Consider the following 55,844-nt stretch of genomic DNA (forward strand, 5'->3'; position numbering starts at 1 on the left):
CGTCGGGGTGGCGAACACGATGGTGATCTCGGTGCTCGAACGGCGGCGTGAGATCGGCCTGCGCCGGGCGCTCGGCGCGACCCGCCGTCAGGTGCGCGGGCAGTTCCTCGCCGAATCGGTGCTGCTGTCCGGGCTCGGCGGGCTGGTCGGGGTGCTCGTCGGGGTGCTGGTGACCGCGGGGTACGCGCTGAGCCAGGGCTGGCCGGCGATCCTGCCGCCGCTCGCGCTGGCCGGCGGAGTCGGGGTGGCCGCGCTGGTCGGGGCGATCGCGGGGGCCTATCCGGCCGCCCGCGCGGCGCGGCTGCCGCCCACTCAGGCACTCGCCTGAGAGAAGCGAAGGACCCCTTCCATCGGGGGGAAGGGGTCCTTCGCTTTGCCGGGCTCGGGCTCGGGTCAGCCGAGGCGCTCGACGACGTACTCGATGCTCTGGGTCAGCTTGGTGATGTCGTCCGGGTCGATCGCCGGGAACAGGCCGACGCGCAGCTGGTTGCGGCCCAGCTTCCGGTACGGCTCGGTGTCGACGATCCCGTTGGCGCGCAACACCTTCGCCACCGCGGCGGCGTCCACCTCATCGGTGAAGTCGACGGTGCCGACCACCTGCGAGCGCAGGCTCGGGTCCTGGACGAACGGCGTGGTGTACGAGGTCTTCTCGGCCCACTCGTACAGCCGGGTCGAGGACTCCTTGGTGCGCGCGGTGGTCCAGGCCAGGCCGCCCTGGCCGTTCATCCACTCGATCTGCTCGGCGAGCAGGAACAGCGTGGCGACGGCGGGGGTGTTGTAGGTCTGGTCCTTGCGCGAGTTGTCCAGCGCGGTGGTGAGCGACAGGAACTCCGGGATCCAGCGGTCGCCGCCGCCGATCTCGCCGATGCGCTCGACCGCGGCGGGCGAGGCCAGCGCGATCCACAGGCCGCCGTCGGAGGCGAACGACTTCTGCGGGGCGAAGTAGTAGACGTCGAAGTCCTCGGCCTTGACCGGCAGGCCGCCGGCGCCGGAGGTCGCGTCGATCGCGACCAGCGCGCCTTCACTGCCTTCCGGGCGGCGGACCGGCACCGCGACGCCGGTCGAGGTCTCGTTGTGCGCCCAGCCGACCAGGTCGGCGCCGGACTGGTAGGCGATCTCGGGCGCGCTGCCCGCATCGGCCTTCACGACGATCGAGTCGGCCAGGAACGGCGCCCCGTTGGTCACGGTCGCGAACTTCGAGGAGAACTCGCCGTAGGTGAAGTGCTGGGCGCGCTCGCGGACCAGCCCGAACGCGGCGGCGTCCCAGAACGCGGTGGTGCCGCCGTTGCCCAGGATGACTTCGTAGCCCTCGGGCAGGGAGAACAACTCGGACAGGCCCGCGCGCACCCGGCCGACCAGTGACTTCACCGGCTTCTGGCGGTGCGACGTGCCGAGGTAGGTGGAGCCGGACTCGGCCAGCTTGGCGAGCTGCTCGGCGCGGACCTTCGAGGGTCCGCAGCCGAAGCGGCCGTCCGCCGGCTTGAGGTCGTCGGGGATGCTCAACTCCGCTGCGTCGGTCATGTGCGCAGTCTCTCAGGTCGGGACGCGCCTGCTAACGGCGGTGGCCTGGTGTCCGACATGTGGAATCGTGAGCAGACAGCCCTTCCGGCACGATCCCGGCGAACGGGACAGCGGCCGCTTCCGTCCGCGGTGGTGGTGGTTCACGCTGTTCGCCGTGACGGTGGCCGGGCACCTGCCCTTCGGCTGGGACTCGACGGCGGCCGTCGGGCTGCCGCTGGGCTTCGCGGTGACGCTGGTGCTGGTTTTCGTGCCCCGGCTGCCGCGGTGGCTGACCCGGGCCGGCGAACCCGGGGATTCCGGCGAGCGCAAGCGTTTGCGGCCCGGTCCGGCGGGGCGGGGCTGCTTGGTGCTGGTGGCCATGGGCGCGGTGGGCGCGGTCGCGTACGGGACGGTGACCGAGCCGCCGGAGCCCGGGGAGGTGGGCGCCGCGGTGTTCGTGTGGGTGGTGGCCGCCGGGTTCCTGCTGGCGTCGGTGGGCTGGCTGCTGCTCGCGTTCCGGCGACCCCGGGAAGCGAAGACGCCCGGTTTCCCGCGGCCGGGCACGCTGCCCGAGGTGGTCCCGTCCGAGACCCCGCGGGGCATCGCCGTGGCCGTGCGGGTCGGCGACGGGGACACCAGCCAGTGGGACTGGCGGGGATCGGTCCGGCCGGTCCGGCTCACGGTCACCTTGCCGGACGGCCGGCTCGGCTACCTGACGCTGCCGCGGGCTCCCGGTCCGCTCGCCCTCGCCGTCGTGCGAACCGGGAAGCTGTGGCTCACCGGCGGCGGGCTCGACCGGCCGGACCCCGGCGGCCGGGTCGCCGCCGAGCACGGGAAGTTCACCGCCGCCGGGCTGCTCACCACCGACCCGGCCGGCCACGTGCCGGGGCGCCGGCGCCGCCCGTGGGGAGCCTCGTTGCGCGTGCTGGCCTGGCTCTACCGGCTGCGGGTGCCGGTGGTGGTCCTCGCCGGGGCGGCGGTCGTGGCGGTGCCGGTCGCCGGGATCGCCTGGTCCGGCTGGGCGTGGACGCTGTTGTTCCCGGCCCTGCTCGCGGGGGCGACCGCCGCGTTCTGGTCGTCGGAGGTACGGGACGAGTACCGCGAGGCCGGCGAGGGGCCGTTGACCCCGATCGACGTGCGGCTGGCCGACGACCACGTCTGGCCCGGCGGCGAGGTCCGGGCCTGGGCGGTGCTGGAGCCGGGCCGGCCCGCGCGCCTGGACATCGCGGCCTGCCCGCCGGAGATCGCGGCCGAACTGCTGGCGCACCACCGGGTGTGGGTGTTCGGCGGGCCGCGCCCGGGGCCGGTGCTCCTGGGCCGGCCGGGCCACCGCGTCTACACCGCGGCGTTCTTCTGGGACCGCCGTCAGCGCCAGCCGGCCTCGTCGACGCCGCCGGGCACCGGGGCCGAGGGGTCGTAGGGCGTCCGGGTGAAGATGAACGTGGCCAGGTTCAGGTGGTTCGCCACGCCGTCGCCGGTCCGCCCGACGGTCAGTGTTTCGCCCGCGTAGTAGCCGTCCAGTCCCAGCCAGGTGTCCGGGCCGGTGGGCCGGAACCGCGACGCCCGGCCGGAACCGTTGACCGGCTCCAGCGCGATCATCCCGTCGCCCAGCACGCGCAGGGTGTACGGCGTCGGGCCCCAGTGCCACAGCCCGGTCAGCGCCAGCAGGCCCGGGTCCACAGTGGACGGCTGCCACTCGTCCGGCAGGGCGGGCTCCAGCTCCTCGGCCATGGTCAGCAGGTCCAGTGACAGCTGGACGATCCCGACGCCCGCGGTGGAGTTCGTCAGGCACAGCGCGCCGGTGCCGGTGTTCGCGTCCACCAGCGTCGTGGCCAGGAAGCCCGGCATCGAGCCGGTGTGGCCGGCCAGGTGCCGGCCCTGGTAGCGGACCACCATCAGGCCGAGGCCGAAGCCGGTGGTCCACACCTCGGTGTCGTCGACGGTGTTCATCAGCCGCATCTCGGCGACGGTGTCCGCGCTCAGCACGCCGCCGGTGTGGCCGCCGAGGAACGCGGTCCAGCGGCCGAGGTCGGTGACCGTGGACCACAGCTGGCCGGCCGGCGCCATCGCGCCCGCGTCCGGCGCGGGCTCGGGGTGCAGCACGTCCGCGAACGGGTGCACGGCGAAGCCGTCGGCGTGCGGGGCCCGCGGGTGCGGGGTGGTGCGCGTCATGCCCAGCGGCGTCAGGATCTCGTCGGTGACCACGTCGAGCCACGGCCGGCCGCGGTGGCGCGCGACCAGCTCGCCGAGCACGCCGAAGCCGACGTTCGAGTAGTGGAACTTGAAGCCGGGGCGCAGTTTGGTCGCGCCGGTGTCGAGGCTCGCCACCAGCGTGGCCCAGTCGCCGCCCGGCGCGCGCTCCCACCACTGGCCCGGCGACTCCGAGGTCAGGCCCGAGGTGTGCGACAGCAGCTGCGCGATCGTCGTCCCGCCGAACGCCGTGCCGGGCACGTGCTTCTCCAGCGGGTCGGTCAGGTCGAGCCGGCCCTCGTCACGCAGCCGCAGGACGGCCGTGGCGACCATGGTCTTGGTGATCGAGCCGAGCCGGTACTGGGTGTTGTCGTCCGGGCGGGCGTCGCCGACCCGGCCCCGCGCGCCCGACCAGACGACCTGCCCGTCGCGCACCACCGCGGCGACCAGCGACGGGGCGCGGCACACCGCCTGTTCACGGGCGAGCCGGCGGTACAGGGCGAGTTCGGTGGAGTCGAGCATGACGGCCATTCTGCCTGGCCGCCTTCCTCAGCCGAGCAGATGGCGGTCCAAAGCCGTGGTGACCGCCGCGGTGCGGTCCGAAACGCCGAGTTTCCCGAACACCCGCAGCAAGTGCGTCTTCACGGTCGCCTCGCCGATGTGCAGCGCGCGGCCGATGTCGGCGTTCGTGTGTCCCTTCGCGACCAGCCGCAGCACCTCGACCTCGCGAGCGGACAGCGGCGAAGCGGGCGGCGGGTTCCGGACGCGGTTCACCAGTTTCCCCGCCACCGAAGGCGCCAGCACGGTCTCGCCGCGCGCCGCGGCCCGGATCGCGCCCGCCAGCTCCGCGCGTGACGCGTCCTTCAGCAGGTAGCCCGCCGCGCCGGCCTCGACCGCGCGCAGGATGTCGGCATCCGTCTCGTACGTGGTGAGCACGACGATCCGCCGGGCCGGGGTTTCCTCGAGGATCTCGCGAATCGCGCCGACCCCGTCGAGTCCCGGCATCCGCAGGTCCATCAGCACCACGTCCGGCTGCTTCACGCGGTCCAGCGCCACCGCCTCGGCGCCCGAGCCTGCCTCGCCGACGACGGTGAGATCAGCCTCGGCTTCGAGCATGCCGCGCAGCCCTTCGCGCACCACGGGATGGTCGTCCACCAGCATGATCGTGATCACGCGGGCACCTCCAGTTCCAGCTCGGTCCCGTCGCCGCGGCCGCTGCGGACGGTCAGGTGCCCGCCCACCTGCTCGACGCGCGAGCGCATCCCCCGCAGGCCGAAGCCGTCCGTGGGCTCGGCAGCGGCGAAGCCCGCGCCGTCGTCGCGCACCAGCAACCGTACGCCAGCGTCCACAGCGGACAGCCGGATCAGCACGGCGGTGGCCCGTGCGTGCTTGCGGACGTTGGTCAGCGCCTCCTGCGCGCCGCGCAGCAACACCACTTCGGCCGCCGTCTTGAGCGACGGCAGTGGACTGTCCACATCGCACTCGACGATCAGCTCGGTCTCGTCCGTCAGCCGGGATGCCTGCCGCCGCAACGCCTCCTGCAGCGATCCCGAGGCCAGCTCGGACGGCGCCAGCGCGGCCACCATCGCGCGCGCCTCCGCGAGGTTCTCCCGCGCGGTGCGGGCCGCGAGCGCGAGGTGGCGGCGCACGGCGTCCGGGTCGGTGTCCAATTCGGACTCGATGGCCTGGGTCAACGTGACGATGCTGGTGAACCCCTGCGCCAGCGTGTCGTGGATCTCCCGCGCGAGCCGCTCCCGCTCGGCCGCGGTGCCCGCCTCGTGCGAGAGCCGGGTGACCTCGGCCTGGCTGTCCTCCAGCTGCCGGATCAGCTCGGCCCGCGCGGTGCTCTGCTTGATGATGTCGGTGGTGAACTTCCCGGCCAGCGCGCTGAAAACGACCAGGATCGCGGTCATCGGCAGCAGGATCGACAGGCTCGGGTCGCCCCAGCCGCCGCGCACCACGGCGGAGACCGGGTCCAGCAAGATGACCAGCGTGGTGACCGCCGAAGCCGCGCGGACATCCAGCAGCATGAACAGCAGCGGGCAGACCATGAACAGCACGAAGCTCGAGGTGGTGTCCGCGAAGATCGCCGTGCCGGCGGTGGCGACCAGCACCCCGGTGTAGACCACGGCCGGGAGGCTGTTGTCCTCGCGCTTCACCAGCCGCCGCCCGGCCGCCAGGTAGGAGAGGGCGAGCGCGGCGAGCGCGATCTCCGCCACCGTTTTCGAAGCGGTGGTGACGTCGTCGAACAGCACCAGGAGCGCGGTCGCCACGTAGGCGACCGCGAACAGCACCTCCCAGAACCAGAACGAGCGCTGCCAGGCGTCGGTCACGGCTTCTCGTTCGTCCACCGGAACGTCAGCCTCGCCAGCACCAGCCCGACCACGCACCACGCCGCCAGCACCAGCGCCACCATCGGAAGTTCCCACGATCCCGCCATCTCCTGTGTCGCGGCGTCCGCCGGCAGGAACACCGAGCGGAAGCCCTGGCAGATCCATTTGAGCGGGAAGAACGACGCGATGTCCACCATGATCTTCGGCAGGTGGGTGATGGGCGAGACGAACACCCCGGAAATGAACTGCAGCACCAGGTACACCAGCTGCACCACGGCCACCGTACCGGTCGCCGTGCGGGTGAGCGAGCTGATCGAGATGCCCAGCAGCGTGCACGAGACGATGCCGAGCAGCAGCACCCACACCAGCGTCAGCCACTTGGCCGGGTCGCTCGGCAGCGACAGGCCGAACAGCAGCATCGCGACCGCCGCCATCAGCACCGTCTGCGCCACGCTCGTGACGGCCACCATGATCATCTTGCCGATGAAGTACGACGCCGGCGGCATCGGCGTGCCGTGCAGCCGCTTGAGCGCGCCCATCTCGCGGTCGGCCGCGATGCCGATGCCGACACTGTTGAACGAGGTCGAAACGATGCCCGAGCCGATCATCCCGGCCGCGAGCAGCTGTCCCGAGGAGACGCCGGTCTGCCCGGTCGGACCGTCCAGAATGGACCCGAGCAGGATCATCAGCACGGCGGGCAGCGAGAAGGTGAAGACCACCTGCTCCCGGTTGCGGAAGAACTGGCGCAGCTCGGCGCCGCCCCGGGCGAACCCGAGGGTGAACGTGCCCGACAGGGCGAGGGTGGCGGTCACAGCTTCTCTCCGATCAGCTCCAGGTAGATGTCCTCCAGGCTCGGCCGCGTCACGGTCAGGCCGGCGAGCTCCCTCCGCCCGCCGGACAGCTCGTTGACGACCTTGGTCGGGAACGCCGTGCGCTCCACGTGCTCCCCGCGTTCGTCGGTCCACCGCACGGTGGCCTCGGCGTGGCCGCGGCCCCCGAGCGTTTCCGGGGTCCCCTGCGCGACAATCGATCCCCGCGCGATCACGACCAGCCGGTCGGCGAGCGCCTCGACCTCGTCGAGGTAGTGCGTGGTGAGCAGGATGGTGGTGCCCTCCCGGGCGAGGTCGTCGATCAGCCCCCAGAACTGGCGCCGCGCCTCGGGATCGAAGCCGGTGGTCGGCTCGTCCAGGAACAGCAGTTCGGGACGGCCGATGATGCCGAGCGCGACGTCCACCCGCCGTCGCTGCCCGCCGGAAAGCGACTTCACCCGCGCCCCCGCTTTCTCGGTGAGGCCGACCTTCTCGATCACCTCCTCGACGTTTCGCGGATTCGGGTAGTACTTCGCGAAGTGCCGCACCGTTTCCACCACGCTCAGATTGGCGGCGTCGGTCGCCGTCTGGAGCACGATGCCGATCCGTGAGCGCCACGCGCGCCCGGCTTTGCCCGGGTCCTCGCCCAGGACGTCGGCCTCGCCCGCCGTGCGCTGCCGGTGCCCCTCCAGGATCTCGACCGTGGTCGTCTTGCCCGCGCCGTTCGGGCCGAGCAGCGCGAACACCTCGCCCTGGTGGATGTCCAGGTCGAGCCCGGCGACCGCCAGGTGCCCCGGGTACTCCTTGCGCAGTCCGCGCACTCTCACCGCTGTGGTCATGGACTGATCCTGCGGCCACGGACCGGGTCCGCGGGACGTCCGGCCAGTGGAATCCGCCTGTCCACCGAACGGTGGACAGCGGTGTCAACGGGCCGCGAACACCATGCCGATGTCCGCGGCCAGCTGTACCGGATTCTGCTCCACGTCGACGGCGAAGCCGCGCCCGAGAAGGATCTCGCGAACTGCGTCGCGGTTCTGCCGCCAGCCTTCGACCTCGACGACGACCTGCTGGATCAGCGGCCAGTGCCGCTCCTCGACACCCCGCAGTACGTCGAGCTCGGCACCCTCGACATCGATCTTGAGCAGATCGACGCGACCGATGTCCTGCTCGTCGAATACCGCGGACAGGGGCCGGACCAGGACCCGGTGCGTTTCGAGGTGCCGCAGCACCCGCAGCTTGCGGCTCATCAGACCGCGCAGGACCGGAGCGGGCACGCGGCGAAGTACCGATCCCAGGCCGCCCTGCCGGATCGCCTCGACCATGCTGGCGGTGACTCGCCGTCGCTCGGCCTCAACCGTGTCCTCGCCCCGCCAGGACGACGAGAAGATCGTCGCGGCCGGAAAATAGCTGAAGTCGAACTCCTCGTCACGGTCGGCGAGTCCGTACGGCAGTGCAGCGGCTCGAAGGCGTAGATCCGCACATCGCCGTCCAACCGCTCGTAGACGGCGGCCGAGAAGACGCCGATGTTGGCGCCGACGTCAAGCACGGTCGCCCCCGGCGCGAGCTCGACGCCATGGGAGAAGTAGCCAGCAGCGTCATGGTTTCCCGTGGAACCAGCGAAAACACTGTCATGAACAGCGAAAAGGCGGTGATTCACGAACGTCTGGCGAAGCGGAACCGCCACTGAGGTGAACCACCTTGTTGACAAGTTGTCTAACATGACAGGATGTCTCACAAGCAGGTGACCGCCAGTGACGGTGTCCGCCTCTCGGTCCGCGTGACCGGTGCCGCGGACGGGCCCACGGTCGTGCTCGTGCACGGCTACCCGGACAACGGCTCGATGTGGGACGGGGTGGCCGCCGAGCTGGGCCGCCGTCACCGCGTGGTGGTCTACGACGTGCGCGGCGCGGGGGAGTCCGACAAACCGCGCAGCCGCAGTGCGTACCGGCTCGACCAGCTGGCCTCGGACCTCGCCGCCGTGGTCGACGCGGTGCAGCCGACCGGCAAGGTGCACCTGCTCGCGCACGACTGGGGCTCGATCCAGACCTGGCACGCGGTCACCGGCGACGAGCTGCGCGGCCGCATCGCGTCGTTCACCTCGATCTCCGGCCCGAGCCTCGACCACGCCGGCGCGTGGTTCCGCGCGCAGCTCAGCCGGCCCTCGCCCAAGCGGCTCGGACATGCCGCGCGCCAGTTCCTGCACTCCGGCTACATCCTGTTCTTCCAGCTCCCGGTGGTGCCGGAACTGTTGTGGCGCACCGGTTTCATGCGGGCGATGATCGGCAGGCTCGAGCCGGCCGAGGCCCCGCCGTCCACAGTCGACGGCATCCACGGGCTGAAGCTCTACCGCGCCAACATGATGACCAGGCTGACCCGCCCGGTCCCGCGGCCCGCGGACGTCCCGGTGCAGGTGCTCGCCCCGTCCCGCGACGCGTACGTCACCACGCCGCTGCAGACCGAGGTCGAACGCTGGGCGCCGGACCTGCGGGTGCGGCGGATCACCGGCTCGCACTGGGTCACGCGCAGCCGGCCGGACGTGATCGCCGGCGCGGCGGCCGAGCTGATCGAATACGCCGAGGGCGGCGACGAATCCCGCGCGCTGAAGCGGGCGCGCGTCGGCGAGAAGCGCGGCCGGTTCGCGCACAAGCTGGTCGTGGTCACCGGCGCGGGCAGCGGCATCGGCCGCGCCACCGCGCTGGCGTTCGCCGACGAGGGCGCGGACGTGGTGGTCACCGACATCAACTCGGCCGCGGCGGTGGAAACGGCGAAACTGCTGCGGGAGCGCGGAGCCGCCACCGGTGAGTACACAGTGGACTCCTCGGACGGCGAGGCCGTCACCCGGTTCGCCGAGCAGGTGCGCGCGGACTTCGGCGTGCCGGACATCGTGGTGAACAACGCGGGCATCGGCATGTCCGGGCCGTTCCTCGACACGTCGTTGCGGGACTGGGAGAAGGTGATCGACGTCAACCTGTGGGGCGTGATCCACGGCTGCCGCGCGTTCGCGCCGATGCTGAAGGAGCGCGCGGAGGGCGGCCAGATCGTCAACCTCGCCTCGGCCGCGGCGTACCTGCCGTCGAAGATCCTCACCGCGTACGCCACCACGAAGTCCGCGGTGCTCACGTTGAGCATCGGGCTGCGCGCCGAGCTGGCCGCCGACGGCATCGGGGTCACCGCGATCTGCCCGGGGCTGGTGCAGACGAACATCACCAACACCACGCGGTTCGTCGGCGTCGACGCCGCGGAGGAAAGCCGTCGGCAGAAGGCGTCCACGAAGCTGTACGCGCGGCGCGGGTTCGGGCCGGAGAAGGTCGCGCGCGACATCCTGCGCGCGGTGGAGAAGGACGTCGCGATCCAGCCGTCCACCCCGGAAGCCAAGGCGGCGCTGGTGCTTTCGCGGCTGACGCCCGGTGTGCTGCGCGCGGCCGCGAAGCTGGACCTGACCCCGTGAGCCGGCCGCGCCGGATGTCGCCACAGGCCCGGCGCGACGAGCTGATCGCCGCGGCTCTGGACCTGTTCGGCAGTCGCGCGCCGGAGCTGGTGACGGTGGACGACATCATCGGGCGCGCCATGGTGTCGCGGCCGCTGTTCTACCGGTACTTCTCCAGCCTGCGTGAGCTTCAAGTCGAGGCGCTGCGGACGGTGACCGTCGGCCTCGTCGACGGTCTCGCCGGTCTGGAGGAGGGCCCGCCGCCGGAACGGCTGCGGGCCGCCGTGCGCGGGCTGGTCGACGTCGCCGACCACTACCGCGCGGGCTACGTCGCCTTGCTGCGCAGCGGTTCCGTGATCGCGACGTCCGAAACGGACGCGGCCATCGACGAGGTCCGCAACCGGGCGGTGGAGCTGATCCTGGACGCGCTGGCCGTCACCGAGCCGTCGCCGTTGCTGCTGCTGACCTTGCGCTGCTGGACGGCGGTCGTCGAAGGCGCGTTGCTTTCCTGGCTGCAGGAACGCACGGTGCCACGGGAGTCCCTCGACGGCTGGCTCGTCGACCAGCTCACCGCGATGCTCTCGGCCACCGCGGCCCACGACCCGACAGTGCCCGCGGCCCTGACGCCGTAAAGGCCTCCTTCGCCGCGCAGAACGGGGTGAAGGAGGCCTTCACGGGCAAGAGATTCAGTGCTTGGTGACGCTGTCCCAGCCCTCGACGTCCTCGGGCTTGCGCGGCTCGGGGCCGACGTACTTCGCCGACGGGCGCACGAGCCGTCCGGTCTGCTTCTGCTCCAGGATGTGCGCGGCCCAGCCCGCGGTGCGGGCCGAGGAGAACATGGCCGGCATCATGTGCGGCGGCACCTGGGCGAAGTCCAGGATCACCGCGGCCCAGAACTCCACGTTGGTCTCGATGGGGTGATCCGGGCGCCGCTCGCGCAGCTCGGCCAGCGCCGCCTGCTCCAGCGAGGCCGCCACCTCGTAACGCTCCGCGCCGAGTTCCTTGCAGGTACGGCGAAGCACGCGGGCCCGCGGGTCCTCCGCGCGGTACACGCGGTGGCCGAAGCCCATCAGCCGTTCCTTGCGGTCGAGGATGCCCTTGACCAGACCACGCGCGTCACCGGTCCGCTCGACCTCTTCGATCATCGGCAGCACCCGCGCCGGGGCGCCGCCGTGCAGCGGTCCGGACATCGCGCCGATCGCGCCCGACATCGCGGCCGCGACGTCCGCGCCGGTCGACGCGATCACGCGGGCGGTGAAGGTGGACGCGTTGAGGCCGTGCTCGGCGGCGGAAACCCAGTAGGCGTCCAGCGCGCGGACGTGGGCCGGGTCCGGCTCGCCGCGCCAGCGGATCATGAACCGCTCGGTGATCGAGGCGGCCTCGTCGACCCGCGCCTGCGGGACGGCCGGCTGGCTGATCCCGCGCGCGGACTGGGCGACGTAGGACAGCGCCATCACCGAAGCGCGCGCGAGCTGCTCGCGGGCTTCTTCGTCGGTGATGTCGAGCAGCGGGCGGTAGCCCCAGATCGGGGCCAGCATGGCGAGCGCGGACTGGACGTCGACGCGCACGTCGCCGGTGTGCACCGGCAGCGGGAACGGCTCGGCCGGCGGGAGGCTGTGGCCGAAGCGGCCGTCGACCAGAAGCGCCCATACGTCACCGAAGGTCACCTTGCCGGCGAGATCCTCGATGTCGACGCCGCGATAACGCAGCGCCCCGCCGTCCCGGTCCGGTTCGGCGATTTCGGTGCGGAAAGCGACCACGCCTTCGAGGCCCGGTCGGAACCCGTCGTCGGCTTGGTCGGAACCCGTCTTGCTGATAGTGGAGGTTGTCACTCTCGCAAAACCTTTCGATGCGCATTTCCCCGGCTTGGTCGTACTCGCGCGGACGGGATACACGCTGGAGGTGGCGCGCCTCATCGCACGGTTGGACAAACCTTGCTCCTCCGAAGCCCCCCGGGCAATGAAAGATGTGGTGGTTTCGGTCACGATTACGAGAACGATTCAGTCCAGGCAGCCCGCTTGCCACAAGTTCTCCGGCAACGGGCTGTGATCGGCCCGGTGGACCGCAGGTAAATCCTGTGTTTCGGGAGCGGGCGCGCGCGCCCGCGCGGTGATAGACCTAGCCCATGCACCTCAGCCCCCAGGAGCGCGACAAGCTGTTGGTCCACGTCGCGGCTGATGTGGCCCGCCGGCGGCTGGACCGCGGCGTGCTCCTCAACTACCCCGAGGCCGTCGCGCTGATCACCGACCACGTGCTCGAAGGCGCCCGCGACGGCCGCACGGTGAGCGAGCTGGTGGCGAGCGGACGTACGGTGCTCGCTCGCGCGCAGGTGCTCGGCGGGGTGGCGGAGATGGTCGACTCCGTCCAGGTGGAGGCCACTTTCCCGGACGGCACGAAGCTCGTCACCGTGCACGACCCGATCGTCTAGGAGGCGGGCGAGTGCGACCAGGAGAGATCATCCCCGGCGACGAGCCGGTGGAGCTGAACCCGGGACGCGAGCGGGTCCGGCTGATCGTGCGCAACCTCGGCGACCGGCCCGTGCAGGTCGGTTCGCACTACCACTTCGCGGCGGTGAACCCCGGCCTGGAGTTCGACCGCGACGCCGCGCGGGGGCACCGGCTCGACGTGCCCGCCGGCACGTCCGTGCGCTTCGAACCGGGCATCGAACGCGAAGTGGACCTCGTTCCGCTCCGGGGCCGTCGGCGGGTGCCGGGATTACGCTCCGAACACGCTGGGGAGTGCTAGCCGATGCCGCAGATCGACCGCGCCCGTTACGCCGAGTTGTTCGGGCCGACCACCGGCGACCGCATCCGGCTCGCCGACACCGACCTGTTGATCGAGGTGACCGAAGACCGGTCGATGGGCCCGGGCGGCTCGGGCGACGAGGTGCTCTTCGGCGGCGGCAAGGTGATCCGCGAGTCGATGGGCCAGGGCATGGCCACCCGGGCCGAGGGCGCGCCGGACCTGGTCGTCACCGGCGCCGTGATCCTCGACCACTGGGGGGTGGTGAAGGCCGACGTCGGGGTGCGCGACGGCCGGATCGTCGGCATCGGCAAGGCGGGCAACCCGGACACCATGGACGGCGTCGACCCGGCGCTGGTGATCGGCCCGTCGACGGAGGTGCTGTCCGGCAACGGGAAGATCCTCACCGCGGGCGGCATCGACTGCCACGTGCACTTCATCTGCCCGCAGCTGGTGGACACCGCGCTGGCCGCCGGGCTGACCACACTGGTCGGCGGCGGCACCGGCCCGAACGAGGGCACCAAGGCCACCACCGTCACGCCCGGCGCGTGGAACCTCGGCCGGATGCTGTCCGCCATGGACGGTTACCCGGTGAACGTGTTGTTGCTGGGCAAGGGGAACACCGTCCGGCACGAGGCGCTGCGCGAGCAGCTGGCCGCCGGCGCGGGCGGGTTCAAGCTGCACGAGGACTGGGGCTCCACCCCGGCGGCGATCGACGCCTGCCTGAGCGTGGCCGACGAGTCCGGCGTCCAGGTGGCGATCCACACCGACACGCTCAACGAGGCCGGCTTCCTGGAGTCCACTGTGGACGCCATTCGCGGCCGGTCGATCAACGCCTACCACACCGAGGGGGCCGGCGGCGGGCACGCGCCGGACATCATCGAGGTGGTCGGGCTGCCCAACATCCTGCCGTCCTCGACCAATCCGACGCGCCCGCACACCGCGAACACCCTCGACGAGCACCTCGACATGCTGATGGTGTGCCACCACCTGAACCCGTCGGTGCCCGAGGACCTCGCGTTCGCCGAAAGCCGCATCCGGCCGACCACGATCGCTGCCGAGGACGTGCTGCACGACCTGGGCGCGATCTCGATGATGAGCTCGGACGCGCAGGCGATGGGCCGGATCGGCGAGGTGGTCATCCGCACCTGGCAGACCGCGCACGTGATGAAACGCCGCCGTGGCGCGCTGCCCGGCGACGGCGCGGCCGACAACCTGCGTGCCCGCCGTTACGTCGCGAAGTACACGATCAACCCGGCCATCGCGCACGGGATGGAGGAGCGGATCGGCTCGGTGGAGGTCGGCAAGCTCGCCGACCTGGTGCTGTGGGAGCCGAAGTTCTTCGGCGTCCGGCCGCACGTCGTGCTCAAGGGCGGCTTCCCCGCGTGGGCGGCGATGGGTGACGCGAACGCGTCGATCCCCACGCCGCAGCCGGTGCTGGCGCGGCCGATGTTCGGCGCCGTCCCGCCCGTCGCGGCCGCTTCGAGCCTGCACTTCGTGGCGCCCGAGGCGCTGGGCTCGGGCCTGGCCGAGCGGTTCGGCATCCGACGCCCGCTGGTCGCCGTGGCGAACACCCGCGCGCGGACCAAGGCGGACATGGTGCTCAACGACGCGACGCCGGACGTGCGCGTGGAGCCGGACAGCTTCGCCGTGCACGTGGACGGCGAGCTGATCGAGCCGCAGCCGGTGACGGAACTGCCGATGGCCCAACGCTACTTCTTGTTTTGATGGAGCCTGTTCTGATGGACCTGTCCACGCTGATCCTGGCCGACTCGCGCTTCCCCGGCGGCGGGCACGTCCACTCGGGAGGCCTGGAGGAGGCCGTGAGCCGCAAGCTCGTGGTGTCCGAACGGGACCTGCCGGGGTTCCTCTTCGGACGGTTGCGTACGGCGGGCTCGCTCGCCGCCGTTTTCGCTGCTGCTTCAACCCATGCCGCCGCTCGTGGTGTCCAAGGTGGACACTGGCGACGGCTGGACGTCGAGCTGGACGCGCGCACGCCTTCACCTGCGCAGCGTCAGGCGTCACGGGCGCAGGGCCGCGGCACTGCCCGCGCGGGCCGGGTCGCGTGGCCTTCGCCGGTGCTCACGGGTTTGCTGGCCGAGACCCCGCGCCCGCACCACCCGATCGTCCTCGGCGCGCTGGTCGGGGTGTCGGGTGGCTCGCCGTTCGACGCCGCGATGGCGGTGGCGTACCTGGCGGTCAGCGGTCCGGCCAGTGCCGCCGTCCGGCTGCTGGGCCTGGATCCCTTCGGGGTCAACGCCGTGGTCGCGCGGCTCGGCGACGAGGTGCGGCGGGTGTCCGAGCACGCCGCCGGCGTCGCGGGGCTCGACCCGGCGGACCTGCCGGCGCCGGGAGCACCCGCGCTGGACCTGTTCGCCGAGGCCCACGCCCGGCACCACGAGGAAGAGGTGCGTCTCTTTGCCAGTTGAGCACACAGGCCATGGCCACGGGCACGTGCACCCGGTCAACTTCGACCCGGCCGCCGCGGAACCCGACCACTACGACGCCGCGCCGACGGCCGGGCGCGCGTACCGGATCGGCATCGGCGGCCCGGTCGGCAGCGGCAAGACCGCGCTGACGGCCGCGCTCTGCCGCGCGCTCGGCGACGAGGTGAACCTCGCCGTGGTCACCAACGACATCTACACCACCGAGGACGCCGACTTCCTGCGCAAGGCCGGTGTGCTCGACCCGGCGCGCATCGAGGCCGTGCAGACCGGCGCCTGCCCGCACACCGCGATCCGCGACGACATCACCGCGAACCTCGACGCGGTGGAAAGCCTCGAGGAGCGGTTCCCCGGGCTGGAACTGGTGATCATCGAAAGCGGTGGCGACAACCTGACCGCGGTGTTCAGCCGGGGCCTGGCCGACAGCCAGGTGTTCGTGGTCGACGTCGCGGGCGGCGACAAGGTGCCGCGCAAGGGCGGACCCGGGGTGACCACCGCGGACCTGCTGGTGATCAACAAGATCGACATCGCGCACCTGGTCGGCGCCGACATGGACGTGATGACGTCGGACGCGCACCGGATGCGGGGTGAGCTTCCGGTGATCACACAGTCTCTTGTGGACACTCCCGACGCGCCCGCGGTCGCGGACTGGGTCCGCTCGCTCCTCCCTGCGGCACCGCGGGTGTGAAGGCGCACGCACGCGTCGTCGCGTGTTTCGAAGGCGGGCGAACGATCTTGCGCGAGCTGCGTTCGATGGCGCCGCTGACGTTGTTTCCCCGCCGCCACAACGGCCGTGACGCCGTCGTGCACCTCGTCAGCTCCGCCACCGCGCCGCTGGGCGGGGACGAGCTGCTGCTGGACATCCGGGTCGGGCCCGGCGCGACCTTGCACCTCTCCGGCGTCGCGGCGACGCTCGCGCTGCCCGGGCTCCACGGTGAGCCCAGTACGTCCACTGTGGACATCGAGGTGGCGGACGGCGGCTCGCTGGAGTACCGGCCGGAGCCGACCGTCGTCACCGCGCGGGCGAACCACACCGCGGTGCTGCGCGCGGCGCTGGCGGAAAACTCCTATTTCCGCACCCGCGAGGTGCTGGTGCTGGGCCGCGCGGGGGAGCGTCCGGGCCGGCTCACCACGACCGTCGCGGTGACTCGCGGTGACCTTCCGGTGCTGCGCCAGACCCAGTCCATCGGAGACCCCGGGCTCGACGCCAGCCTCGCGGTGCTGGCGGGCCGCCGGGTGCTCGCCACCGAGCTCGAGGTCGGCGGCGAGCCGCGGCCCGCCGCGTCCGGCGAATGGTGGTCGAGGGTGCCGCTGGCGGCCGGGGCGACGATCACGACTTCGCTGGCCGCGGACGCCGTTGTTGCCTTGAAAGGCTTGGGCTGCTAATACTTCCCCCTTCGGTTCGTCAGGCGGAGTTTCCCTGACGCGCCAAGGATTTCGGCATGGGCCAGCAAAGCCGTCCGGTGTGGGAAGGGGCCTGGGCGCACGCCGTGTTCCCGCTCTCGCTAATGTCTGCCCGCGCGAAGAGGCAAATCGACGAGCGCGGCGACGCCGGGACCCGGTGGAACCGTTGGCCCGGCGTTGATTTCGGTAATCGGCTTTTTCGCAAGGCAGGGAAGGGAGGGGCCGGGTGGCCCGCACCTACGGTGGTGTCCCGCCGGAGCAGAGACGGGCCGAGCGCCGCGAGCGCCTGCTGACGGCGGCGCTGGAGCTCTTCACCTCGGTGGGCTTCCGCCAGGCGAAGATCACTCAGCTGTGCACCCGGGCGGGCGTCTCGACGCGGAACTTCTACGAGGAGTTCGGCAGCAAGGAGGAGGTCCTCCGCACCCTGCACGACCAGATCAACTCGCTCGCGCTGCGGCACGTCGCCGCCGCGCTGGAAGAGGTCCGGGACGCCGACGCGATGACCCGGATCGCGCGGCTGCTGGACGTCTTCGTCAGCACGGTCACCCTCGACCCCCGGATGCCGCGCCTGAACTACGTCGAGACCGTCGGCGTCAGCCCGGAGCTGGAACTGCAGCACCAGGTCTGGGTCGACCGCTGGGCCACCTTCATCGAGGAGGAGGCGCGGCGCGCCGCCGAAGCGGGCGCCGCGCCCGACCGGAACTACCGCCTCACGGCGATCGCGCTCGTCGGCGCCGCGACGGGCCTGCTGCGCGAATGGCAGGCGCACGACCCGCCGTTGCCGGTGGAGGACATCGGGCGGGAGCTTCGCGGCGTGATGCTGTCGGCGATCACGCGGGCCGAATGAAGCCCTCTCGGTACCAGAAGCCGGGCGTGAGGCCGGGAACGAGAAGAGCGCGAACCACCAGTACGCACTGCGTGGCGCCCGGCTCACCCCTCCGGCTCGGTCCGTCCGAAGGCAGGGCGCTCCGCCGGGACCCCTCCCGCGATGGGGGCGTGTCAGCCGGTGCGGAACGTCGGCTCCGGCAGCGCGACCGGCCCGGCTTCCCGGCACATGTCGTGACAGGTGCTGTCGAGCGTGCAGCACAGTGAGCAGATCGCGCCGCCCTGTTTGGCGCAGTCCGCGATGTCCGGCAGCTCGTACGGGTCGCCGCAGACCGAGCAGACGTGCGTGGCCCGCAGGTCCGCCTCGACGCCCGGTCCGCTGACCGTGTTGGGGCGCACCAGGTAGTACTTGCCGCGGGTCGCGATGGCGAGCGTCGGCACCAGCACCACCGCGATCACCACCGCCAGCAGCGGGCTGAAGGCGGCGAGCACCGGCCCGAACGCGCCGAAGTAGGCCACGATCGAAACCACCGACGCGATCAGCATCGAGCCGAAGCCGACCGGGTTGACCTTGTGCAGGTACGCGCGCTTGAACTCGATGTACCGCGGCGAAAGGCCCAGCGGCTTCGCGATCACCAGGTCCGCGCAGACCGCGCCGATCCACGCGATGGCGACGTTCGAGTAGAAGCCCAGGATCTTGTTGAGGAAGGCGAACGCGCCGAACTCCATCAGCGCCAGCGCGATCCCGCAGTTGACCAGCACGTACCAGGCGCGGCCCGGGTGCTTGTGCAGCACGCGGGAGAAGAAGTTGGCGAACGACAGCGAGCCGGAGTACGCGTTGGTGGTGTTGATCTTGATCTGCGAAACGACCACGAACAGCGCGGCGAAGGTCAGCGCCACCGGTCCCAGCGCGGGCTTCACCGCGTCCAGGTACGGCGCGATCGGCTCCAGCGCGGCGGTCTTGCCGACGGCGCCCAGTGCCAGGAACGCCAGCAGCGCGCCGCCGATCTGCTTCGCCGCGCCGAGCACCACCCAGCCCGGCCCGGCGGCCAGCACCGCGGCCCACCAGGAGCGCTTGTTCGACGCCGTTTTCTCCGGCATGAACCGGAGGTAGTCGGCCTGCTCGCCGATCTGGCCGATCAGCGACAGCGCGACCCCCATGCCGAAGCCGAACCCGATGGCCGAGAACCCGGAGCCGGCGCCCTCCGTGCCGCCGAACGCGGCGAAGTCGGCGAACCGGCCCGGCTCGCGCACCAGCACGACGATGAACGGCAGCACCAGCCCCGCGATCCACAACGGCTGCGTCCAGGTCTGCATCTTCGCCACCGCGCCCATGCCGTAGAGCGCGAAGGGCAGCACGATCAGCGTGGCCAGCAGATAGCCGATCGGCAGCGGGATGCCGAGCGCGAGCTGGAACGCCTGGCCCATGATCGAGCCTTCGAGCGAGAAGAAGATGACGGTGAAGCTCGCGTACACGAGCGACGTCAGCGTCGACCCGAAGTAGCCGAAGCCGGCGCCTCGGGTCAGGAGGTCCATGTCCACTCCGTACGTCGCGCACGCACGCGCGATGGGCACGCCGGTCACGAAGATCACGACGGCCGCGGCGAGGATCGCCAGCATGCCGGACGTGAAGCCGTACGAGAGCACGATGCTCGCGCCGATCGCGAAGTCGGCGAGGTAGGCGATGCCGCCCAATGCCGTCGTCGCGACCACGAAGGGTGACCATTTGCGAAACGATTGGGCGGCGAAGCGCAGCGAATAGTCTTCGCGGTTCTCGTTGGCCGCGAGGGCGGCGTACCGGCGTTGGGGCGGAGTGGTGGTGTCAGCGGTCTCACTGTCGGAATCGGACAGGATTTCGGTCATGGCCTGCCTCCGTGGTCGGTGGGGAACGGGCACCGGGGCAGCCAGACGGTAGGACTCGGCTTTATCGATTCGGGTCCGCGCGGTAAACCGGGGGTTACGGTTCGCGGTCCGGCGGTTACGGGTTGATGAGCGCCGGCGGCGTGGCAGGAGTCACCGTTCGGTGGGTTTCGCCGCAGCTGAAGAGCCAATACCGTCGGCGGAACACCCCGAATGTCGAACGCCCGCGGGCACGGAGGTTGGCACATGATGCCGGAGATCGACGAGGCCGACGTAACGGACGCGGTCGTGCGGCTGCCCGGGATGCGGGTGGCCTACGACGGCGCCCCGTTCGACGAGACCGCGCTCGCCACGACGTGGACCGAGCAGCTGCAGAACTGGCTGGGCCAGGCGGTCTCCGAGGGGATCGCCGAGCCCAACGCGATGGTGCTGGCCACCGCCGACACCGACGGCAGGCCGTCTTCGCGCACGGTCCTGTGCAAGGGGCTCGACGAACGAGGGGTCGTCTTCTACACGAACTACACCTCGGAGAAGAGCCACGACCTCACGGCCACGCGCTACGCGTCGGTCACCTTCCCCTGGTACGGGCTCCACCGGCAGGTCACTGTCCGTGGCGAGGTGGAGAAGGTCGGCTCGCGCGAGACGGCCGAGTACTGGGCCCAGCGGCCGCGCGGTTCGCAGCTCGGCGCGTGGGCCTCCCCGCAGTCGCGGATCGTCGACGGACGGCGTGCCCTCGACAACGCGCTGCGCGGCATCGAGCGCCGCTTCGCCGACGTCGAGCAGATCCCGGCGCCCCCGCACTGGGGCGGCTGGCGGATCCGGCCGGACTTCGTCGAGTTCTGGCAGGGCCGCGAGGACCGGATGCACGACCGGCTCCGCTTCCACCGCACCGACGACGGCTGGCACGTCGAACGGCTCGCTCCCTGATCCTGGCTTCACCGCACGAACGGTCCTTTTCGCTCGAAAAGGACCGTTCGTCCGTTAATCCCGCGATGTGGCCGCGGGAGGGGAAAATCACGCGCGCCGGATTAGTTAGCACAGCTAAAGTGATCCGTTGTGAGTTCTGACCCGGGGACGCTGCCTCCCCGCACTGGGGCGCGGAAGATCCTCGGCCGCATCGTCGTCGACACCCGGCCGCTCAAGATCCCGGCGTTCCGCAGGCTCTGGATGTCCACCGCCGTCACCGCGGTCGGCTCCCAGCTGACCGCCGTCGCGGTGCCGAAGCAGATCTTCGACCTCACCGGCTCGTCCGGCTACGTCGGCCTGACCGGCGCCGTCGCACTCGTCCCGCTGCTGGTGTTCGGCCTGTGGGGCGGCGCGATCGCGGACGCCGTGGACCGGCGCAAGCTGTTGCTGGTCACGAACGTCGGCGTCGCCATCACCTCGGCCCTGCTGTGGCTGCAGGCTTTCGCGGACTTCCGCTCGGTGTGGCTGGTGCTGGTGCTGCTCGCGGCGAACCAGGCGTTCTTCGCGATCAACATGCCCACCCGCGGCGCCGTCGTCGCGCGGCTGGTGCCCCCCGAACTGCTGCCGTCGGCGAACGCGCTCAACACCACGATGAGCACCTTCGGCGCCGTTTTCGGGCCGCTGTTCGGCGGGGCCCTGATCCCGGTGATCGGGCTGTCCACGCTGTACCTGGTCGACGTCTGCGCGCTGATGATCACGCTGATCGCGGTGTGGCGGCTGCCGCCGATCCCGCCGCTGAACGGGCCTTCGCGGCGCGCCGGGTTCAGCGACGTCGTCGACGGATTCCGGTACCTGGCCAAGCAGAAGGTGCTGCTGGCGTCGTTCGTCGTGGACATCATCGCGATGGTCGCGGGCATGCCGCGCGCGCTGATCCCGGAGATGGCGGAGCGCACCTTCGGCGACCCGCCCGGCGGCGGCCCCGCGCTCGGTTTCCTCTACGCGGCGCTGCCGGCGGGCGCGATGCTGATCGGCCTGTTCTCCGGCTGGCTGCACCGGGTGCGCCGGCAGGGCTTCGCCGTGGTCATCTCGATCTGCGCGTGGGGCGCGGCCGTCGCGGCGTTCGGGCTCGCGCATTCGTTGTGGCTGGCGGTGATCTTCATGGCCGTGGCCGGCGGCGCCGACATGGTCAGCTCCGTCTACCGCCAGGCGATCCTGCAGACGGCCACCACCGACGAGATGCGCGGGCGCCTGCAGGGCGTGTTCACCGTGGTCGTCGCCGGCGGGCCGCGCCTCGCCGACCTGACGCACGGCTGGGCCGGCGCGCTGTGGGGCACCAAGGCCGCCGCGACCGGCGGTGGCCTGCTGGTGATCGTGCTGGTACTGGCGTCGATGCTGGTGCTCCCGGGCTTCTGGCGGTACCGGGCGCCGACCGGTTAGGCCGTTCGGACTAGTGTGCCGGGCATGCGTGCTTACCCGGTTGCCCTGTTGCTCGCCGCCGCCGCTGCTCTGACTGCCTGCTCGTCGGGAGACCAGCAGGCCGCGGCGCCGTCCTCCGCGCCGCCGTCGTCGAAGCCTGCTTCGCCGTCCTCACAAGCGAAGCAGAAGCAGGAGCCGTGCACGCTCCTGTCCGCCAGTGAGGTCAGCCAGGCGATCAACATCCCGGGCGTGACGTCCCAGAAGGGCCCGGACCAGACCAACGCGGCCAGCGGCGGCCAGGCGACCAGCTGCGAGTACCTGGTCGGCGGCAAGCAGGCCGGCGCGCTCGCGGTCACCCGATACGAAGGCCGCCAGGCCAAGCCCGCGGACATGATCGCGGCGATCAAGAAGGCGAAGCCCGGCGCGGTCGACGTCCCCGGTTTCCCGGACGGCGCCGTCTTCTACCTCGACGAGCAGAAGACCGCGACGCTGGCCGCCGCCAAGCTCTCCGGCGGCGTGCCGACGCTGGTCAACTACACCGGCCCGGTCAAGATGACCCAGCAGATGATGGTCCCGCTGGTGAAGACCGCGGTCACCGCCGCCTGACTCACCGGAGCAGGGCCCGGAACTCGACCGGGCTGTGCGAGCTGAACACGGTCACCTCGTCGGGGTGATCGCGGGTCAGCGTCCGCAGTCGCTCCTCATTGGACAGTCGACGGCGGCGGTCGGTTTCGTTGAGGCGCTGGAGCAGCCGCAGGGCCGGCGGGCACGACGGGCGGACCGGGTTGAGCTGGCCGTGGAAGAAGTACGAGTCGCCCGCGTGCAGCAGCCAGCCCTCGCCGGTGTCGACGGCGACGCCGGAGTGGCCGATCGTGTGACCGGCCAGCGGGACCAGCAGGATCTCCGGCGTCAGGCCCCGCAACGGGCGCACCGCGTCGAAGCCGAACCACAACTCGCCCGCGTCCGGGTAGCTGCTCCACAGCGGACTGTGGGCGAACTGCGGCGCCCGGTACCGCGTTTTCTCCGCGAACCCGCGCGCCCCGGCCGCCGCCTTGCGCTCCGCTTCGCTTACGTGCACGACCGCCTGCGGGAAGTCCGCCAGTCCGCCCGCGTGGTCGACGTCCAGGTGCGTCATCACGATGTGCCGCACGTCCGCCGGGTCGAGGCCCAGCGCCCGGATCTGCGCGACGGCCGACTCCTCGTACGTGGGCTTCGCGCCGACCATCGCCCGGAAGCCCCGGCCGAGCCAGCCGTCCGGGTCCGTCGCGGCGTGGGTGCCGAAGCCGGTGTCCACCAGCACTAGCGAGTCGGGTGTTTCCAGAAGCAGACAGTGCGCCACCATCGAACTACGGCGGGCCAGACCGGGCTGCCCGTCGAACGGCCGTCCGCCCCAGGGCCGCATCGTGCCGCAGTTCAGATGGTGCACCTTCATAACCTGCTCCTCTGGCTCAACCGCTCGAAGTCGGTCAGGTCGTGCGAGGCGAAGATGGTCACCTCGCCCCCGTGGTCGCGGCGCAGCTCGCGCAGCCGGCGCTGGTTCTCCACCCGCGGGCCGCGCAAGGTCTGCACGTGCTTCTCGAAGATAGCCAATCCGGCCGGGATGAACGCCGGCTCGTCGATCTCGCGGTGGAAGAAGTACGAGTCGCCCGCGTTGAGCAGCCATCCGCTGCCCGTGTCGACGGCCACCCCGGAGTGCCCGCGCGTGTGCCCGGCCAGCGGGACCAGTGCGACGTCCGGCACCCCGGGCAGCTCGCGCACGGCCTGGAAGCCGAACCACGATTCGCCGGCCTCGGCGTGGCTGATCCACTGTGGACCGTGGCTGAACTGCACCGGCCGGTACCGCCGTTCACCCGCCTCGAGCGCGGCCAGCTCCGTCGCGTGGACGTGCACCCGCGCATCCGGAAAGTCGACCAGCCCGCCGGCGTGGTCCAGGTCCAGGTGCGTGAGCACGATGTCGCGCACGTCCGCGGGATCCAGCCCCAGCGCGCGGATCTGCGCCGCCGCCGTCTCCTCCGGGCGGTTGAGCGGGTTCGACTGCCGCAGGAACCCCGGGCCCAGCCAGCGCGCCGGATCGATGACGGCGGGCGAGCCCATGCCCGTTTCGATCAGCACGAGCCCGGTGTCCGTTTCCAGCAGCAGACAGTGACACACCAAGGTGGCCCGCCGGAACAGGCCCGGCCTGCCGTCGACGAGGCTGCCGCCGACCGGCCGCATGGTCCCGCAGTTGAGGTGGTGGACGCGCATCAGGAGAACTCCCGTTCGACGGTGGTGCGGAGGTGGGCGGCGATGTCGCGCAACGGCTTGACGTCGCGGCGGATCTTGGCGAACAGCAGCGCGCCCTCGATCGAGGCGAGCACCACCGTCGCCAGCGAGGCGGCGCGCTCGGCGGACAGGCCCTGCTCGGCGAAGTAGCCGGACAACGCGTCCTGCCACGAGCCGTACCCGTCTTCGCAGGCCGAGCGGATGACGTCGCTTTCACCGGCGGCGTCCAACGCAATCGTCGCGAGTGGACACCCGCGCTCGAAGCCCGATTCGGTGAGCGAGGCCGCGAGCGCGTCGACGACCCGGTCGACCGCGGTCGCGGGGTCCGGCGCGGTGGTGGCCAGCGTGCGCAGGTCGTCGCACAGCCGCTCGCCGGACAGGCGCACGGCCTCGGCGGCCAATTGTTCTTTGCCGCCGGGGAAGTGGAAGTACAGCGAGCCCTTCGGGGCGCCGCCGGCGGAGGTGAGCTGGGTCAGGCCGGTGGCGTGGTAGCCCTGCGACTGGAACAGCTCGGCGGCGGATTCGAGCAGGCGCTGGCGGGTTTCGGTGCGTCGGACCATGGGTGAACCGTAGCTCAAACTATGACGACCGGTCTAGTTAGTTTCGGCCCCGGTCCACCACCGTCCGGGCGCCGGTAACCTCTGCGCCATGGCGAATCCCACCGGAGAGCAGTTCGAGATCACCCGCGGCAACGCCCGCGCCGTCGTCACCGAAATCGGGGCCGGGCTGCGTGTGTTCGAGGTCGGCGGCGTGCCCTACGTCGAGGAGTTCGAGGCGGACGAGAAGTCGCCGAAGGGCCTCGGCCAGGTGCTGCTCCCGTGGCCGAACCGCACCAAGGGCGGGCTTTGGGAGTTCCAGGGCGAGCCGCAGCAGCTGGAGATCACCGAGGAGGCGCGCGGCAACGCGATCCACGGCCTGACCCGGCACCTGGAGTGGGAGCTGGTGGAGCACGCCGAATCGTCGATCACCCTCGCGGTGGACGTCGAGGTGCAGCCCGGCTGGCCGGTGCCGCTGCGCGCCACGATCACCTACGAGCTGGCGCCGCGCGAGCTGACCATCACCCACGAGATCCGCAACGAGGGCGAGCAGCCGATCGGCGTCGGCCTCGGCACGCACCCCTACTTCCGGATCGGCGACGCGCCCACCGACGAGCTGACCCTGACCCTGCCGGCCACGCGCGTGCGCCCGTACCTCGCCGACGAGCAGATGCCGTACGCCGAGGAGGAGGACGTCGAGGGCACGGAGTACGACTTCCGCGGCGGGCGGCTGCTCAAGGGCGTCGACCTGGACACGGCGTTCGGCGGGCTGACCCCGGCCGAGGACGGCACCCACCACGTCGAGCTGTCCCACGGCGAGCAGCGGCTGCTGGTCTGGACCGGGCCCGACTTCCACTGGGCGCAGGTGTTCACGCCGGACGAGCTGGTCGGCCGGGGCCGCGCCGTCGCGATCGAGCCGATGACCTGCCCGGCCGACGCGCTCAACACCGGCACCGACCTGATCGAGCTGGAGCCGGCCACCTCGTGGTCGGGCAGCTGGGGCATCCGCGTCCCGTGACGCCGTTGCTGCTGGCCGAGGCCGACGCCGGCGAGCTGCTCACGCTGCAGCGCGCCGCGTTCCTCAGCGAAGCCCGCGCGCACCGCAACCTCGAGCTCCCGCCGTTGCTGGAGACGCTGGAGCAGGTGCGCGCGGCGCTGGCCGACCCGGCGTATCCGGTGTGGGGAGTGCGCGACGCCGGGCGGCTCGTGGCGACGGTGCGGCTCCGGGTGGCCGGCGACGTCGGCGAGGTCGTCCGGCTGGCTGTTGCCCCGGATCGCCAGGGCGAGGGCCTCGGCCGGGCGCTGCTGCTCGCGGCCGAGGCGGCGGCGCCCGCGGGCGTCACGCGATTTCGGCTCTGCACAGGCGAACTCTCGGCCGGGCCCCTGCACCTGTACGCGAAACTCGGCTACCGCGAGACGCACCGCAGCCCGGAGGCGGACTACCAGCTCGTCCACTTGGAAAAGCCCCGTGCTGACGGCCCGGCGGCAATTCGTTAGCGTGTCAAACTATGGCTGATAAGGCGATTGTGGGGGGCTACGTCGTCCCCGTCGGCGCTGCCCCCATCGAGGGCGGCACCGTGCTCATCGAAGACGGCAAGATCATCGCGGTCGGCCCCGAGGCCGACGTCGACATCCCCGAAGACGCCGAGCTGGTCGACGCGTCCGGCAGCTGGGTGCTGCCGGGCTTCATCGACGCGCACGCGCACCTGGGCGTCCACGAGGACGGCGAGGGCTGGGCCGGCAACGACACCAACGAGATGACCGACCCGAACGGCGCCCGCTTCCGCGCCATCGACGGCATCGACCCGTACGAGCCGGGTTTCGACGACGCGCTTTCCGGCGGCGTCACGAGCGTGGTGATCAAGCCGGGGTCGGGCAACCCGATCGGCGGGCAGACCATCGGCGTCAAGACCTGGGGCCGCAGCATCCTGGACATGGTGTTCGCCGAGCACGTCAGCGTGAAGAGCGCGCTGGGCGAGAACCCGAAGCGCGTGTACGGCGAGAAGAAGCAGACGCCGTCGACCAGGCTGGGCGTGGCCGCGATCCTGCGCGAGGCGTTCACGAAGGCCCGCAACTACCAGGCCAAGCGCGAGCACACCGCCGGCGAGGGCAAGCCGTTCGAGGTCGACCTGACGAACGAGACGCTGGCGAAGGTCCTGGACGGCGAGCTGTACTGGGACCAGCACGTGCACCGCGCCGACGACATGGTCACGGCCATCCGGCTGGCCGACGAGTTCGGCTACAAGCTGGTGATCAACCACGGCACCGAGGGCCACCTGATCGCGGACCTGCTGGCCGAGCGCGACGTCCCGGTCATCCTGGGCCCGCTGTTCACCACGAAGTCGAAGGTCGAGCTGCGCCACCGCTCGCTGCGTTCGCCCGGCATCCTGGCGCGCGCGGGGGTGAAGATCGCGATCACCACCGATCACCCGGTGGTGCCGATCAACTTCCTGGTCTACCAGGCCGCGCTCGCCGTGAAGGACGGCCTTGACCCGGAAACGGCGCTCAAGGCGCTGACCCAGCACCCGGCCCAGATGCTCGGCCTGGACGACCGCGTGGGCACCCTGACCCCGGGCCTGGACGCCGACGTGGTGCTGTGGTCGGGCGACCCGCTGGACGTGATGAACCGCGCCACGCGGGTCTTCGTCCGAGGCCGCGAGGTCTACCGCTTCGACGAGTCGGCCGGCGAAGGCGTCGTCGAGGACCGGCGGTACCGCGAGAGCCGCTGACGCTTGGGGCTCACCGCTTGGGGTTCGCGCCTCAAGCGGTGAGGTCCAGCTTCACGGGGTAGCCCAGCTCCCCGGCCTGATGACCAGCGAGACCGGGTCGCTCAGGTCGACGATCCGTCAAGCGCCCTTCAACGACCGGGCGATCAACATCCGCTGGATCTGATTCGTCCCCTCGAAGATCTGCGGCACCTTCGCCTCCCGCATGTACCGCTCCACCGGGAAGTCACGCGTGTAGCCCGCGCCGCCGAGTACCTGGACCGCGTCCGTTGTCACCTTCATCGCGCCGTCGGTCGCGATGAGTTTCGCGATGGAGGACTGGCGTTGGAAGTCCAGGCCGCGGTCGCGGCGGCGGGCGGCGTCGAGGTAGGTCGCGCGGGCCGATTCGACGGTTGCGGCCATGTCGGCCAGCAGGAATTCCAGGCCCTGGAACTCGATGATCGGGCGGCCGAACTGGGTGCGGCCCTTCGCGTACTCGACGGCTTCGTCCAGGGCGGCCTGCGCCAGGCCCACCGCGCAGGCCGCGATGCCCAGCCGGCCCGAGCTGAGTGACGACAGCGCGATGCGCAGCCCCGCGCCCTCTTCGCCGATCAGACGGCCGGCCGGCACCGCGGTGTCGTCGAAGATCAGCTGCGCGGTCGGCGAACCCGTGAGGCCCATCTTGCGTTCACGCGGCGCCGCCGAGAGACCGGTTGTCGACGAGTCGACCAGCAGGCACGAGACGCCGTGGCTGCCTTCGCCGGTGCGGACCATGGTCGTGTAGAAGTCCGCGACGCCGGCGTGCGTGATCCACGCCTTGGTGCCGTTGACCAGGTACTCGTCGCCGGCGAGCCGGGCCCGGGTGGACAGCGCGGCCGCGTCGGAGCCCGCCTGCGTCTCCGAAAGCGCGTACGCGCCCAGCAGCTCGCCGCCCAGCATGTCCGGCAGCCAGCGGTCGCGCTGCTCGTCCGTGCCGTAGTGCGCCAGCGCGTAACAGGACATCGTGTGCACCGACAGCCCGACGCCGACGGTCATCCACGCGGACGCGATCTCCTCAAGCGCCTGCAGGTACACCTCGTACGGCAGCTCCGCGCCGCCCCAGCGCTCGGCGTACGGCAGCCCGAGCAGGCCCGACTTGCCGATCAGCGTGAACAGGTCACGGGGGAAGTTCTCGGCCTCTTCGTCCGCGGACGCCCGGGGCTTCAGCTCGTCACGGGCGATTTCGGTGACCAGCGCGAGCAGGTCCTCCGCCTCGGGAGTGGGCAGCAGTCGTTCGGCCGGCATTGTTCCCTCCAGGACCAACCTGTACTGAAAACAGTACTGCGGACTGAACGAGAGTACCGTAAGGAGGCCGGAGTTGTCCCCGACTCGTGAGGGATAGTGGTCCGATGCCCGCACTCGAAGCCCGACGCCGGCCGACCGCTCGGCAGCAAGCGCTGCTGGCCGAGCTCGAGACGCTGTTCCTCGCGGAGGGCTTCGCCGGTTTCACGCTCGACGACCTCGCCTCCCGTCTCCGCTGCTCCAAGTCGACGCTGTACGCGCTCGCCCCCAGCAAGGAGCAGCTCGCGGTCAAGGTCGTGGCCCACTTCTTCCGCGGCGCCGCCGAGCGGATCGAGGAGCGGATCAACGGCATCGACGACGCGCGCAAGCTGATCGGGGAGTACCTCGCCGGCGTCTCGGCCCACCTGAACCGCGCGTCGGCCGCGTTCATGACCGACATCGCCGAGTTCGCCCCGGCCCGCGACACCTATCAGCTCAACAGCCGGGTCGCCGCCCGCCGCATCCGCGCGTTCATCGACAAGGGCGTGGCCGACGGCGTCTTCCGCGACGTGCACGCCCGGCTGGTCGCCGAGATGACCGGGCTGATCGTGGAGGGCATCCAGACCGGCGTGCTCGGCCGCCGCACCGACGTTTCCGACGCCGAGGCATTCACCGCGCTGGGGGAATTGCTGCTCGGCGGCTTGACGAAAGACCACTGACGCCGGTTGTCCGGTCGCAGGACACGAATTGTCACCGGCTTGTCCTCTACACTCTCGCTCGTGATCGTGGTGGGTGGAGAGGCGCTGGTCGACCTCGTTCCTGGTGAACCGTTGGATTCCCCTGTGTCTAATTCCACAGTGGACGGTGGCTTGCGCGCGCTGCTGCCCCGCCTCGGCGGCGGGCCGTACAACGTCGCGCTGGCGGCCGGGCGGCTCGGCGTGCCGACGTCGTTCCTGTCCCGGGTTTCCACCGACCGCTTCGGCGGTGCGCTCGTCGAGCGGCTGGTGGACTCCGGTGTCGACACTTCGCTGATCCAGCGCGGGGACGAGCCGACCACGCTCGCCGTCGTCGCGCTCGACGAGAAGGGTGCCGCGCGGTACACGTTCTACGTCGAGGGCACGGCGGACCGGCTGGTGCGCGACCCCGGAACCCTGCCCGACGAAGCCACCGCGCTTTCCCTCGGCACGCTCGGCATGGTGCTGGAACCGGGCGCGAGCGCCTACGAAGCCATGCTGCGCCGCGAGTCCGCGCGCGGCACACTCACCGTGCTGGATCCGAACATCCGCGAAGCGCTGATCGGCGAACCGGGCGCGTACCGGGAGCGGTTCGCCTCGTGGCTGCCCGATGTCCGGTTGCTGAAGATCTCCGACGACGACGCCGCCTGGCTCACCGAGGGCGCCGATCCGGTGGCCGCCGCGAAGGCGTGGGTCGAGTCCGGAGTGGACGCCGTGGTGCTCACCCGTGGCGCCGAAGGCATCTCGGTGATCACCGCCGCAGGTGAGCTGGCCCACGTGCCGTCGCGGCGGGTCGAAGTGGTCGACACGATCGGCGCCGGCGACACCGTCCAGGGCGCGCTGCTCGCCTGGCTGCACACGCGCGAGGTGCGTGACCTGGCCGCACTGGACGCGGCCGCGTGGCGCGAGGCTCTTTCCTTCGCGGCGAAAGCTGCTTCCATCACGGTTTCGCGCAGTGGCGCGGAGCCGCCCACGGCCGCGGAGATGGCATCCACCGTGTGAACCTGGTCCCAAAGGGGCCACTCAAGGCAACGCATCGAGTGCGCGGGAGTCCTTACCTCGACTAACGTGGGGGTCGAATTCATACCCCAGCGGGGCGGTGTGCAGCGAGGCGCGTGTTTCCTCGCGTGAACACGTGGCTACCTGTGAGATCTACAGGCGCCGCCGGCCCGTGCCCAACGTGAGAGGGACCTGCATGTCCGACGCGACAGATGCGGGGCAGTCCGGCGGCGAATCCGCGACGCTGCGCCTGCCGAGTGGCGAGCACGAATTCAAGGTTGTCCGCCCGGTGGAGGGTGCACCGGGAATCGAGCTGGGGAAACTGCTGGCGTCGACCGGGTACATCACCTACGACCCCGGATTCGTCAACACCGGTGCCGCGTCTTCGGCCATCACCTACATCGACGGTGACGCCGGCATCCTGCGCTACCGCGGGTACCCGATCGAACAGCTCGCCGGGAAGTCCACCTTCATCGAGGTGTCCTACCTGCTGATCTACGGGGAACTGCCGACTGAGGCCCAGCTGGCCGACTTCACCGAGAAGATCCAGCGGCACACGCTGCTGCACGAGGACCTGAAGGCCTTCTTCTCGGGCTTCCCGCGCGACGCGCACCCGATGCCGGTGCTCTCCAGCGCGGTCTCGGCGCTGTCCACCTTCTACCAGGACTCGCTGAACCCGTTCGACGAACCCAATGTCGAGCTGTCGACCATCCGCTTGCTGGCGAAGGTCCCGACGCTGGCGGCGTACGCGTACAAGAAGTCCGTCGGCCAGCCGCTGCTGTACCCGGACAACTCGCTCGGCCTGGTGGAGAACTTCCTCCGGATGACCTTCGGCTTCCCCGCGGAGCCGTACGAGGTGGACCCCGAGGTCGCCAAGGCGCTCGACCTGCTGTTCATCCTGCACGCCGACCACGAGCAGAACTGCTCGACCTCGACGGTGCGCCTGGTCGGCTCGTCGGAGGCGAACCTGTTCGCCAGCATCTCGGCGGGCATCAACGCCCTGTTCGGCCCGCTGCACGGCGGCGCGAACGCCGCGGTCCTCGACATGCTCGAGGGCATCCGCGACGACGGCGGCGATGTCGCCCACTTCGTGAACCGGGTGAAGAACAAGGAAAAGGGTGTGAAGCTCATGGGCTTCGGGCACCGGGTCTACAAGAACTACGACCCGCGCGCGAAGCTCGTGAAGGCCACCGCCGACGACATCCTCGGCAAGCTCAAGGGCGGCGACCAGCTGCTCGAGATCGCCAAGAAGCTCGAAGAGACCGCGCTTTCCGACGAGTACTTCATCGAGCGCAAGCTGTACCCGAACGTGGACTTCTACACCGGCCTCATCTACCGGGCGCTCGGGTTCCCGACGAAGTACTTCACCGTGCTGTTCGCGCTCGGCCGGCTCCCCGGCTGGATCGCGCACTGGCGCGAGATGATCAGCGACCCGCAGACCAAGATCGGCCGCCCGCGGCAGATCTACACCGGTCACGCGTCGCGTGACTACGTGCCGATGTCGGAGCGCTGAGTTCCGCTCCGGCGAACGCCCCGTCGTGCCTCGGCACGGCGGGGCGTTTATCGTTGGGCCCCATGACGATGGAAGCGCCGGTGGTGCTCTGGTTCCGCCGGGACCTCCGGCTCGGTGACCACGCCGCGTTGCACGAGGCGGCGAAGCACAGCAAACATGTGCTCGCGCTGTACGTCCTCGACGAGGCGCTCATCAAGCCTTCGGGCGCGCCGCGGATGGCCTTCCTGCTCGGCTGTCTGAGCGAGCTGGACAACGCGCTGGGCGGCCGGCTGATGATCGTCACCGGCGACCCGGTGCGCGAGGTCGTGCAGGCCGCCCGTGACATCGGAGCCTCGGCTGTGCACGTCAGCTCCGACACCGGCCCGTACGGCCGCCGCCGGGACGCCGAGGTGGCGAAAGCGTTGGCGGACAACAACATCGGGTGGGTCGAGACGGGCTCGCCGTATGCTGTCACGCCCGGGCGCGTCACGAAGCCGGACGGCGATCCGTACCGGGTCTTCACGCCGTTCCACCGCGCGTGGACGCGGCACGGCTGGCCGCGGCCCGCGGAGACCGGACCGTCTCTTGTGGACTGGCTGAAGCCGGGGAAGTCCGCGAAGCTGCCGAAACCGCCGTCGCTGGGGGAGATGCGGCTGCCCGCGCCGGGCGAGGAGGCGGCGCTGGACGCGTGGCACACGTTCCTCGGCTCCGGCATCGAAACCTATGACACCGACCGCGACCGGCCCGATCGCGAGGGCACCACGCGGCTCTCGCCGTACTTGCGCTGGGGCGCGATCCACCCGCGCACGATGCTCGCGGACCTGGCCGGAGACGAGCGGGCGGGCGCGAAGTCCTTGCGCGCCGAGCTGTGCTGGCGCGAGTTCCACGCCGACGTCCTGTGGCACCGCCCCAAAACGGCGCGCGAGAACTACGACCGCCGTTTCGACCGGTTGGTGTGCGAAACCGGTGCGGCGGCGCGACAGGCGTTCGACCAGTGGTGCGAGGGCCGCACCGGCTACCCGGTGGTGGACGCGGGAATGCGCCAGCTGCTCGCCGAGGGCTGGATGCACAACCGGATCCGGATGGTCGTCGCGAGCTTCCTGGTCAAGGACCTGCACCTGCCGTGGCAGTGGGGCGCGCGGCACTTCATGCGCCACCTGGTGGACGGCGACCTCGCCTCCAACCAGCTCAACTGGCAGTGGGTCGCGGGCTCCGGCACCGACGCCGCGCCGTACTTCCGCGTCTTCAATCCCCTTACGCAGGGCGAAAAGTTCGACCCCGTCGGCGATTACGTCCGCAAGTACGTGCCGGAGCTGCGCGGTGTCGAGGGCAAGGCCGTGCACCAGCTGAAGCAGCGCCCGGCCGGGTACCCGGAGCCGATGGTGGAGCACGCCCACGAACGCCAGGTGGCGTTGGCGCGGTACGGCGCCATCACCGGCTCCTGAGCCTCACCGGGTGATCGCGTCCGCGATCTTCCCCACGATCGCGGGCTGGCCCTCGGTTTCCTTCGAGGTGGAGTTGACGCCAGTTATCGGCCCGCCGCTTCAGGTCACGGGTGGCCCAGACGCCGTTGGTGTAGCCGTAGCGGGTGCCGGTCTTGCCCCAGACGGTGATCCCGTTGACCGTGGAGGTCATCAGGCCCTGGCTGTAGTACGCGTCCTGGTCGGTGCCGAACATCTTCACCCCCGGCACGGTGAACATCCGCGCCAGCTGGGGCGCCGGCAGGAGCTGCCCGCGGAAGAGCGCGGTGAGGAACGTGTCCAGGTCGGCCGCGGTGGAGATCATCTCGCCCGCCGCCCACGGGATCGACTGGTTCATCCGGGTCAGGTCCACCAGCTGCCCGTTCACGGCGAGGTAGCCGTGCGCGTACGGCGCGGGCAGCTCCGGGTTGTTGCCCGGCACGGAGGTTTCACGCAGGCCCAGCGGCCGGATCACCTGGTCGCGCATCACGTCGGCGTACGGGCGGCCGGTCAGCTTCTCCACCAGCAGGCCCGCGACCAGGTAGCTCGTGTTCGTGTACTGCTGCGCGCTGCCCGGGGCGAAGACGATCGGGTGCCGGAACGCCGTGGCCAGCACCTGTTCCGGGGTGAACACGGTGTACCGGTGGTCGAAAGTCCACTGTGGATCGTCGGGCAGGTCCACGCCGGGCAGGCCGCTGGTGTGGTTGAGCAGCTGGGCGACGGTGATCGGCGGGTAGCCCGCGGGCAGCAGCCCGGGCAGGTACCGCTGCACCGGGGCGTCGAGGTCGACGCGGTGCTGTGCGGCCAGCTGCAGCACCAGCACGGCGGTGAACGTCTTGGTGATGCTGCCGATCCGGAAGTGCGCGTCGGCCGGGACCGGCGCCCCGGTCTTCAGGTCAGCCGTCCCGGAGGTCCCGGCCCAGGCGCCCGCCGAGCCGCGGACCTGCAGCAGCGCGCCGGTCTCGTCGGCGTTCGGCAGCCCGGCGATGGCGGCCTGCAGCGCTGCGGGGTTCAACGGCGGGAGTGGGGTCCTCGCCCCGGCGGCGGGCTGTGACACCGCCCCGGAGCCGGCGGCGAACGCGGCCGGCGCGGCCGTCACGGACAGCAGGGTGGCGGCGGCCAACGTCGCCGCCAGCCCGCGGATCAGTGGATTTCTTTTCATGCCAACGAGTCTTTCGGCTCCCACCCGGTCCGCCATCGGGGAGATACCCGGACCCGGCCACCTAGGGGGCGGCCGGGTCAGCGGCGCAGCGCCTCGGCCAGCTTCACGCGGCTGCCGACGCGCAGCACGCCGTTCTGGTAGATCCGCGCGCCCAGCCAGGTGACCAGCGCGATCGACGCGATCGTCAGCACCAGCGACGTCACGATCTCCCAGGGTGCCGCCGCACCGGTGGCGATCCGCGCCGGCATCAGCACCGGCGAGAGCAGCGGGATCAGCGAGACGACCCGCGTCGCGGTGCCGTCCGGTGACTGGGTGAGCAGGTTGATCCCCACGATGAAGCCGATGATCAACGCGATGTTCACCGGCCCCACCACCGTCTGCGTGTCCTCCTGCCGCGAGACCAGCGAGCCGGCGGCGCCGTAGATCATGGCGTACAACAGGAATCCCAGCAGGTACCAGACGATGCCCCAGACGGCGGCCCCCGCCGCGACGCCGGATACCGACAGCACGCCGGTCCCGGTGGCCACGGCCAGGCCCACCACGGCGAGGATGCCGAGCTGGACGAGCCCGACCACGCCGAGCCCGATCACCTTGCCCAGCAGCAAATGCCACGGCCGCACGGTGGAGAGCAGGATCTCCACCACCCGGCTGGACTTCTCCTCCACCACGCCCTGGGCGACCAGCATCCCGTAGGTGATGATGCTCATGTACAACAGGATCGCGACGACCAGCCCGATCACGAGCTTCTGTCCGTGGTCGGCGTCGCGCGGCTCCAGCGGCGGTGCGACGTCGACGTGCGCTGCCGAGACGGTCTGTCGCACCTGCACCGGGTCGAGGTGGGCGGCGGACAGCTGCGCATCGAGCACCTGCTGCTGCACGATGCCGTCGAGTACGGCCTGCAGTTTGGTGTCCAGTGTGGACTTCACGGTGACGCGGAGCCGGGAGGCGCTGCCGGACACGAGCGCGTTGGCGTCCCCGGCCCGGACCTGAGCCTGTCCGTCCTCTTCGGACGCCGCGGTGACGGTCTCGAACTTGTCCCCGACCTGTGCGCCGGCCGCCTGCAACTCCTGGGCGATGCCCTGGGCCTGGCCGGTGAGGGCGATCGTGGTCGTGCTGGAGGAACTGGCGAGGAACGCTTGCAGCGCGACATAACCGCACAGCAGCACCAAGAGCACCGCGGTGCTGACCACAAAGGAGCGTGTCCGCAGCCGGGTGTTCAGCTCGCGCTTGGCGACCAGCCGGACGGCGCGCGCGGGGCTGATGCGGGTCATGCCGCGTCTCCTTGGTTCGTGGCGCCGGTGTCGCGGAACAGCTCGGTGAGCGAGCGGCCTTGCCGGCTGAACTCCGTGACCGGCCCGGTCGCCAGCGCGGCGGCCAGCACCGCCTGGTCGTCCGCGCCCGCGGTCAGCTCCAGCACGGTCGTCGGCCCGCGCTCTTCGAGGACACGCACCCCCGGCACCGTCGAAGCCCAGCCGGGCCGGGTGCCCGGCGCCGTGACGACCAGCCGGCTGCTCGCGCCGCGGGTCAGCTCGGCCACCGTGCCGACGGCGGTCATCCGTCCGTTCCGGATGATCCCGACGCGGTCGCACAGCCGCTCGACCAGGTCCAGCTGGTGACTGGAGAACACCACGGGCACGCCGTTCGCGGCCTTCTCGCGCAGCACCCCGCTCATCACGTCGACGGCCAGCGGGTCGAGGCCGGAGAACGGCTCGTCGAGCACCAGCACGGCCGGGTCGTGCACCAGCGCGGCGGCGAGCTGCACCCGTTGCTGGTTGCCGAGGCTGAGCTTCTGCACCTCGTCCTTGCGCCGCTCGCCGAGGCCGAGCCGGGCCAGCCACAGCTCGGCGCCGCGGTGCGCTTCGTTGGTGCTCAGCCCGTGCAGCTCGGCCAGGTAGACGAGCTGGTCGAGCACCTTCATCTTCGGGTACAGGCCGCGTTCCTCGGGCATGTACCCGATGCTCGTGCGGGTCTCGTGCGTGATCGGCCGCCCGTCGAACCGGACTTCCCCGGAGTCGGCGGCCAGCACCCCCAGCGCGATCCGCATCGTGGTGGTCTTGCCCGCGCCGTTGCCGCCGACGAACCCGAACAGCTCACCGGCGCGCACGTCGAACGTGACCTCGTCCAGCGCGACTTTTTCCCCGTACCGCTTGGAGATCCGGTCGATCTCCAGCGCCGGCCCGGTCATGCCGGGACCTCCGGTACGTCGAGGAAGTCTTCGGGGTCGTCGTCCGGCAGCGTCCAGCCGAGGATCAACGACGGGAGGGTGGACCCGGTGACCAGCAGCGCGGCCAGCATCGTCGCGCCGCGGACCGCGCCGTCCGGCTGGCGCATCATGGCCAGCGCGTAGAACAGTGCGATCAGCATCAGGTAGATCATCACCTGGTAGGCGAGGAAAGTGGTGCGGTGGCGCCATTCGCGCTCCCGCTCGTCGAGCAGCCGCGAGAAGCTGTCGCTCATCTTGCCGGTGACGATGCGCTGCGGCACGAAGCCGGCGCCGGTGATCAGGAATCCCACGCCCCACAACACGGGGAACAGCCAGATCGGGACGAACGTGATCGCCGCCGCCGCGCCGATCAGGATCAAGTTCCCGGCCACCGTCACGCCGACGAGCTGGCGCCGCCGCTGCCGAGTGCGCCAGCCGCGGAGCTTCAACGCCCGCTTGGCGGCCTGCTCCTCGGCCTGGTCGAGCTGTCGTTCCCAGAAGGCGGCGAGGCGCCCCCGTTTCGTCGTCATGCTCCCCCCTCTCGATAAACCTGCGTGGACAACGGCGCGAACGGCTCGCGGCTGAACACCGCCTCCACCGGCAGCCCGAACACCGCGCAGATGCGGAACGCCAGGTCAAGACTCGGGTAGTGATCCCCACGCTCCAACGCCCCGATCGTCTGTGGGTTGACCTCCACCGCTTCGGCCAGCGCCGCCCGGCTCAACCCCCGCTCCACCCGAAGCACGGGCAACCGGTTGTGAATCGGCAGCTCTTTGCCGCGTCTTACCGGGCTCATGCAACGTACTGTTGCAAAAACCCAATGGGTCGTCAAGTCTGGTGAACGGTCTTGGTGCGGGGGCGCTTCAGGACAAGCCGGCCAGTGCCTTCGCGACGAGTTCCTGGACCACGGGCCGTGCGGCGGCCGCGTCGGTGGGGGCGAGGGAGAGGCGGGTGCGGCGGTCGAGGACGTCTTCGGCGTTCAGGGCGCCCTCGTGGCGGACGGCCCAGACCACTTCGGCGGCGGTGATCTCCGTGCCGTCGAACAGGGGGGCCGCGAATTCCGGCTCGACCTGGCCCAGGGCGGCGACGCGGGGGGCCTCCGTGCCGTACTTGGCGACGAGGCGCGCGGGAGCGTCCACAAGGGACAGATGGTCGCGCGGTGCGGCGCCCAGCAACGACAGCCGGGCGGTGCGGGACGGGCCGGCGTGCAGGTTCGCGCGCGTCAGGGCCGCGTCGACGGCGTCCTCGGCCATTCGCCGGTACGTGGTGAGCTTGCCGCCGACGACGGTCAGGACGCCGTCGGCGCCGGTGACCACCGCGTGTTTGCGCGAGAGGTCCGCGCTGCGGCCGCCGGAGCCCGCGATCAGCGGACGCAGGCCGGCGAACGAGCCGATCACGTCCTCGCGGGTCAGCGGCCGCGCCAGTACCGAGGAGGCGACCGTCAAGAGAAACTCCACATCGGACTCCGGCACCGAAGGCACGGGCGGGACCTCGCCGTCCAGCGGCTCGTCCGTCAGTCCCAAGTAGACGCGGCCGTCGGGCTGGGGCAGCAGGAACACGAAGCGGTTGGTCTCGCCGGGCACCGGCACGTTCACCGAAGTCGCGCCGACCGACGCCGAGCCCGGCGCCAGCACCAGGTGCGAGCCGCGCGAAGGGCGCAGCCGCACGGAGTCCGTGAGCGTGTCCGCCCAGACTCCGGTCGCGTTGATCACCTGGCGGGCGCGCAGGTCGTACTCCGCCGAGCCCTCGCGGACGCGCACACCGTCCGCGGTCAGCGAAAGCGCTTCCACCCGTGTCAGGATTCGCGCGCCCAGCAAGGCGGCCGTCCGCGCGAGGGTCACCACCAGGCGCGCGTCGTCCACCAGTGCGCCGTCGTACGCCAGCAGCCCGCCGCGCAGGCCGCTCGGCGTGAGCCCAGGGGACAGCGCGAGCGCCTCGGCCACCGGGACGGGCCGCGGCCGGGGCAGGACCGACGAGGGCGTCCGCGCCACCCGGCGCAGCACGTCGCCCGCCTGCAACCCGGTGGCGATGACCGTCTGCTGGGCCCGGGAAGTGCCGGGGTACAAGGGAAACAGCTGCGGCATCGCCCGCGTCAAGTGCGGCGCCGTGCGTGTCATCAGGATGCCGCGCTCGACGGCGCTCTCGTGCGCCAGCCCCAGCTCACCCTTGGCCAGGTACCGCAGGCCGCCGTGCACGAGCTTGCTCGACCAGCGCGAGGTGCCGAACGCCAGGTCGCGCGCCTCCACGAGCGCGACCGACAGCCCGCGCGCGGCCGCGTCCAGCGCGATCCCGGCCCCGGTGACCCCACCGCCGACCACGATCACGTCCACCCGCTCGCCGCCGGTCAGCCGGTCCAGCTCACGCTCGCGACGACGCGCATTGAGCGAGCCGGTACTCATGCCGCCTCCGCGGGAACGAGCGCGTCGGCGGTGCTCACGGCCGCAACGAAGCGTCGAGCACGTGCCGGAACTCGGCCAGCAGTGCCTGCTCGTCGACGTCCGCCGTGGCGGGCCGCAGCGAGAACGCGAACGACTGCACCACCAGCAGGATCGAGCGGGCCTGCGTGACCACGTCGGCCCGCCGGATGGAGCCGTCCTGGTGCCCGGCCTCCAGCAGGTGCCGCAGCACCTGCTCGGCGAAGTTCTGCGTCGCGCCGAGCCGCTCCACGATGTAGGGCAGCACCAGTTCCGGGTCGACGTCCAGCAGCGTGCGGAACAGCGGGTCGGCGGACAGCGCGGTGACGGCGGCCGCGGCGATGCGCACCAGGCGGTCCCGCAGGTGCACCGCCTCGTCGCCGGCGTGGTTCGCCTGTTTCAGCAGGCCGCTGAACTCGCGGGTCATCAGCGCGGCGAGCACACTGCGGACGTCCGGGAACCGCCGGTACACCGTCATCCGGCTGACGTGCGCGGTGCGGGCGATCTCGGCGAGCGTGGTCCGCCGGACGCCGACCGCGAGCACGCACGCTCGGGCGGCGTCGAGCAGCACGTCGTCGGAGACGCGCGCCGAGGTCTGGCGGCTGCGGGTGCCTGCGAGCGCGGAGGAAGCTTCTTCCGGCTCGGAGTGACGTTTCACGTCCATATGTCACACTATAGTCGTGAACGATCTCATTAACCACCGTATCCGGGACTCGTGGGCGGGCGACGGAGCCGGCGTGCTGCCCGATCGGGCCGTCCGGTGGCTCGGCCAGCGTATCGGCCGGGTGGGGGTGGATCGAGGGCATAAGGTGCACCCTGTCCCGAACCTGACCGATTCGACGCTCGCCGAGCCCGCCCGGGAAGCGCTCGCGGCCGTGGTCGGGGCGGAGAACGTGCTGGTGGACGGCCCGGAGCGGCTCGCCCGTGCCAGTGGTCTGTCCTATCTGGACCTGCTGCGGCGGCAACGCCCTCAGCCCGGGGACCCGGTGCCGGCGCCCGACGCCGTGGTGCTGCCGGCCGACCCGGACCAGGTCCAGGCCGTGCTCGACGCCTGCGTGCGTCACGACGTGGGCGTGGTCCCGTTCGGCGGCGGCACCTCGGTGGTCGGCGGCGTCTCCGCGCTGCGCGGGGACAAGGCCGCCGTGATCGCGCTCGACCTGGCCCGGCTCGACGAGTTGGTGTCGGTCGACCCGGTTTCGCACCTCGCCGTGCTGCAGGCCGGCGTGCGCGGGCCCGAGGCCGAGCGGCTGCTGGGTGAGCACGGGTTCACCCTCGGTCACGTGCCGCAGTCCTTCGAGCGGGCGACCATCGGCGGGTTCGCCGCGACGCGCTCGGCCGGGCAGGCGTCGTCGGGCTACGGCCGGTTCGAGGACATGGTGGCCGGCGTCCGGCTGGCGACCCCGCGGGGTGAGTGGCGGCTCGGGGTCGCGCCCGCGTCGGCGGCCGGGCCGGACCTGCGCCAGCTCGCCGTCGGCAGCGAGGGCACGCTGGGCGTGATCACCGAGGTCGCGCTGCGCGTCCGGCCGGTGCCGCGGGAGCGGCGTTACGAGGGTTACGTCGTGGACGGCTGGGCGGCCGGCGCCGAGACCGTCCGGCAGCTGGCGCAGGAGCACGTGCTGGCGGACGTCACCCGGCTGTCCGATGTGGACGAGACGGCGGTGTCTTTCGCGCTCAGTGGTGGCTGGAAAACGGCTCTGCTACGCGGTTATCTCGCCGCCCGCGGGATGAAACGCCCGTGCCTGCTGATCGTCGGCTGGGAGGGCGACGTCAAGGCCAGGCAACGCCGGACGGCCGCCGTGCTGCGGCGCACGGGCGCGCTCCGGATCGGCCGCGCGCTCGGCGAGACCTGGCGCCACGGCCGGTTCAACGGCCCCCGGCAGCGCGACGTGCTGATGGGCCTCGGCGTCTGCGTCGAGACGCTGGAGACCGCGGCGTACTGGTCGAACCTCGACGACCTGCACGACGCCGTCCGCGCAGCGCTGACCGCTTCGCTCGGCCGGGCGATCGTGATGTGCCACGTCTCGCACGCGTACGAGACGGGCGCTTCGCTGTACTTCACCGTGCTGACCTCGCGGGACGACGCCGATCCGGTCGGCCAGTGGCAACGCGCGAAGCGGGCCGCGTCGGAGGCCATCGTCGGCCTCGGCACGATCTCGCACCACCACGCCGTGGGCGTCGACCATGCCCCGTACCTGCCCGCGGAGATCGGCGCGCTGGGCGTGGACGTGCTGCGCGCGGCCAAACACGCGGTCGACCCGACCGGCATCCTCAACCCCGGAAAACTGATCGGCTGAGCCGCGCCGGCCCGGCAAACTGGGGCGATGACCGACACCGTTGGCCCCGGCCTCTGCGCCGAGGAGCTGGTGGCGCGGGGCGCGAGCGTGACCGGGTTCGACCTGAGCCCGCGCATGATCGAGCTCGCCCGGGAGCGGGTCCCCGAAGGTGAGTTCCGCGTGCACGACCTGGCTGAGCGGCTCGACTGGCTGCCGGACGCGTCGGTGGACCTGGTGCTGTTCGCGCTGGCGCTGGAGTACGCCGACGACCGCGTGGCCGTGCTGCGCGAGCTGCGCCGGGTGCTGCGTCCGGACGGCGCGCTGGTGGTGTCCCGCATGCACCCCACCGGCGACTGGCTGCGTCACGGCGGCAACTACTTCGACGTGCGCCTGGTCGAGGAGACGTGGCATCAGGGCTGGCGGGTCCGCTACTGGCTGGCCCCGCTGGAGCAGACCTGCGAGGAGCTGCGTGCGGCCGGGTTCCTCATCGAGCGGCTGGTCGAGCCGAGGCCGCTGCCCGAGGCCGAGCGCGTCGACCCGGTCCGGCACGAGCGGGTGACCAAGCAGCCCAAGGGGTTTCTCGCGCTACGGGTGGTGCCGGACCCACGCGTCAGCTGAACGTCCGCGTCGGGGCCAAGACCTCGCACGGCACGCCGTGGCCGGGCGCCGGGACGCCGGTGAGCGCGGCCGCGCGGGCCTGCCCGACGTCCGAGACCCGCACCGGCCGCCCGTCCACGAGCAGGGGAAAGCGGATATCGGAATTCCCGACGTAGGCGTGCACACCGTCGAGCCGGGTGCCGTCTTCGAGCCGGATGTCGGCGCCGGTCAGCCGCGCGAGGTCGTACCGGTTGCCGCGGCCCTCGCACACGTCCAGCACCGCGAGCTGGTCCGGCGTGGCGAACCAGACCGCGTGCTCCTCGACGCCGGGCATCGCCGCCAGCGTGGCCGGGCGCTGGCCGTCGCGTTTGCGCAGGCCCGCCGCCCACACCGCGGCCAGCCCGGCGCAGCGCACCTTCAGCACGACCACCGGCCCGGCCAGCCCGAGGTGCTCCCGCAGCCAGGTGATCTTCGACGGGCACGCGTTGGACCCGTACGCGAGCACGGGGGTGCGCTCGCGCCACCCCGGCGGCGCCGCCATGAGGTCGTGGCCGGCGCCGTCGAAGTGGACGTACGAGCAGTCCGGCCGGGTCCCGGGGTACGGGTCGGCCGGGTACGCGGCGTCGGTGAAGAGGATCAGAACTCCACCACGCTGCGCAGGACGTCACCGCGGTGCATGTGCTCGAAGGCCGCCTCGACGCCGTCCAGGCCGATCCGCTCGGTGACGAACCGGTCCAGCGGCAAGCGGCCCTGCAGGTACAGGTCCACGAGCATGGGGAAGTCGCGCGAGGGCAGGCAGTCGCCGTACCAGGACGACTTGAGCGAGCCGCCGCGGGCGAAGAAGTCGATCAGCGGCAGGTCGTTCAGCCGCATCTCCGGCGTCGGGACGCCGACCAGCACCACGGTGCCCGCCAGGTCACGGCCGTAGAACGCCTGGCGCCAGGTCTCCGGCCGTCCGACGGCGTCGATCACCACGTCCGGGCCGAACGAGCGGGTCGCGTCCTGCATCGCGGTGACCACCGCGTCCTCGCCGAGGCCCTTGCTGTTGACGGTGTGCGTGGCGCCGAAACCCTTGGCCCACTCGAGTTTCCGGTCGTCGGTGTCGATCGCGATGATCGTGGTCGCGCCGGCCAGCCGGGCGCCCGCGATGGCGGCGTCGCCCACCCCGCCGCAGCCGATCACGGCCACCGAGTCCCCCCGCCCGACGGCGCCGGTGTTGATCGCCGCGCCCAGCCCGGCCATCACGCCGCAGCCGAGCAGGCCGGCCACCGCGGGCTCGGCCTCCGGGTTCACCTTCGTGCATTGTCCACTGTGGACGAGTGTCTTCTCCAGGAACGCGCCGACGCCCAGCGCCGGCGAAAGCTTGGTGCCGTCGGTGAGCGTCATCGGCTGCTCGGCGTTGAACGTGGAGAAGCAGTACCACGGCTTGCCGCGCTTGCACGCCCGGCAGGTGCCGCAGACCGCGCGCCAGTTCAGGATCACGTAGTCGCCCGGCGCGAGGTCGGTGACGCCCGCGCCGACCTTGTCCACCCGGCCCGCGGCCTCGTGGCCGAGCAGGAACGGGAACTCGTCGTTGATGCCGCCCTCGCGGTAGTGCAGGTCGGTGTGGCAGACCCCGCACGCCTGGACCGAAACGACCGCCTCGCCCGGCCCCGGGTCGGGCACCACCACCGTCTCCAGCGCGACCGGCTCGCCCTTCGCCCGCGACACGACTCCCTGGACCTCGTACGGCATGCGCACACCCTTTCCCGGCACCGTTGCTCTCGGGCAGCAGCTAATCACGGATCATGCGCGCCTCGCCATATCTCAGGCGGGGGTGACGAGGTAGACCACGCCGCCGGGGCCGCCCGCCACGCTGCCGGTGTCGGTGTAGCGCTTGGTGCGCTGCCAGATCTTTTCGAACTGGTCCCGCTTGTAGACGTTGCGCACCCGCGAGTCGGAGCTGGACGCCGGGTCGTTCACGATCACGTCACCGGTCTTGGTGAAGCCGACGACCACCATGATGTGCCCGGACGTGCCGTATCCCGCGCCGTCCAGTTCAGAGGAGAGGAACGACTGCGAGGTGATCACCGGGATACCGCGCGCGATGTAGCCCTCGAGCTCGTTCAGGTCGTGCAGACGGGTGATGTGGCCGCGCAGGCCGAGCGAAGCCGCGTACGCGGTGTTGAACGGCCAGTTGCCGGTGCCGTCGTACGCGTAGTCGTAGGTGTTGCGGGCCGCGTACACGACCGCGGGGTCGACGTAGTCCGACGGGATCCAGCTCATCTGCTGCGCGGTCGGCTTCTTGCCCCAGTACTCGGCCACCATCTCGGTCGAGGTCGGGCTGCACCAGGCCTCGCCGCCCCCGCCGTACTGCGGGAACTGTCCTTTGTGGATGTTCTGCGCGTACTCCGGGACCTTCAGCTCGATGCCGCTGGCGACGCCCGGCTTGGTGGTCCGCACGTCGAAGCGGTCCGGGACGTTGGAGGTCATCGCGCCGAGCGTGGACAGCGTCGGGGTGACGCGGGTGCCCGCCTCGCGGTAGAGGCTCACCCGCAGCTGGTACGAGCGCAGCGTGACGCCGGTCTTGGTCTCGAGCGTGTCGACGTCGACCGAGGCGTTGTCGTCGCTCTGCCCGTCGACGCTGGTGCGCTGGATGTCGCTGTCACCGCTGGCCCAGCGGCCCATCACGTACCAGGCGGTCTCGACGCCGGTGGACGTGCGGCCCTTGGCCTCGACCTCCAGCCAGGTCTTGGCCGGCGTCTGCGCGTTCCACGACGCGATGAGCTGCGTGGCGTCGAAGCCCGGGCGGAACACCGGGGAGGTCCAGGTGCCGTAGTCGTAGGTCTTCGTGGTGCCGAGGCCGGGCTCGCTGTGCTCGACCGTGCCGGCCGGGTGCGTGATGCGCAGCCCGCCGGGGCCCGGCCCGAGCCCGTCGAACCGGCCGGCGAAGTACCCCGGGCCGGACCACTCGTGGTAGTTGATGGCTTCGTCGTTCGCCGGGCGCGCCGGCGCGGCTTCGGCGTACTGCGTCGCCCCCGCGGTCAACATGGCGATCGACATTAGCGTGACCAGTCCGCGTGCGCGCATTCCGGCTCCGTCCCCAGGCTCGGTTGTTAGCCAGGGATTTTCGCCTGCCGCGGCGATTAAGTAAACAGGTGGCTAGAGCACGGCCTGCGTCTGTGTCACTTTCGCGACCAACTTCCCGTCGTCACCGGTCACCTCGGTCTCGACGACGACCACCCGCCGTCCCGCGTGCAGTGGTCTGGACGACGCAATGGCGTAGCCCGAACGGACGCTCCGGAGGAAGTTCGTCTTCGATTCGATCGTCGTGGTCGCCTCGGCGCCCTCGGGCAGGTTGAGGAACGCGCAGACGGCACCGGTCGAGTCGGCCAGCGCCATCAGGGCCCCGCCGTGCAGCGCTCCGCCGATCGTGCAGAGTGACTCGTCCCAGGCCAGGCGGCTGCGGACGAGTTCCTTGCCGTGCTCCAGGACCTCGATGCCGAGCCGTTCGCTGAACGGCATGGTCCGGTGGAAGAGCCGCGTGCCCTCGGGGTCGGTCATGCGCCCCAGTCAACCCGGTCCGGGCGCTTGGGGTCCATTACCTCGGGGGTAAGGCCACTCACCCGAGCGGGTTGGCCAGCAGCAGCTCGGTGTTGTGGTCGCCGGCCGCGCCGACCCGCCCCAGGTTCACGTGGATGTCGTTGTACGCCAGCTCCCGGTACAGCGACGCCAGCGCCGAAGGCGTCCGCGCGGAATAGTCCACCGCATAAGGGGATTCGGCTTCGATCAGCGTGGTGAACACCGACAGGGTGCCGTCGCCGTTGTCCGCGAGCTCGATGATCCGCGCGTGGTGCGGGAAGTCCACGTGGGAGGCGGTGTTGATCTCCCAGAAGCTCTGCGCCGGGGTCTTGCCGACGTGCGGCGTGATCTTGTTCAGGTGGGTGTGCCCGTTGACCCACGCCACCACGTTCGGGAAGCGCTGCAGCAGGCCGACGAACGCTTCGCCGTTCAGGCGGGGCTCCAGCAGGTGCCGGCCGTCGGGCAGGAGGTTGCCCATGGTGTCGCTGGTGTGGTGGCTGAAGAGGACGAACAGCTCGTCGGTGACCGAATGCGTGACCTTGCCGCCGAAGAAGTCGTAGTACACCGAGGTGCCGCGCTTGAGCGTCGACTCGAGCCAGGTGAACTGCCCGAGGCCGATCGAGCCGTCCGCGAAGCCGCCTTGGGTGGTGGTGTCGAGGCTGATGCCGGTGACGCCGTCGGCGATGCGGAAGGTGTAGTAGACGTTCCGGCCGTCGGCGTTGCCGTCGGTGAACCCGTGGCCGTGCGGGCCGGGGCCGGTGTTCGCCGCGGCCAGGTGGGCCTGCACGAACTCCGCGGTGCTGAACGGGCGGCGGCGCGGGTCCGGCGTGACCTCGCGGATCGTGCCGCTGCCGCCGAACAGCTCGCCGAGCGGGACGCTGGAGCCGTTCGCGATCGCCGTGCCCAGCTTCTTCCGGGTGCCCTCGTCCTTGCCGATCACCTTGTAGCGGCCGGTGTACCAGCCCTCGATGCCCGGGATGCCCTCGGGCAGTGTGCCGACCACGCTGTCGTCGTGATTGCCGAACGTGCAGTACCAAGGCACGTCCAGCCCGGGCGCGGTGAACGGCGCGATGGCCGCCTCCAGCAGGCCCGGCAGCTGCGGGAAGCCCTTCTTCGAGTAGTCGTCGTCGAGCGGGGTGGCCGGGTTCCAGAACTCGTTGTTGCCGGAGCTCTGCACGCCCTCGTAACGGCTCGGGTCGCCGGAGTTCGGGGTGACGGCGCCGCCGTTGAGGGTGGTGAGGAACCAGTCCAGCTCGATCAGCTCGTGGTTGTCGCTGTTGTCGCCGGTAGTCACCACGAAGTCGAACGGCCGCCCGGTGAACGGCCCCGCGCCGACGCTGTTGACCCGCTCCACGAGCGCGCTCGTCGCCACCGTGCCGAGCGCCTCCTGCGGCCGGTGCGCCGAGCCGATGAACGGGTGCAGGTACTCGAACCGCGCGGGCGATTCGGTGTCGGTGATGTGCAGGTCGGTGAACTGCACGAACGAGCCCAGCGCGTGGCGCCGGTCGTCGCGCCCGGACTGCGGCGCGGCCAGTTCGGCGCGCACCACCAGTGGCCAGCCGGGTCCGCCGGTGAGCCGGGTGTACGCCGTGGTCCCGGGGCTGACGGCGGTCGCCACCTGCTCCAGCGTCGTGCCGGTCGTGCGGACGCTCCGCGTCGCCGTGCGGCGCAGCGCCCGGTCCAGCGCGTTGGCGGTCGGGGTGCACAGCAGCAGCCCCGCCCCGGCGACCCCCGCCGCGGTGAACGCCCGCCTGGTCAGCTCGGCCATCTTCACTCCCGTTGTCGGCTCGCCCGGCACGCTGCCGGACGACGGTGGCGGCCCGATGAACAGGGGGAGAGCTGAACGTGAAGACCACTCATGTTCATCGTGACATTGTCGAGGACTTTGTCACAGTCGGACGGGGCGGCATACCGCCGAAGGTCGTGGTCACTTCTCCCGGGGGAACGCTTCCCGGATCGGTGGCCGGAGACCAGGCGTTACGTCCGCCTCAGCCCTTCAGCCCCGATTCCGTCACCCCGCGCACCAGGTACCGCTGCAAGAACGCGAACAGCAGCACGATCGGCAGGATCGACACCGCCGCGGCCAGGAACAGCAGGTTCAGCTGGGGGTTCTGCGAGGTCAGCAACCCGGACAGCGCGACCTGCACCGTCCACGAGTCCGGGGACTGCGCGATGATCAGCGGCCACAGGAACGCGTTCCAGCTGCCGATCACGGTGATCACCGCGATCGCCGCGAAGAACGGGCGGGAGTTGGGCACGACGATGCGCCGGAAGACGCCCCAGCGGGTCAGGCCGTCGAGCTGGCCCGCCTCCTCCAGTTCGCGCGGGAAGTCCAGGAAGTACTGCCGGAACAGGAACACGCTGAACCGCTGAACAGGCCCGGGATCACCAGCCCGCGGAAGTCCGAGAGCCAGCCCAGGGTCGACACGACGACAAAACTCGGCACGAACGTCACCGAGGTCGGGATCATCAGCGTCGCGATCACCGCGTACAGCACGGCTTTCGAGTGGCGGTACGGGATCCGCGCGAGGCCGTAGCCGGCCAGCGAGCACACCAGCAGCAGGCCGACGGTCTGCAGCACCGCCACGATCACCGAGTTCAGCAGGCTGCGCGCGAATGGCACGTCCTCCTGCGAGAACAGCTTCGAGAAGTTCTCCCAGTGCAGCTTCGACGGGAACAGCGTCCAGCTCGGCGCGGTGATCTCCGAGCGTGACGCGAGCCCGTTGCGCAGCAGCAGGTAGAACGGCACCAGGAACAGCACCGCCGCGACGATCAGCGCCGTCCAGCGCAGCGCGGCCCTCACGCGTCACTCCCGCCGAAGCGGAACAGCTTGCCCTGCAACAAAGTCACCACGGCGATGAGCAGTGCCAGGATCACCGCGCCGGCGCTGCCGCGGCCGAGGTCCTGCCCGCCGGAGCCCAGCGACGTGTAGTAGAGGTACACCAGCGGCGGCCGCGCGAACGGCGGGTAGCCGCGAGCGTCGCCCATGATGTTGTAGAACTCGTCGAAGGCCTGGTAGGCGTTGATCAGGTTGAGCAGCAGCACGGCCACCGACGTCGCGCGCAGCTGCGGCAGCGTGATGTGCCGGAACACCGGCCAGCCGGGCTTCGCGCCGTCCAGCCACGCGGCCTCGTAGAGGTGCTGCGGGATCCGCTGCAGCGCGGCCAGGAACAGAATCATGTAGAAGCCCAGCTGCAGCCACAGCCGCGCGGTCACCAGCACGATCCAGTACAGCGGCGGGTGGACCGTGCCCGTCCACGCCACCGGGTCGACGCCGAACAGGCCGAGCACGGTGTTCATCAGTCCATATCGGACACCCGAGAACAGCGACGTCTTCCAGATCAGCGAAGCCACCACGTACGAGCAGGCGAACGGCAGGAAGAACACCGAGCGGAAGAACGCGCGCGCGAACTTCAGCTGGTGCACCCCGACCGCCAGGGCCAGCGACACCACGAACGTCAGCGGGACGATGAACAGCGCGAACACGCTGAACGTGCCCAGGCTGCTCACGAACGGCCCGTCGGTCAGCATGTGCGCGTAGTTGTCGAGCCCGACGAACACACTCGGCGTCACCGTGTTGCGCGCGTCGAAGAACGACAGGTACACGCTCCAGCCGATCGGCAGGTACGCGAACACGGCCAGGCCGATCAGGAACGGGCCGACGAACCCCCAGAACGACAGCGTGTCCCGGGTCTTCCGGGACAGCGTCATCCGAACAGGCGCTTCAGCTCGGCCTGCGCGACGCCCACCGCGGTCTTCGTCGTCGCCACCGGGTCCGCGCCCTCCTTGGCGATCTTCGCGACGGCGTCGGACAGCGCCGTGTTCGACGCCTGTGTCCACACCGGACCGCCGACGAGATGGCTGTTCTCCTGCACGAACTTCGCGACGTCGGCCCCCACACCGGAGCTGAGGTTGCCGGCCTTGGCGACCAGGCTCTGGCGGGCCGGCAGGTGGAAGCCGAAGCGGGTGGCGAACTCCAGCTGGTCGTTGGTCTGGTCGATCCAGAGCCACTTCACGAACGCCTTGGCCTCGTTCACGTGCGCGCTCTTCGCGTTCACCATCGCGCCGTACGCGCCGACCGGCACCGAAGGCGCGCCGCTGTTGTCGAGCTTGGGGAAGGCGAGCACGCCGAAGTCCTCGTCGAGCGCGTCGCGGATCTTCGGCACGTTCCACAGGCCGGTCCACTGCATGGCGGCGAGGCCGTCGATGAACGCGCCGGGGTCGGACCAGTCCGCGGGCGCGCCGAGAAGCAGGGAACCGTTGGCGTTCAAGGTGTGCAGCTTGCCGAACGCGGTGGCCGCGCGCGGGTCGTCGAAGCCGACCTCGCGGTTGTTGTTCTTCAGGTAGTCGAGCCCGGCCGACCACAGCAGCGGCCCGGTGAGCGTGGCGACGCCGCCGTCGTTGCCGACGAACAGGCCCTTCACCCCGTCCTTGGACAGCTTGCCGGCGGCGTCGATCAGCTCGTCGACGGTCTGCGGCGGCTGCACCCCGGCGGCCTGCAGCAGGCTCTTGCGGTAGAAGAGCACCTGCGTGTCGACGGCCTGCGGGATGCCGTAGACCTTGCCCTCCACGGTCTGCGCGGCGAGCACGGCGGGGCTGAAGTCGTTCTTGACCGGCGCGATGAGGTCGTCCAGCGCGACGACCTGGTTCTGCCGCACCCAGTCGATCTTCACCTGCGCCTCGAAGACGTCCGGCACGGCGCTGTTCTGCAGCGCGGTGACGATCTTCGAGTCGTAGTCACCCGGGTTCCACTGGACCTTGACCAGCGAGTTCGGGTACGAGGCGGCGTAGTTCTTCACCGCGTCCTGCACGCCGTCTTCGCCGTACGCGTGATACCACTGCTGCAGCGTCACCTTCGGCGCGCTGGTCGAGGGCGGCGGCCCGGCCGAAGCCGCGGTCGACGGCGGCGGGTCGCCCGGCCGCCCGGTGTCCGACCCGCACGCGGCCGCGACGGCCCCGACCGCGCCCATGCCCGCCAACGTCAGGAACGACCGCCTGTTGCGCTGCTGCATCCCCAGAACTCCTCCGACGTGCGTGGGGGTCACCTTGAGAAACCACAGGCTCTCTCAAGGTGACCCCCGCCGTGAGAACGACTCGCCGGAGATTAACCGCTTAGAACTGGGAGATGTCGAGCTTTCCCTCTGAGTAGGACGCGCGGATCCGCTTCTTGTCGAACTTGCCGACGCTGGTCTTGGGGACTTCGTCCACGAACGTCCAGTTCTCCGGCAGCTGCCACTTCGCGACCTTGTCGGCGAGGTACTCGCGCAGCTGTTCGGCGGTGACGCTCTGGCCCTCCTTGACCACGACCGCGACCAGCGGCCGCTCGTCCCACTTCTCGTCCGGGATGCCGACGACGGCGGCCTCGGCGACCGCGGGGTGGCCCATCACCTGGTTCTCCAGGTCGACCGAGGAGATCCACTCGCCGCCGGACTTGATCACGTCCTTGGCGCGGTCGGTCAGGGTGAGGTAGCCGTCCGGGCTGATCTTGCCGACGTCACCGGTGCGCAGCCAGCCGTCGTGGAACTTCTCCGGGTCCGGGGTCGGGGCGCCGTCCTCGCCGCCGTAGTAGGCGCCGGCGATCCACGGGCCCTGGACCTCCAGCTCGCCGACGGCCTCGTTGTCCCACGGCAGCACCTCGCCGTCGTCGCTGATCAGGCGCGCGGAGACGGAGGCGGGGAAGCGGCCCTGGGTGTAGCGGTAGGCCCAGCGCTCCTCGCCGGTGGCGGACCCCGGCGGGCGGGCCACGCTGCCCAGCGGCGAGGTCTCGGTCATGCCCCAGGCGTGCAGGATCGGCACGCCGTAGCGCTCCTCGAACGCGTGCATCAGCGAGGGCGGCGCCGCCGAGCCGCCGACCACGACCTCCCGCACGTGGGTGATGTCCTGCGGGTTCGCGTCGAGGTGGGCGAGCAGGCCCTGCCAGATGGTCGGCACCGCGGCGGCGAAGGTCGGCTTCTCGGCGGCCAGCAGCGCGGCGATCGGGGCGGGCTGCAGGAAGCGGTCCGGCATCAGCAGCGACGCGCCGACCATCAGCGCCGCGTACGGCAGGCCCCAGGACATGGCGTGGAACATCGGCACGATCGCCAGCGCGGTGTCCTCCTGGGCCAGCCGCATGCTGTCGGTCATGCACACCTGCATCGAGTGCAGCCAGATGGAGCGGTGCGAGTAGACGACGCCCTTCGGGTCACCCGTGGTGCCGGAGGTGTAACACATCGCGGCGGCGGAGCGCTCGTCCACTTCCGGCCAGTCGAACTCGTCGGACTGGCCGGCCAGCAGCTCGTCGTAGGCGTGCACGGTGACGCCCTCGGGCGCCTGCAACGCCGAGGCGTCACCGTTCGCGACGATCACGTGCTTGACCGTGGTGAACGTGGGCAGCTGCTTCGCGAGCAGCGGGACCAGGGTGCCGTCGACGATGACCACCTGGTCCTCGGCGTGGTTGGCCACGAACGTCAGCTGCTCAGGGAACAGCCGGATGTTCAGGGTGTGCAGCACCGCGCCCATCGCCGGGACGGCGAGGTAGGCGGCCAGGTGCTCGGCGTTGTTCCACATGAACGTGCCGACGCGCTGGTCGCCGGTGATGCCCAGGCCGCGGAGCGCGTTCGCGAGCCGCGCGGCGTGCTTGCCGAGCTCCGCATAGGTCTCACGGCGGGCTTCTGAACCGGTCCAGGTGATCACTTCGGACTTCGCGTGCACCGTCGTCCCGTGGCGCAGCAGCTTCGCCAACGACAGCTGCCCGTCCTGCATCGTGCTCAACATCGGTACTCCCGGGGGTCGTTCGCCGGTGAACTGGGGTGACGCCGACTCTAATCGGGATCGGGGGTGGTGGGCATGGTCAACTTCGGCGGCCGTCCGTCCCGCGATCGGGTGGCGGGCCCCGCGGGCCAAGATCAACTTCGTGGAACGCTTTTCCTTGCAGGGCAACAAAACGTGTTGTGTTAACTGTGCCGAAATAGTGGCTCTTTCGGGTGACCGAATGGGCTGGGAAAGGAGGGACGTCCGACGTTTCCGCAGGCCGCGGGGGTGCTCTGGTGGCTTGCCTCACGGGTGGCCGGAGGGTGATAAGTGCGTGTCGGTTGCGCGCTCTTCGAGGGTGTGGCGTTTACTGGGGCCGTGGTAAGAGACGGCTGGCCAGCGCTTGCACTTGCAAGCAACGGGAAAAAGCCGTCGGCCGCGTAAGCGGAGACCTGAGAGGAAAGGACACTACGTTGGCTCTGCCCACGTTGACTCCGGAGCAGCGCGCTGACGCCCTCGCCAAGGCGGCAGAGGCACGTAAGGCGCGTTCGGAGCTGCTCGCGTCGATCAAGTCCGGCAAGGAGAGCATCGAGAAGGTGCTCAAGCAGGCCAAGGAGAACAAGACCATCGGGAAGACGAAGGTCACCCAGCTGCTCAAGGCCGTGCCCGGCCTGGGGGCGGTCAAGGTCGCCGCACTGCTCGAGCAGGCGGGGATCGACCCCGACCGCCGGGCCGCGGGCCTGGGCGAGCGTCAGCGTGAAGCGCTGATCGACGCGCTCAAGTAGCACGATCCCGGCGCCCGCGGGGAAGGTGCGCCCCGGACACCGAAGGTGTTCTTCCGGCAACACTTTCCCCGCGGAGCTCCCGGATCCTGGGACGCTGGGGTGGTGCCGACCAGTACCGCACCGGCGACCCCGGTCGAAACCACCGCCCGTTACCAGCGTGGCGACTTTCTGTTCGCGACGGCCCGGCGCGCGCTGCTCGCCAAGGGCTCGGTCGGGACCGTCACGGACACCGACCCGCGGCGGCTGGCCCGCTCGGTGGCCGAGGAGCTGAACCGCTCCGGCGTGCCGCTGGCAGTCGGGGCGCTGCCCTTCGACACCGGCCCGGACACCACCACGCCGGGTCATCTGGTGCTGCCGCGGACCGTGCACCGCGCGCAGGCGGAGACCGCCGCGTCGGCGTCACCGCCCGCGGAAGACCTGCCCGCCCCCTCGGCCACCCGCGAGGTGCCCTCCGAGGCGGGCCACAAGGCGAACGTGCTCGCCACCGTCGCCGCCCTGCGCGATCGCGATCTCCGTAAAGCCGTGCTCGCGCGGGCGCTGGACCTCGATTTCGAGACGCCGATCCAGGTTGAGCGGATCGTGCGCAATCTGGCCGCGGGCAACCCGCGCCACTTCACGTATGCCGCCGAGCTGCCCGGTGGGCGCACCCTCGTCGGCGCGACGCCGGAGCTGCTGCTCTCCCGCGCCGGCGATTCCGTGTTCACCACCCCGCACGCCGGGTCCATGCCGCGCTCCGCCGACCCCGGGGCCGACCGGGCGAACGGGGAAGCCCTGCTGGCGTCGGGCAAGGACCAGGAAGAGCACGCGGTGGTGGTCGAGTACGTCGTCGAGGCGCTGCGGCCGTTCTGCCGGAGGCTCGACGTGCCCGCCGCCCCCGAGCTGGTCTCGACCCCCGCGATCTGGCACCTGCGCACCGCCATCACCGGCGAGCTGACCGACCGCGACGTCACGGCGCTGGACCTCGCCGCCGCGCTGCACCCGACCCCCGCCATCTGCGGCACGCCGACCGCCGCCGCGCGCGATCTGGTGCAGGAGCTGGAACCCTTCGACCGCGGCTACTACGCCGGCACCGTCGGCTGGGTCGACGCTTCGGGTGACGGCGAGTGGGCCGTCGCCGTCCGCTGCGCCGAGATCGCGTCGTCGACCATGCGGCTCTACGCGGGCGGCGGCATCGTCCCGGCCTCCGACGCGCAGGCCGAGTTCGACGAGACGGTCGCCAAACTCCGCACCCTGCTCGGCGCGATGGGCCTCGACTGACCCGTTGTGCTCAGGGGAGCCAGTTCTCCTCGGTGACCACGAGGTCGTCCGAGGTCAGTGCGGCGACGGCCGCGCGGTGGCCGTCGGCGGCCTTGAGGTCCGCCAGCCGGGTGCGGGCCGGGTCCAGCGCCGGGTCGCTCGAGGCGACCAGCTCCGCGGGCGCGTTGTACGGCGAGAAAGTGATGCTCTGCAACGGGATCTTCAGGCCCTTGCCGGTGGCCTTCATGACGGCCTCCTTCCGGGTCCAGTAGACGAAAAACGCCGCCGAACGCTCGGTGTCGGGCAGCCCGGCCAATGCCTCCTGCTCGGCCGGGCTGAGCGCGTACTCGATCAGCGACGCGTCCGCGCGGCGGCTGGAGCTCTCGACGTCGAGGCCCACCGGCACCCCGGCCGTCGCGGCGACGCCGATCAGCTCACCCGAGTGGGAGATCGACAGCACCAAGTCCGCGCCCGGCACCCGGGGACGGCCGTGGGGCTTGCCGCAGTCCGCACAGGTGGCGTCGAAGACCACGGTTTCCACCGGCACGCCCAGCCGCTCGGCCGCGAGCGTCTTCGCCAGCACCCGGCCGGTCAGGAACCGGCGCTGGTCCAGCTCCAGCCGGTACGCCTCGTGCCGGCCGCGCTCGACGTCGTCGAGCAGCCGCAGGAAGCGGTCTTCCCCGGGCAGCGGCCGCGACCAGCGGACCACGATTTCCGTCACCTGGAACCCTCCTCGTCCACCCCCTGATCCTCCCGGGCCGGCGGCGAGTTGTCACGGTGACCTACGAGGTACTGGGGGGAACCCCAGCCGGGGACGGAACGAAAACAGGCCCCCGTCCGCATCGACGGGGGCCTGCTCCGGGTTCGTGGGGTCTAGTCGGTCTTGTTGCGCATGGCGATCGGGACGCCCGCCAGATCCTCCTCGTTGCAGAGCACCTTCACGTCGTAATAGGGCGAGCCCTGCCGGTCGTCGTAGTCGAGGTGGATCGCGAGCACGTCGAGCGGTTCACCGAGCCACTCCTGAGCCTGACGTAGCCACACGGCACAACGTTCCAGTGCGGTCGGCAGATCGTCGTCGCGAAACTCGACCGGGCGATACGGCACGTCCTGTACCTGATCGCGGGGGTGCGTGGGGGCTGGCAGGCCTGGTGCGAGACCCGAGTCGTCCAGTTCGAGTTGGATCGTTTGCTCAGTCACCCTTCGAGCGTCCCCCACGTTCGCCGTTCGAGCAAGGCGTAGGAGCCTAAAAGCCCCGCTACGGTGCTGGTAGACACCAAACCGATCGAAAGTAAGCAGTTGGCGCAGGCCTTCGCCTTCCCCGGTCGGCTTACTTTCGATCTTTTTGGTGGGGCACGTCCCACACTTGGGCGACCACTTCGAGGCAGGGTCGCAGATCGGTCACGGCCACTTCGCCCGGGTGTCCCAGCGCCCGTAACGCCAATTCCGCGTAATGCCGGGCGAGCCCGTCCAACGGCAGCGGGCCGCGGGGCGAATACCACCGTGCGACACCACTGCACATCTCCAGCAGCGCCAGCCTGGTCACGGCCGGGTGCGCGGTGTGGAACACGCCCGCGGCCACA

57 protein-coding genes and 1 pseudogene (2 of these 58 only partly in view) are annotated in these 55,844 nt (G+C 70.9%); 26 read left to right on the forward strand and 32 right to left on the reverse strand.

Annotated elements, in window-relative coordinates; genetic code table 11:
• On the forward strand, positions 1-328 hold the end of the coding sequence (locus BMY97_RS14655; protein WP_245787327.1) for an ABC transporter permease. 806 nt of this gene lie to the left of the window's left edge; the window shows 328 of its 1,134 coding nt (coding positions 807-1,134); its start codon lies off the left edge, out of view; its stop codon occupies positions 326-328.
• A gap of 65 nt (positions 329-393) precedes the next feature.
• Here BMY97_RS14655 and serC read toward each other — a convergent pair whose 3' ends face one another.
• Positions 394-1,521: a phosphoserine transaminase gene (serC, locus tag BMY97_RS14660; RefSeq protein WP_091617352.1), complete on the reverse strand. Its 1,128-nt coding sequence runs from the start codon at positions 1,519-1,521 to the stop codon at positions 394-396.
• 67 nt (positions 1,522-1,588) lie between these two features.
• Between serC and BMY97_RS14665 the strand changes: the two genes are divergently transcribed.
• Positions 1,589-2,920, forward strand: coding sequence for a hypothetical protein (locus tag BMY97_RS14665; protein WP_091617353.1), 1,332 nt, complete (start codon positions 1,589-1,591; stop codon positions 2,918-2,920).
• Here the strand turns inward: BMY97_RS14665 and BMY97_RS14670 are convergent.
• From BMY97_RS14670 to BMY97_RS48400, 6 genes are all read right to left on the reverse strand, one after another.
• Entirely contained in the window at positions 2,866-4,212 is a 1,347-nt protein-coding gene (locus tag BMY97_RS14670) for a serine hydrolase domain-containing protein (protein ID WP_091617528.1), read from the reverse strand. The genes BMY97_RS14665 and BMY97_RS14670 overlap by 55 nt on opposite strands.
• 27 nt (positions 4,213-4,239) lie before the next feature.
• Complete coding sequence (locus BMY97_RS14675; protein WP_091617354.1) at positions 4,240-4,863, reverse strand: response regulator; 624 nt, start codon at positions 4,861-4,863, stop codon at positions 4,240-4,242.
• Positions 4,860-6,023, reverse strand: coding sequence for a sensor histidine kinase (locus tag BMY97_RS14680; protein ID WP_091617355.1), 1,164 nt, complete (start codon positions 6,021-6,023; stop codon positions 4,860-4,862). Before BMY97_RS14680 ends, BMY97_RS14675 begins: the two co-directional genes overlap by 4 nt.
• Positions 6,020-6,835 carry an ABC transporter permease gene (locus tag BMY97_RS14685; RefSeq protein WP_091617356.1) on the reverse strand — a complete coding sequence of 272 codons (816 nt, stop codon included), beginning with the start codon at positions 6,833-6,835 and terminating at the stop codon, positions 6,020-6,022. The genes BMY97_RS14680 and BMY97_RS14685 overlap by 4 nt, the downstream gene beginning before the upstream one ends.
• Complete coding sequence (locus BMY97_RS14690) at positions 6,832-7,671, reverse strand: ABC transporter ATP-binding protein (protein WP_091617357.1); 840 nt, start codon at positions 7,669-7,671, stop codon at positions 6,832-6,834. Before BMY97_RS14690 ends, BMY97_RS14685 begins: the two co-directional genes overlap by 4 nt.
• Before the next feature lie 84 nt (positions 7,672-7,755).
• Positions 7,756-8,154 carry an FkbM family methyltransferase gene (locus tag BMY97_RS48400; protein WP_245787315.1) on the reverse strand — a complete coding sequence of 133 codons (399 nt, stop codon included), beginning with the start codon at positions 8,152-8,154 and terminating at the stop codon, positions 7,756-7,758.
• Between the two features lie 128 nt (positions 8,155-8,282).
• Between BMY97_RS48400 and BMY97_RS48405 the strand changes: the two genes are divergently transcribed.
• From BMY97_RS48405 to BMY97_RS14705, 3 genes are read left to right on the forward strand one after another with little or no spacing between them, the layout of a single operon-like run.
• Positions 8,283-8,519 carry a hypothetical protein gene (locus tag BMY97_RS48405; RefSeq protein WP_245787316.1) on the forward strand — a complete coding sequence of 79 codons (237 nt, stop codon included), beginning with the start codon at positions 8,283-8,285 and terminating at the stop codon, positions 8,517-8,519.
• Positions 8,520-8,573: 54 nt separating this feature from the next.
• Positions 8,574-10,280: an SDR family oxidoreductase gene (locus BMY97_RS14700; RefSeq protein WP_091617358.1), complete on the forward strand. Its 1,707-nt coding sequence runs from the start codon at positions 8,574-8,576 to the stop codon at positions 10,278-10,280.
• Positions 10,281-10,294: 14 nt separating this feature from the next.
• Positions 10,295-10,891, forward strand: a complete 597-nt coding sequence (locus tag BMY97_RS14705) for a TetR/AcrR family transcriptional regulator (RefSeq protein WP_091617359.1) — start codon at positions 10,295-10,297, stop codon at positions 10,889-10,891.
• Positions 10,892-10,945: 54 nt separating this feature from the next.
• Here the strand turns inward: BMY97_RS14705 and BMY97_RS14710 are convergent, their stop codons facing one another.
• Positions 10,946-12,091 (reverse strand): citrate synthase 2, encoded by a 1,146-nt coding sequence (locus BMY97_RS14710; protein ID WP_091617360.1) that lies wholly within the window; start codon positions 12,089-12,091, stop codon positions 10,946-10,948.
• Positions 12,092-12,384: 293 nt separating this feature from the next.
• Here BMY97_RS14710 and BMY97_RS14715 point away from each other — a divergent pair, with 293 nt between their 5' ends.
• From BMY97_RS14715 to BMY97_RS14745, 7 genes are all read left to right on the forward strand, one after another.
• The gene (locus BMY97_RS14715; RefSeq protein WP_091617361.1) at positions 12,385-12,687 is read left to right on the forward strand and encodes an urease subunit gamma; all 303 of its coding nucleotides are present in this window, start codon (positions 12,385-12,387) and stop codon (positions 12,685-12,687) included.
• Between the two features lie 11 nt (positions 12,688-12,698).
• Complete coding sequence (locus BMY97_RS14720; protein WP_091617362.1) at positions 12,699-13,004, forward strand: urease subunit beta; 306 nt, start codon at positions 12,699-12,701, stop codon at positions 13,002-13,004.
• Positions 13,005-13,007: 3 nt separating this feature from the next.
• Positions 13,008-14,729: an urease subunit alpha gene (locus tag BMY97_RS14725; RefSeq protein WP_091617363.1), complete on the forward strand. Its 1,722-nt coding sequence runs from the start codon at positions 13,008-13,010 to the stop codon at positions 14,727-14,729.
• A 14-nt stretch (positions 14,730-14,743) separates the two neighbouring features.
• Complete coding sequence (locus tag BMY97_RS14730; protein ID WP_091617364.1) at positions 14,744-15,430, forward strand: urease accessory protein UreF; 687 nt, start codon at positions 14,744-14,746, stop codon at positions 15,428-15,430.
• Positions 15,420-16,133, forward strand: a complete 714-nt coding sequence (gene ureG, locus BMY97_RS14735) for an urease accessory protein UreG (RefSeq protein WP_091617365.1) — start codon at positions 15,420-15,422, stop codon at positions 16,131-16,133. Before BMY97_RS14730 ends, ureG begins: the two co-directional genes overlap by 11 nt.
• Positions 16,130-16,831 carry an urease accessory protein UreD gene (locus tag BMY97_RS14740; RefSeq protein WP_091617366.1) on the forward strand — a complete coding sequence of 234 codons (702 nt, stop codon included), beginning with the start codon at positions 16,130-16,132 and terminating at the stop codon, positions 16,829-16,831. Before ureG ends, BMY97_RS14740 begins: the two co-directional genes overlap by 4 nt.
• A 244-nt stretch (positions 16,832-17,075) precedes the next feature.
• Positions 17,076-17,696, forward strand: coding sequence for a TetR/AcrR family transcriptional regulator (locus BMY97_RS14745; RefSeq protein ID WP_091617367.1), 621 nt, complete (start codon positions 17,076-17,078; stop codon positions 17,694-17,696).
• 152 nt (positions 17,697-17,848) lie between these two features.
• Here the strand turns inward: BMY97_RS14745 and BMY97_RS14750 are convergent, their stop codons facing one another.
• The gene (locus BMY97_RS14750) at positions 17,849-19,537 is read right to left on the reverse strand and encodes a purine-cytosine permease family protein (protein ID WP_091617368.1); all 1,689 of its coding nucleotides are present in this window, start codon (positions 19,535-19,537) and stop codon (positions 17,849-17,851) included.
• 243 nt (positions 19,538-19,780) lie between these two features.
• On the opposite strand from BMY97_RS14750, the gene pdxH reads away from it, so the two are divergent.
• From pdxH to BMY97_RS14765, 3 genes are all read left to right on the forward strand, one after another.
• Positions 19,781-20,461: a pyridoxamine 5'-phosphate oxidase gene (gene pdxH / locus BMY97_RS14755; protein ID WP_091617369.1), complete on the forward strand. Its 681-nt coding sequence runs from the start codon at positions 19,781-19,783 to the stop codon at positions 20,459-20,461.
• Between the two features lie 150 nt (positions 20,462-20,611).
• Positions 20,612-21,877 carry an MFS transporter gene (locus BMY97_RS14760; protein ID WP_091617529.1) on the forward strand — a complete coding sequence of 422 codons (1,266 nt, stop codon included), beginning with the start codon at positions 20,612-20,614 and terminating at the stop codon, positions 21,875-21,877.
• A gap of 24 nt (positions 21,878-21,901) precedes the next feature.
• Positions 21,902-22,462: a DUF3558 family protein gene (locus BMY97_RS14765; protein ID WP_091617370.1), complete on the forward strand. Its 561-nt coding sequence runs from the start codon at positions 21,902-21,904 to the stop codon at positions 22,460-22,462.
• A gap of 1 nt (position 22,463) precedes the next feature.
• Here BMY97_RS14765 and BMY97_RS14770 read toward each other — a convergent pair whose 3' ends face one another.
• From BMY97_RS14770 to BMY97_RS14780, 3 genes are read right to left on the reverse strand one after another with little or no spacing between them, the layout of a single operon-like run.
• On the reverse strand, positions 22,464-23,288 hold the full coding sequence (locus tag BMY97_RS14770; protein ID WP_091617371.1) for an MBL fold metallo-hydrolase: 825 nt from the start codon (positions 23,286-23,288) through the stop codon (positions 22,464-22,466).
• Complete coding sequence (locus BMY97_RS14775; protein WP_091617372.1) at positions 23,285-24,100, reverse strand: MBL fold metallo-hydrolase; 816 nt, start codon at positions 24,098-24,100, stop codon at positions 23,285-23,287. Before BMY97_RS14775 ends, BMY97_RS14770 begins: the two co-directional genes overlap by 4 nt.
• A complete protein-coding gene (locus BMY97_RS14780; RefSeq protein ID WP_091617373.1) occupies positions 24,100-24,678 on the reverse strand; it encodes a TetR/AcrR family transcriptional regulator in 579 nt (192 codons plus the stop codon). Before BMY97_RS14780 ends, BMY97_RS14775 begins: the two co-directional genes overlap by 1 nt.
• Positions 24,679-24,766: 88 nt before the next feature.
• On the opposite strand from BMY97_RS14780, the gene BMY97_RS14785 reads away from it, so the two are divergent.
• The 3 genes from BMY97_RS14785 to BMY97_RS14795 are packed head-to-tail and all read left to right on the forward strand — an operon-like array spanning position 24,767 to position 27,383.
• Positions 24,767-25,672: an aldose 1-epimerase family protein gene (locus tag BMY97_RS14785; RefSeq protein WP_091617374.1), complete on the forward strand. Its 906-nt coding sequence runs from the start codon at positions 24,767-24,769 to the stop codon at positions 25,670-25,672.
• Positions 25,639-26,151 (forward strand): GNAT family N-acetyltransferase, encoded by a 513-nt coding sequence (locus BMY97_RS14790; RefSeq protein ID WP_091617375.1) that lies wholly within the window; start codon positions 25,639-25,641, stop codon positions 26,149-26,151. The genes BMY97_RS14785 and BMY97_RS14790 overlap by 34 nt, the downstream gene beginning before the upstream one ends.
• 11 nt (positions 26,152-26,162) lie before the next feature.
• Complete coding sequence (locus tag BMY97_RS14795) at positions 26,163-27,383, forward strand: amidohydrolase (RefSeq protein ID WP_091617376.1); 1,221 nt, start codon at positions 26,163-26,165, stop codon at positions 27,381-27,383.
• A 117-nt stretch (positions 27,384-27,500) separates the two neighbouring features.
• On the opposite strand, the gene BMY97_RS14800 is transcribed toward BMY97_RS14795, so the two are convergent.
• Positions 27,501-28,643, reverse strand: coding sequence for an acyl-CoA dehydrogenase family protein (locus tag BMY97_RS14800; RefSeq protein WP_091617377.1), 1,143 nt, complete (start codon positions 28,641-28,643; stop codon positions 27,501-27,503).
• A 104-nt stretch (positions 28,644-28,747) separates the two neighbouring features.
• Between BMY97_RS14800 and BMY97_RS14805 the strand changes: the two genes are divergently transcribed.
• The 4 genes from BMY97_RS14805 to BMY97_RS14820 all read left to right on the forward strand — a co-directional run bounded on the left by BMY97_RS14805 (position 28,748) and on the right by BMY97_RS14820 (position 33,289).
• Positions 28,748-29,338, forward strand: coding sequence for a TetR/AcrR family transcriptional regulator (locus BMY97_RS14805; protein WP_091617378.1), 591 nt, complete (start codon positions 28,748-28,750; stop codon positions 29,336-29,338).
• A gap of 60 nt (positions 29,339-29,398) precedes the next feature.
• Complete coding sequence (locus BMY97_RS14810; RefSeq protein ID WP_091617379.1) at positions 29,399-30,355, forward strand: carbohydrate kinase family protein; 957 nt, start codon at positions 29,399-29,401, stop codon at positions 30,353-30,355.
• A 193-nt stretch (positions 30,356-30,548) separates the two neighbouring features.
• Positions 30,549-31,865, forward strand: a complete 1,317-nt coding sequence (locus BMY97_RS14815; RefSeq protein WP_091617380.1) for a citrate synthase — start codon at positions 30,549-30,551, stop codon at positions 31,863-31,865.
• Between the two features lie 62 nt (positions 31,866-31,927).
• The gene (locus BMY97_RS14820) at positions 31,928-33,289 is read left to right on the forward strand and encodes a cryptochrome/photolyase family protein (RefSeq protein ID WP_091617381.1); all 1,362 of its coding nucleotides are present in this window, start codon (positions 31,928-31,930) and stop codon (positions 33,287-33,289) included.
• On the opposite strand, the gene BMY97_RS14825 is transcribed toward BMY97_RS14820, so the two are convergent.
• The 7 genes from BMY97_RS14825 to BMY97_RS14855 all read right to left on the reverse strand — a co-directional run bounded on the left by BMY97_RS14825 (position 33,276) and on the right by BMY97_RS14855 (position 39,747).
• Complete coding sequence (locus tag BMY97_RS14825) at positions 33,276-34,466, reverse strand: serine hydrolase domain-containing protein (RefSeq protein WP_245787317.1); 1,191 nt, start codon at positions 34,464-34,466, stop codon at positions 33,276-33,278. The two genes, BMY97_RS14820 and BMY97_RS14825, sit on opposite strands and share 14 nt — an antisense overlap.
• A 77-nt stretch (positions 34,467-34,543) precedes the next feature.
• Complete coding sequence (locus BMY97_RS14830; protein WP_091617382.1) at positions 34,544-35,737, reverse strand: ABC transporter permease; 1,194 nt, start codon at positions 35,735-35,737, stop codon at positions 34,544-34,546.
• Positions 35,734-36,651, reverse strand: coding sequence for an ABC transporter ATP-binding protein (locus tag BMY97_RS14835; RefSeq protein ID WP_091617383.1), 918 nt, complete (start codon positions 36,649-36,651; stop codon positions 35,734-35,736). The genes BMY97_RS14830 and BMY97_RS14835 overlap by 4 nt, the downstream gene beginning before the upstream one ends.
• On the reverse strand, positions 36,648-37,199 hold the full coding sequence (locus tag BMY97_RS14840; RefSeq protein ID WP_091617384.1) for a hypothetical protein: 552 nt from the start codon (positions 37,197-37,199) through the stop codon (positions 36,648-36,650). Before BMY97_RS14840 ends, BMY97_RS14835 begins: the two co-directional genes overlap by 4 nt.
• Positions 37,196-37,465, reverse strand: a complete 270-nt coding sequence (locus BMY97_RS14845) for a helix-turn-helix transcriptional regulator (protein WP_091617385.1) — start codon at positions 37,463-37,465, stop codon at positions 37,196-37,198. The genes BMY97_RS14840 and BMY97_RS14845 overlap by 4 nt, the downstream gene beginning before the upstream one ends.
• 67 nt (positions 37,466-37,532) lie before the next feature.
• Positions 37,533-39,068 (reverse strand): glycerol-3-phosphate dehydrogenase/oxidase, encoded by a 1,536-nt coding sequence (locus tag BMY97_RS14850; RefSeq protein WP_091617386.1) that lies wholly within the window; start codon positions 39,066-39,068, stop codon positions 37,533-37,535.
• Between the two features lie 34 nt (positions 39,069-39,102).
• The gene (locus tag BMY97_RS14855; protein ID WP_091617387.1) at positions 39,103-39,747 is read right to left on the reverse strand and encodes a TetR/AcrR family transcriptional regulator; all 645 of its coding nucleotides are present in this window, start codon (positions 39,745-39,747) and stop codon (positions 39,103-39,105) included.
• 16 nt (positions 39,748-39,763) lie between these two features.
• Here BMY97_RS14855 and BMY97_RS14860 point away from each other — a divergent pair, with 16 nt between their 5' ends.
• Positions 39,764-41,377, forward strand: a complete 1,614-nt coding sequence (locus BMY97_RS14860; protein ID WP_245787318.1) for an FAD-binding oxidoreductase — start codon at positions 39,764-39,766, stop codon at positions 41,375-41,377.
• Between the two features lie 27 nt (positions 41,378-41,404).
• The gene (locus BMY97_RS14865) at positions 41,405-41,974 is read left to right on the forward strand and encodes a class I SAM-dependent methyltransferase (protein WP_091617388.1); all 570 of its coding nucleotides are present in this window, start codon (positions 41,405-41,407) and stop codon (positions 41,972-41,974) included.
• Here the strand turns inward: BMY97_RS14865 and BMY97_RS14870 are convergent.
• From BMY97_RS14870 to BMY97_RS14910, 9 genes and pseudogenes are all read right to left on the reverse strand, one after another.
• Positions 41,967-42,494, reverse strand: coding sequence for a gamma-glutamylcyclotransferase (locus tag BMY97_RS14870; protein ID WP_091617389.1), 528 nt, complete (start codon positions 42,492-42,494; stop codon positions 41,967-41,969). The two genes, BMY97_RS14865 and BMY97_RS14870, sit on opposite strands and share 8 nt — an antisense overlap.
• 95 nt (positions 42,495-42,589) lie before the next feature.
• Entirely contained in the window at positions 42,590-43,687 is a 1,098-nt protein-coding gene (locus BMY97_RS14875; protein WP_091617390.1) for an S-(hydroxymethyl)mycothiol dehydrogenase, read from the reverse strand.
• A gap of 72 nt (positions 43,688-43,759) precedes the next feature.
• Positions 43,760-45,022, reverse strand: a complete 1,263-nt coding sequence (locus BMY97_RS14880; protein ID WP_177231343.1) for a peptidase C39 family protein — start codon at positions 45,020-45,022, stop codon at positions 43,760-43,762.
• Positions 45,023-45,094: 72 nt separating this feature from the next.
• Positions 45,095-45,496, reverse strand: a complete 402-nt coding sequence (locus tag BMY97_RS14885) for a PaaI family thioesterase (protein ID WP_091617391.1) — start codon at positions 45,494-45,496, stop codon at positions 45,095-45,097.
• 58 nt (positions 45,497-45,554) lie between these two features.
• On the reverse strand, positions 45,555-47,282 hold the full coding sequence (locus BMY97_RS14890) for a TIGR03767 family metallophosphoesterase (RefSeq protein ID WP_091617392.1): 1,728 nt from the start codon (positions 47,280-47,282) through the stop codon (positions 45,555-45,557).
• Between the two features lie 220 nt (positions 47,283-47,502).
• Positions 47,503-48,317, reverse strand: a pseudogene (locus BMY97_RS14895) (carbohydrate ABC transporter permease).
• Positions 48,314-49,225: a carbohydrate ABC transporter permease gene (locus BMY97_RS14900; protein WP_091617393.1), complete on the reverse strand. Its 912-nt coding sequence runs from the start codon at positions 49,223-49,225 to the stop codon at positions 48,314-48,316. Before BMY97_RS14900 ends, BMY97_RS14895 begins: the two are co-directional and overlap by 4 nt.
• A complete protein-coding gene (locus BMY97_RS14905) occupies positions 49,222-50,526 on the reverse strand; it encodes an ABC transporter substrate-binding protein (RefSeq protein WP_091617394.1) in 1,305 nt (434 codons plus the stop codon). The genes BMY97_RS14900 and BMY97_RS14905 overlap by 4 nt, the downstream gene beginning before the upstream one ends.
• Positions 50,527-50,626: 100 nt before the next feature.
• Positions 50,627-52,267 (reverse strand): long-chain fatty acid--CoA ligase, encoded by a 1,641-nt coding sequence (locus tag BMY97_RS14910; RefSeq protein ID WP_091617395.1) that lies wholly within the window; start codon positions 52,265-52,267, stop codon positions 50,627-50,629.
• Positions 52,268-52,716: 449 nt separating this feature from the next.
• On the opposite strand from BMY97_RS14910, the gene mihF reads away from it, so the two are divergent.
• Positions 52,717-53,028, forward strand: a complete 312-nt coding sequence (gene mihF, locus BMY97_RS14915; RefSeq protein WP_026468624.1) for an integration host factor, actinobacterial type — start codon at positions 52,717-52,719, stop codon at positions 53,026-53,028.
• 102 nt (positions 53,029-53,130) lie between these two features.
• Entirely contained in the window at positions 53,131-54,285 is a 1,155-nt protein-coding gene (locus tag BMY97_RS14920) for an isochorismate synthase (protein ID WP_091617532.1), read from the forward strand.
• 10 nt (positions 54,286-54,295) lie between these two features.
• Here the strand turns inward: BMY97_RS14920 and BMY97_RS14925 are convergent, their stop codons facing one another.
• From BMY97_RS14925 to BMY97_RS14935, 3 genes are all read right to left on the reverse strand, one after another.
• The gene (locus BMY97_RS14925) at positions 54,296-54,985 is read right to left on the reverse strand and encodes a 4'-phosphopantetheinyl transferase family protein (RefSeq protein WP_091617396.1); all 690 of its coding nucleotides are present in this window, start codon (positions 54,983-54,985) and stop codon (positions 54,296-54,298) included.
• 152 nt (positions 54,986-55,137) lie between these two features.
• Entirely contained in the window at positions 55,138-55,461 is a 324-nt protein-coding gene (locus tag BMY97_RS14930; protein ID WP_091617397.1) for a hypothetical protein, read from the reverse strand.
• A 130-nt stretch (positions 55,462-55,591) separates the two neighbouring features.
• Positions 55,592-55,844, reverse strand: the 3' end of a protein-coding gene (locus BMY97_RS14935) for a TetR/AcrR family transcriptional regulator (protein WP_091617398.1). It continues 398 nt past the right edge of the window; 253 of the gene's 651 nt are visible here — the last part of the coding sequence; its start codon lies off the right edge, out of view; it ends in the stop codon at positions 55,592-55,594.

This window comes from Amycolatopsis saalfeldensis (genome assembly GCF_900110575.1).
Lineage (GTDB): Bacteria > Actinomycetota > Actinomycetes > Mycobacteriales > Pseudonocardiaceae > Amycolatopsis > Amycolatopsis saalfeldensis.

Coding starts and splice junctions, on each gene's coding strand:
- pdxH (WP_091617369.1), top strand. CDS start 19,781: ATGATGCCGGAGATCGACGAGGCCGACGTAACGGACGCGGTCGTGCGG.
- BMY97_RS14870 (WP_091617389.1), bottom strand. CDS start 42,494: ATGGCGGCGCCGCCGGGGTGGCGCGAGCGCACCCCCGTGCTCGCGTAC.
- BMY97_RS14785 (WP_091617374.1), top strand. CDS start 24,767: ATGGCGAATCCCACCGGAGAGCAGTTCGAGATCACCCGCGGCAACGCC.
- BMY97_RS14840 (WP_091617384.1), bottom strand. CDS start 37,199: ATGACGACGAAACGGGGGCGCCTCGCCGCCTTCTGGGAACGACAGCTC.
- BMY97_RS14730 (WP_091617364.1), top strand. CDS start 14,744: ATGGACCTGTCCACGCTGATCCTGGCCGACTCGCGCTTCCCCGGCGGC.
- BMY97_RS14845 (WP_091617385.1), bottom strand. CDS start 37,465: ATGAGCCCGGTAAGACGCGGCAAAGAGCTGCCGATTCACAACCGGTTG.
- BMY97_RS14775 (WP_091617372.1), bottom strand. CDS start 24,100: ATGCGCGTCCACCACCTCAACTGCGGGACCATGCGGCCGGTCGGCGGC.
- BMY97_RS14855 (WP_091617387.1), bottom strand. CDS start 39,747: ATGGACGTGAAACGTCACTCCGAGCCGGAAGAAGCTTCCTCCGCGCTC.
- BMY97_RS14820 (WP_091617381.1), top strand. CDS start 31,928: ATGACGATGGAAGCGCCGGTGGTGCTCTGGTTCCGCCGGGACCTCCGG.
- BMY97_RS14750 (WP_091617368.1), bottom strand. CDS start 19,537: ATGACCGAAATCCTGTCCGATTCCGACAGTGAGACCGCTGACACCACC.
- BMY97_RS14825 (WP_245787317.1), bottom strand. CDS start 34,466: ATGAAAAGAAATCCACTGATCCGCGGGCTGGCGGCGACGTTGGCCGCC.
- BMY97_RS14885 (WP_091617391.1), bottom strand. CDS start 45,496: ATGACCGACCCCGAGGGCACGCGGCTCTTCCACCGGACCATGCCGTTC.
- BMY97_RS14770 (WP_091617371.1), bottom strand. CDS start 23,288: ATGAAGGTGCACCATCTGAACTGCGGCACGATGCGGCCCTGGGGCGGA.
- BMY97_RS14910 (WP_091617395.1), bottom strand. CDS start 52,267: ATGTTGAGCACGATGCAGGACGGGCAGCTGTCGTTGGCGAAGCTGCTG.
- BMY97_RS14715 (WP_091617361.1), top strand. CDS start 12,385: ATGCACCTCAGCCCCCAGGAGCGCGACAAGCTGTTGGTCCACGTCGCG.
- BMY97_RS14690 (WP_091617357.1), bottom strand. CDS start 7,671: ATGACCACAGCGGTGAGAGTGCGCGGACTGCGCAAGGAGTACCCGGGG.
- BMY97_RS14800 (WP_091617377.1), bottom strand. CDS start 28,643: ATGCCGGCCGAACGACTGCTGCCCACTCCCGAGGCGGAGGACCTGCTC.
- BMY97_RS14670 (WP_091617528.1), bottom strand. CDS start 4,212: ATGCTCGACTCCACCGAACTCGCCCTGTACCGCCGGCTCGCCCGTGAA.
- BMY97_RS14835 (WP_091617383.1), bottom strand. CDS start 36,651: ATGACCGGGCCGGCGCTGGAGATCGACCGGATCTCCAAGCGGTACGGG.
- BMY97_RS14725 (WP_091617363.1), top strand. CDS start 13,008: ATGCCGCAGATCGACCGCGCCCGTTACGCCGAGTTGTTCGGGCCGACC.
- BMY97_RS14880 (WP_177231343.1), bottom strand. CDS start 45,022: ATGCGCGCACGCGGACTGGTCACGCTAATGTCGATCGCCATGTTGACC.
- BMY97_RS14705 (WP_091617359.1), top strand. CDS start 10,295: ATGTCGCCACAGGCCCGGCGCGACGAGCTGATCGCCGCGGCTCTGGAC.
- BMY97_RS14815 (WP_091617380.1), top strand. CDS start 30,549: ATGTCCGACGCGACAGATGCGGGGCAGTCCGGCGGCGAATCCGCGACG.
- BMY97_RS14765 (WP_091617370.1), top strand. CDS start 21,902: ATGCGTGCTTACCCGGTTGCCCTGTTGCTCGCCGCCGCCGCTGCTCTG.
- BMY97_RS14830 (WP_091617382.1), bottom strand. CDS start 35,737: ATGACCCGCATCAGCCCCGCGCGCGCCGTCCGGCTGGTCGCCAAGCGC.
- BMY97_RS14890 (WP_091617392.1), bottom strand. CDS start 47,282: ATGGCCGAGCTGACCAGGCGGGCGTTCACCGCGGCGGGGGTCGCCGGG.
- BMY97_RS14865 (WP_091617388.1), top strand. CDS start 41,405: ATGACCGACACCGTTGGCCCCGGCCTCTGCGCCGAGGAGCTGGTGGCG.
- BMY97_RS48400 (WP_245787315.1), bottom strand. CDS start 8,154: ATGGTCGAGGCGATCCGGCAGGGCGGCCTGGGATCGGTACTTCGCCGC.
- BMY97_RS14780 (WP_091617373.1), bottom strand. CDS start 24,678: ATGGTCCGACGCACCGAAACCCGCCAGCGCCTGCTCGAATCCGCCGCC.
- BMY97_RS14795 (WP_091617376.1), top strand. CDS start 26,163: ATGGCTGATAAGGCGATTGTGGGGGGCTACGTCGTCCCCGTCGGCGCT.
- serC (WP_091617352.1), bottom strand. CDS start 1,521: ATGACCGACGCAGCGGAGTTGAGCATCCCCGACGACCTCAAGCCGGCG.
- BMY97_RS14850 (WP_091617386.1), bottom strand. CDS start 39,068: ATGAGTACCGGCTCGCTCAATGCGCGTCGTCGCGAGCGTGAGCTGGAC.
- BMY97_RS14875 (WP_091617390.1), bottom strand. CDS start 43,687: ATGCCGTACGAGGTCCAGGGAGTCGTGTCGCGGGCGAAGGGCGAGCCG.
- BMY97_RS14805 (WP_091617378.1), top strand. CDS start 28,748: ATGCCCGCACTCGAAGCCCGACGCCGGCCGACCGCTCGGCAGCAAGCG.
- BMY97_RS14900 (WP_091617393.1), bottom strand. CDS start 49,225: ATGACGCTGTCCCGGAAGACCCGGGACACGCTGTCGTTCTGGGGGTTC.
- BMY97_RS14905 (WP_091617394.1), bottom strand. CDS start 50,526: ATGCAGCAGCGCAACAGGCGGTCGTTCCTGACGTTGGCGGGCATGGGC.